Source organism: Aliifodinibius sp. S!AR15-10, from assembly GCF_031569985.1.
In the GTDB taxonomy this organism is placed as follows: Bacteria; Bacteroidota; Rhodothermia; order Balneolales; family Balneolaceae; genus JAMQKA01.
On sequence record NZ_JAMQKA010000053.1, the window covers coordinates 1 to 45,493 of the forward strand.

Consider the following 45,493-nt stretch of genomic DNA (forward strand, 5'->3'; position numbering starts at 1 on the left):
GCAAGATCTCCAAACAGGGCAATGCCCATATCCGACGGGCCCTCTATATGCCAGCGGTCAGTGCCAGCCAGCATAACCGGGCCCTGCGGGTCTTCTACCAGCGATTGGTCGCCAAGCATCCGGACCATAAAAAGATTGCGCTGACCGCCGTCATGCGGAAACTGCTGCTGCTCATTTACAGCCTGTGGAAAAGTGGGCAGTGCTACGATGAGGAGTTCCATTACCAGCAAATAACCAAAGCAGCCTAACTTAGTTAAGTTTCTCAGCTCCGCTTAGCTTGACTTTGGACACAGTACCTTTATTGCAAGTGAAATGGACGCCAGCTACCTAGCAGACAACATCCTCTTTTTGCGATACCTCGAGTTCAAGGGAGAGCTCAGGAAAGCCACGGGCGTACTGAAGAAAAGATTAAGTAAATTCGAGCATTCAATCAGAGAGTTTAAAATTACCGGCAATGGAATAGCAGTGGGAGAACCACTTACAGATCTGAATGGCATTTTATCCGGTCAGCCGAAACAAAATCAATAACTAAATTGGAGTTTAGGGTTCCATAACGCCTATATGAATTTTAATCTTAGCAGCTCTCCTCCCCGAATTTTCCTAAACCTTTCAAATCCGACGGAAGAGCAGATGGTTCGGCGGTTTTTTCCTGACAACTATGAATTCGACCTCGCCTCTGACCATGTTACCAGTAATCATGATTTGGGAATTGTTAATATAAAATACCTCAAAAAAAACAACAGTGACCTGTCTCTTCTAAAAAATGATCTAGAACCACTTTTCCTGCCCCTTGTCTTAGTAGGACGAGAGACGGTAATCGATCGGGTTAATGCAAATGACTGGAATATCCTTGACGACTTTTTTCCCACCCCGGTGTCCGCTAATATTTTTAAAATAAGAGTTAAAAGCCTGTTAAATCTCCGGCAAAAGTCGATCAAATTGAACAGGGAGAATAATTTATCCCATAAGGCAATCAATGCTATTGAGGCCGGCATTGTCATTACTGACGCCACCAAAGATGACAACCCGATCACATTCAGCAACAAGGGATTTAAAAAGATGACTGGCTATAAGCATGAAGAAGTGATAGGCAAAAACTGCCGTTTCCTTCAAAAAAACGACCGAGACCAGAAAGCCTTGCAGAAAATTCGGGGCGCCATTGCTGAGAGCAGGCATGAAAAGGTGATACTGCGTAACTACAGGAAGGATGGGTCCCTCTTCTGGAATGAGCTTTCAATCTCTCCCATCAAGGATTGTGACGGGAAAAATGAATATTTTGTGGGAGTTCAAAACGATGTTACGGACCTGATCAAAGCACGTGATAAACTTGAGGGATTAGTAGAGGAAAAAGAGACGTTATTGAAAGAGGTTCATCATCGTATTAAAAATAACCTTGCTGTAATCGTTGCCCTCCTTGAACTTAAAATATTAAATATTGCCGATCCCAAAATTGTTGAGACCCTGCATGAAACGAAAAACCGGATTTTTTCAATAGCGAAGGTACATGAATTACTCTATGAGCATAATAACCTTCATAGTATCCGTTTCGATATTTATATAGAGAAACTAACCACGCATCTTCGCGAGACCTATCGCAGCAATGAAAAAAACATTGAATTCAGACTTTCACTGGAGCAGGCAACACTCAACCTGAACCAGGCTGTACCTTGTGGAATGTTGCTCAGCGAGCTTATCACAAATTCCATAAAACATGCTTTCAACCATAAAAACGAGGGAAAAATAACAATATCACTAGCTGAATCGGACGGCACATTTTACCTAAGTGTAAAGGATACCGGCGATGGGGTCGTCAATGATTCAGATATAGATACCCTTCTTGTCTTGGAGGACTCTATCATCAACACGCTGTTAAAACAGCTTGGGGCAGAGTGGAATATTGAGGCAGAAAAGGGACTAACATTTTCTTTTCATTTTGAACCTGGCTCCTATACCGGTCCATCAAATGAACTCTAAACTGGTTATGAAATACGCACAAATCAAAGCCAGGTTAAACTTCACGTCACATCACACGCCTTGCCCCCAGGTAACGATTGGCCCAATAGCTGTCATATATGCTGCTCATGGTCACCCCTTCGGAGGTTGAGGCGTGCAAAAACTCCCCGTCTTCTATCAAAATACCGACATGGAATGTTCTGCGTCCCGTTTTAAAAAAGACGAGATCACCGGTTCGAACCGAACGACGCCGTATGCCCTCGCCTTTGGTGAGTAAGCGGCGGGTATGCTTTGGCAGGTTAACCCCAAAATACTCGTCAAATACAATGCTGACAAAGGAGGAGCAATCCACCCCTGAGGATGAGCGGCCTCCCAGCCTGTACGGGGTGCCCTTCCAGTCGCGGTAGGCTTGCCGGAGTGAAACCTTGGCAGATTCATATTTGCTTACACGATAGGCGGTGGGCGTATCTCCTGAACTACTGCTTCCAGAAGGAGGAACAGTTCGACGGGAAATACCACAGGCCGTTAAAAAAGTGGCCAGCAATATGTAGATGATAACATGTTTCATGGGTTTAAATCCACGCGAGGGTCTACATTCTCATGTAAATGATCTATATTAAACGGATAAATTACAACCTGAAAAAGTTCGATTCGATACAACTATGCGACTTTTGGTAAATGTAGACCATGTAGCCACACTCCGTAACGCCCGAGGTGAGGGTTATCCCGATCCGGTAGAAGCGGCCAGAGTATGCGAAGAAGCCGGGGCGGCGGGAATCGTCTTTCACCTCCGTAAAGACCGACGCCATATCCGCGAAGCCGATGTGTACCGCCTGAAAGAAAATGTAAAAGGGATCCTGGATTTCGAGATGGCCGCCACCAAGGAGATGATTGAAACCAGCATCGATGTGAATCCGCACCTCATCACGCTGGTACCGGAAAGTCGCGAAGAACTTACGACCGAAGGCGGGCTTAGCATGGATACGGTTTTTGAGGATTTCAAAAGCCGCGTTTTCCCCAAAATCCGGGAAACCGACATCGAGATCAGCCTGTTTGTGGATCCAAACCCGGGAGATATTGAGAAAGCGGCAGAGCTGGGCAGCGATGCCGTAGAACTGCATACCGGTACTTATGCCAACGCACGCACCGAGGAGGCCCAAAAACATGAACTGCACCGCCTGAAAGAAGCGGCGGAACAGGCACACAAGCTGGGTATGAAAGTGAATGCCGGGCACGGTCTCAACCTGAATAATACAGAAGCACTGGTGCAAACTGTGCCCCACCTGCACGATATAAGCATTGGGCACGCGCTGGTATCGAGTGCCGTTTTTATGGGACTGGAAAACACAGTAAAAGCGTTTTTGGAGATAATGGAAAAGTATAATTAACACGTTTGCGGCTAGATCAAATGCCTAGAAAGGTATAAATACTCTCCGCGTCATCCCGGATCTCCAAAAGCTGCCAGAAATCTCGTGGAGCCTTCTAGCGTTGATAACATTGTCTAATCAGATCAACGTAATGATTCCTTGAGAGATCCTGAAACAAGTTCAGGATGACACAGATCTATTTTTTTAGCCGCTAAAGGCATTAACCAGGATAATGACCACTTTGATAACTTGCTTTCTACCAGGAAAAGAAACTCAGAGAAGGAACTCCTAATGTTGGGAGGGAGTTGAACTCCGACCCAAATACACCAAGCTAATTTTGATTTTACATCATACCTAGATGACAAAAAAAGAAGAAAATAAAGAACACAAATCCGGCTATGTAGCTATCGTAGGCAAGCCCAATGCGGGTAAATCCACGCTAATGAACCAGATTTTGGGCAGCAAAATTTCTATTACCACGCCCAAACCGCAGACGACACGCCACCAGATTATCGGCATCCACTCGGAGGAAAACCTGCAGATCATCTTCCTGGATACGCCCGGTATCATCCACCCGCGCTACGAGCTGCAAAAAGCGATGATGAGCTTCGTCGACCGGGCGCGCAGCGATGCAGATATCGTGCTATTCCTGGTAGAGGCCGGGGAAAATCGCATGCCCGATTATGCGTTTGACGTGTTCAAAACCATGAACAAGCCGATTGTGCTGGTGGTCAACAAAATGGACACCAGCAGCAGGGAGCAGGAAAAGGAGATGGTAGAATCGCTGAACGAATCCTACCGCTTTGCAGATACGGTTTATATCTCGGCATTAACGGGCGAAGGCGTCCCTGAGCTGATGAACATCATCTATGACAATCTGAAACCGGGCCCGCCCTACTATCCCAAGGAGATGCTAAGCGAGCAGCCTGTACGCTTTTTTGTGGCCGAGCTCATCCGCGAGCAGCTTTTTATGCAGTTTGAACAGGAGATCCCTTACTCCAGCACCGTGGATGTCATCCAGTATGACGAGCGGGAAGACTTGGATTATATAAACGCCGAGGTGATTGTTAATCGCAATTCACAAAAAGGTATTTTAATAGGAAAAGGCGGAAAGGCGATTAAAGAGCTCGGTAAAAAATCGCGCCAGGCAATACAGGATTTTGTGGGTAAAAAAGTATTTCTGGACCTGCACGTAAAGGTGCGCGACAAGTGGCGCGAAAACCCGAATATGGTCAGGAATTTTGGTTATAGGTAGCGAGGGGATTAAGAATTAAAAATGTAGAATTAAGAATTATTCTTGACCGCTTCCAACAACTTATCCAAACGCGTTTAGCGGTTAAAAAGTAGCCTTTGTGTCACCCTGAACCACTGTGCTGAACTTGATTCAGTATCTCTTTCAGGATCTCGTAGAGCCTCTATCTTTGATATCGACTCTCAACAGATCAACGCTAAGTGCCACCCCGAGATCTCCGACAGGGTGTCGGAGGTCCGGGATGACACAGAGGGTATTTCTTGGTTCTTTACCATCTAATCTAACCGCTAAATACATTATCCTTTCAACATTTTTAATGCTTTATATTCTGTCCCTAATATGTTGATCACAGAGCAACACCATAAAGTCACAGTGTTAACTAAGGCTTAACTAGTGGCTTCAGAAAATTTGTATTTAACCGTTCAACGTTTATTTCCACATAAAAAAAGACACAAATTAATTTGTTGTGAAAAAACCTCTAAAAATATTATACTTTGCATTCACTTGAGAAATCATTGAGCATTATGGAAATGATTATTGACAAATGCCGGGTTTTTATCCAATGCAGCTGTTGTTGTATGATGGCTCGGATGCAGAAAAGTAGTACTGAAGGGCTTAAGTGACAATTCATGATAGAATTGACTGAAATTCTCAAAAAGCCCTTCGACATGACGCGAAGGGCTTTTTTAATATTAATTCGTTCTTTTTTGTTTATTGTAACTACTCTTATCGAGAAAGGCAGAGGGAACAGGCCCTACGAAGCCTTAGCAACCGCCTCTTACATGCAAAGAACACAACTTGTAAATGATATGTAAGCAGGGTCAGGTGCTAAATCCTGCTTTTTCTGGTCAGATTTTCTAACCAGCAAAAGGGAAGATGAGATTGAGGACAGCCCTTTAAAGGCAAAGAGCAAAGCCTCTTCTGAACTTCCGCGACCACTATCGATGAGAAGTTCAGAAGAGGCTTTTTTTGTTTTCCGTAACAGCAGATAAGCTGGAGTTGGATTAACAAAAATCAATGTAGAGCAATCGATGAAATCAACGTTTGACAACTGGTATGAAAAAAAGATGCGGGCCAACCCGGAGATTTCGGCCGAGACCGATCGTGCCGGAGAACTGCTCGATCAGATCGATACCATTGCCATCGTTGGAATTTCTCGAGATCGACACCGGGACAGCCATTTTGTGGGCCGGTACCTGAAAAAAGCGGGCTATACCATCATCCCGGTCAATCCCGGTGCTGATGAGATCCTAGGTGAAAAGGCCTACCCGGAACTCCGGAGCATCCCGGCAGAAATTGACGTTGTGGATATCTTTCGCCCACCGGAAGTGATACCGGAAGCCGTTGAAGAAGCCCTGGAAGTGAATCCAAAGGCTATTTGGCTTCAGCTCGGTACGGGTACACACAATGAGCTAAAGGAGAAAGTAGAAAAAAACGGCATCCATTTTTTTCAGAACCGATGTATGAAGGTAGACCATCAGTTTCTTATTCGTCCTAAAAAAGAGCAACGAGAGAAAACTGTATCCTAAACTTAACCAACCAGGTGACATTATGAGTAACGAAAACGGAGAAGAACGCAACTATCGATTTGAGACCCTACAACTACACGCGGGGCAGGAGCCGGATCCCACGACCGGGGCCCGCGCAGTGCCAATCTATCAAACCACCAGCTATGAGTTTGATGACACAGAGCACGCCGCCACGCTGTTTGCCCTAAAGGAGTTCGGCAATATCTATACCCGTATCATGAACCCCACGACGGATGTGTTCGAAAAACGTATCGCCGCGCTGGAGGGAGGCGTCGCAGCAGTGGGCACAAGCTCGGGACAGTCGGCCCAGTTTATGGCAATCGCCACAATTGCACAGGCTGGTGATAACATCGTCTCAACCAGTTTTCTCTATGGGGGTACCTATAACCAGTTCAAGGTAACCCTGCCCCGCCTCGGTATCGATGTTAAGTTTGTTGAAGAAGATACCGTTAAGGCATATGCGGGAAAAATCGACGACGACACAAAAGCCATTTACGTGGAATCAATCGGGAATCCGCGGGGAAATGTGCCTGATTTTGAAGGGCTTGCTGAACTGGCTGACAAGCACGGAATCCCGCTGATTGTGGACAACACATTTGGCATGGCTGGTGCTGTCTGCAAACCGATTAAGCATGGTGCTAATATCGTTGTTCAATCCGCCACAAAGTGGATCGGTGGACACGGCACAAGCATTGGCGGCGTCATTGTTGATGCAGGGAACTTCGACTGGGGCAACGGCAATTTCCCGGTCTTTACCGAACCGTCACCAGCATACCACGGCCTCAAGTTCTGGGAAGTATTTGGTCCTGAAGGTCCCTTTGGAAACATTGCGTTTGCTATCCGTACACGTGTTGAAGCACTTCGGGATTTCGGATCAGCTCCTTCTCCGTTCAACAGTTTCCTGATGCTCCAGGGCCTCGAAACGCTCTCGCTGCGCGCGGAACGTCATTGCGAAAATGCCCTTAAACTGGCCAAGTGGCTGGAAGAACACGACAAGGTTTCCTGGGTGAACTTCACCGGGTTGCCTGATCACCCGTACCACGAAAAAGGCAAAAAATATTTAGAGGGTGATAAATTCGGCTCAGTTCTCACGTTCGGTGTTGAAGGCGGATACGAGCCGGCCCGTGAACTCATTGACAATATCGAGTTGGCCAGCCACCTGGCAAATGTGGGAGATGCAAAAACACTAATCATCCACCCCGCTTCCACCACGCACCAGCAGCTTTCGGATGACGAACAGGCTGCAAGTGGAGTGAAGCCGGACTTGGTACGCGTCTCCGTTGGACTCGAACATATCGATGACATTATCGAAGATTTCGAACGAGCATTTGCCAAACTCGAAGTAACAGCTTAACGAACATCAATACGGGTGTGGAATTTCACTAATTCCACACCCGATTCTAAAGGCCTTGCCGGCAATGGGCTGCAGGGCCACAACTATGAACAAATGAACGAAGGCGTAAAACAACATACTTTAAACAAACCGTTTGTTACGGAATCGGGATTTAAATTCCCGGAACCGGTTATTGCCTACAAAACGTGGGGTCAGCTAAATGAAGCACGTGACAACGTGATCTTGATCTGCCACGCGTTAACAGGCAACGCCGCGGCTGACGAGTGGTTTCCCGGGCTTTTTCAACCCGGCGGCCTCCTCGATACAGATCGCTATTTCGTGATCTGTACCAATGTCCTCGGCAGTTGCTACGGCACCACCGGGCCCTGGTCTGTAAATCCCGATACCGGCAAACCTTATCGTGCTGATTTCCCAAAAATAACGATTCGTGATATCGTTCGTTATCAGCAGCAATTTTTGGATGAACTTAATATTGAAGGCATTGAGACGGTCATCGGCGGATCGATGGGCGGCATGCAGGCGCTTGAATTCGCGATCATGGACGATCGCGTTCGCAGTGCCGTGCCCATAGCCATGGGGAAAGCACATACCAGCTGGCAGATCGGCATCAGTCACGCACAACGGCAAGCTATTTTTGCCGACCCCAAGTGGAATGGCGGATTTTACGAAAAAGATGACGGCCCCTCCGAAGGGCTCTCTGCCGCACGCATGATGGCGATGATCAGCTATCGATGCCAGAAAGATTTTGAAAACAAGTTTGGCCGCGAACTGCAGGATGGCCATGACGAACTGTTCCAGGTGGAATCATACCTGAATTACCAAGGCCAAAAACTGGTTGACCGCTTTGACGCGCTGACCTATGTATACCTGACCTGGGCGATGGATGCCCATGATGTGGCCCAGGGACGCAGCGATTACGCCGAGCTGCTCGATTCGGTAGATATACCTGTACTCATAATCGGCATAAACTCAGACGTACTCTACCCTGTGAATGAGCAGAAAGAACTGGCCAGCCTGTTGGGCAACGGCCATTACGAGGAAATCATCTCAGAATATGGGCATGATGCGTTCCTTATCGAATTTGATCAACTAAATGCTTTGATTAAGCCCTTTTTGTCAACATCCAAAACCCATCAAGCTGTCTAACAAGCTCGAAATGTCAGAATCACCATTGATAAAAAAAGATACCGTCTCCTCAGACAGTTCCGAACTTAAGCTGCTCAAAAACGAGCATCTGCCGGTATTGGAGCAACTTGTCGATTCCAGCCGAAAGCTCAACCAAGCAGCCAACCAGTTAATTGATCGTATCCAGCCTGCATCCCAGACGATCCCGGTATTTATTGCGGGAACCGGTGCAGTTGGGGGAACACTCATTAAACTTATTTCTGAGCTGGAAATTACTGTTGATTGCAATATTAAAATCGTCGGAGCCTGCAACAGCAGCCACTATATTTGGAATGAACAAGGCCTTCCTCCAGCTGAGCTCACCAAACAAATAAAAAAGGGTGAGAAAACGGATTGGAATCTCATTCTGAACAAACTGACAAATTACGCTCCGGGCAGACTCATTTTTGTCGATGCCACCGGCAGTGAAGAGGTCGCAAGACGCTACCCTACAATCCTGGAATCGAGCATAAATATTGCTACTCCGAGCAAGCTTGCGAACACTTTTGAGCAGGATTTTTACGAACAACTTCAGCAAATTTCGCGATCTCAAGAGGTCGAATTTCTCTATGAACCGACGGTGGGAGCCGGCCTTCCCATCCTCTCTACCATCAACGGTCTGCTCACCACCGGAGACGCCATTAAAGAGATCTCAGGCGTGGCTTCCGGCACTATGACGTACCTTTTTAACGAATTGGAAGCTGGTACACCGTTCAGCAAAGCTGTAAAAAAAGCCAGAAAACTGGGCTATGCAGAGCCCGATCCGAGGGATGATCTTTCTGGTGAGGATGTGGCGCGAAAATTTCTTACATTAGCACGAACAATCGGTCTTAAGGTTGAGCGGAGCGAACTTGACATTCAAACTTTGGTACCTGAACATCTGATTTCAGTCGACAAGGAGACATTTCTTGACGAACTATCCGAGGTCGACAAATATTGGAAGTCACAAATTGAAGAAGCTAAACAGCGTAATGAAACACTCCGCTACGTCGGCAAGCTTACAAATCATGACATATCCGTCGGAATAGAATCGGTACCTGTCGATTCTCCCTTAGGGCGTTTAAGTGGCACGGATAATCTGTTCCAGATTTTCACCAAGCGCTACTCGAACTCCCCAATCGTAATCCAGGGCCCGGGTGCCGGAAAAGAAGTAACGGCAGCCGGAGTACTGGCCGATATCCTTAACATTGCAAAAAAGATAATCGTGTCGAAACATTAATTACCCGGGAGCCTCAACTCCTGGTAAACAATGCTTATTGTCCATTGTCGGAAATGGACTTAAGCAAAGCCGGGCGGATTTGAAGACAATCCTGCGTGGTATTTACGTTTAACTAGAAACAACTGTAAGTAAACCGAAACAATTTTATGCACATGTCTGGAATGAACATGCCTCCCAAACAGGGATTGTATGATCCTAAAAATGAACACGATGCCTGTGGTATCGGGTTTGTTGTGAACATCAAAGGAAAGCAATCCAACGAAATAATCAATCAGGCATTAACAGTACTGCACAACCTGGACCACCGTGGTGCAACCGGCAGCGAAGCCAACACAGGTGACGGTGCGGGTATTCTGATCCAGATCCCTCACAAATTCCTGGAAAAATCATGCGAAGGACTGGGCTTTGAACTGCCTGAACGCGGGCAATATGGTGTGGGAATGATCTTTTTCCCCGGCGATCGTGAAGACCGGATTCCCTGCGAGAAAGTTGTCGAAGAGATTGTAGAAGAAGAAGGCCAGGAAGTACTCGGCTGGAGAAAAGTGCCCACTGATAATTTCTATCTGGGTAAAACGGCTAGGGATACAGAACCATCAGTACGACAGATTTTCATAGGGCGAAGCGATGATCTGGAGACCGAACTCGATTTTGAACGCAAGCTGTATATCATTCGTCGTCGTGTGACCCGTGCTATCGAAGAGACAGATCTGGATATCAAGGACAAGGATTTCTTCTATATCGCCAGTCTCTCTTCCCGCACGATTATATATAAAGGAATGCTTACTTCCACACAGCTCCGTGAGTTCTATCCCGATCTTCAGGATTCCAACATGGAGTCGGCGATGGCACTGGTTCACTCGCGATTCAGTACCAACACGTTCCCGAGCTGGAAGCTGGCCCACCCCTATCGCTACCTGATCCACAACGGAGAGATCAACACGCTGCGTGGCAACCAAAACTGGATGCACGCGCGAGAGTCACAATTTGCCACCGAGCTTTTCGGCGACGACATAGACAAGGTCCACCCGATCATCCAGGAGGACGGAAGTGATTCGGGTAAATTTGATAACGCCCTTGAGTTCCTGACGCTGAGTGGCCGTTCACTTCCCCATGCCATGATGATGATGATTCCCGAGCCCTGGGAAGGCTACGAGGATATGGATGAGGACAAAAAGGCTTTTTACAAGTACCACAGCTGCCTGATGGAACCCTGGGACGGTCCCGCATCTATTGCCTTTACTGATGGCAAAATGGTGGGAGCGACGCTCGACCGTAATGGCCTGCGTCCTTCTCGATACTATGTCACCCGGGACGATATGGTTGTGCTGGCTTCAGAGGTAGGCGTCCTCGATATTCCACCTGAAGAAGTTGTTCAAAAAGAGCGCCTGCAACCGGGACGAATGCTGCTGATTGATACCGAAGAAGGCCGTATCATCAGTGATGAAGAAATTAAAAAGCAGATAGCCACTGAACATCCCTACAAGGAGTGGCTGGACAAGAATTTTGTCACATTCGATAACATTACCAACGGTCTTAAGCTAAAAGAGCCCGAGGTTTCTCACGAAGCCGTGGTTCACCGGCAAAAAGTGTTTGGCTACACCTATGAAGATCTCGAAGTCAATGTAGGTCCTATGGCCGAAAATATGCTGCAGCCCGTAGGTGCCATGGGGAATGATGCCCCGTTGGCTGTTCTGTCGAACCAGCCACAGCTGTTGTACAACTACTTCAAGCAGCTTTTTGCCCAGGTAACCAACCCTCCTATCGATCCGATTCGCGAGGAGATGGTAACCTCTACGGAAACCACTCTTGGTTCACAGGGTAATATTTTGGATCCAAGCCCGGAAAGCTGCCGACAAATTGAGCTGAAGACACCTGTTCTGAAGAATGAAGAACTTGATGCTCTGAAGAACCTTGATCTTGAAGGATTCAAAAGTAAAACGCTGCCGATCCTGTTTGAATCCGGCAGTGGTGGTGAAGGACTTGAAAAAGCACTTGATGAACTGTTTGCATCAGCTGACAAAGCTATTGAGAACGGGGCCAATATCCTGATTCTCTCCGATCGCGACTTCGGCCAAAACAAGGTGCCGATCCCGGCGCTGCTGGCTGTTTCAGGTCTGCATCACCACCTTATTCGCACCGGACAGCGTACCGAAGTTGGTATCGTGCTTGAATCCGGCGAACCGCGAGAAACCCATCACTTCTGCCTGCTGCTTGGCTATGGCGTTGAGGCGGTAAATCCGTATATGGCCTACGAAAGCCTGCACGACCTGATCCAGGAAGATATGCTGGATATCAGCTACAAACGTGCTGTTAAAGGCTATAACAAAGCCGTCGTCAAGGGTATCGTCAAAGTGATGTCCAAGATGGGAATTTCCACTATCAAGTCGTACCGAGGTGCACAGATTTTTGAAGCGCTCGGTATCAACAAGAATGTTATTGACAAGTATTTCACCTGGACTGACTCGCGCATTGGCGGAATTGGACTGGATACGATTGCTGAGGAAGCGCAGTTGCGACATCGCAAAGCATTCCCCGAAATTCAGACCAACGGCCAAGTGCTGGATGAGGGCGGACAGTACAAGTGGCGCCAAAACAGCGAATACCACATGTATAACCCCGAGACCGTTCACACGCTACAGCTTGCCAGCAAGAGCGGTAACTACGATCTGTATAAAGAGTTCGCCAGCCTGGTGGATGATCAGTTTGATCCCCCGCCGACGTTGCGGCACCTGTTGGGCTTCAATTATAATGAAGAGGATGCGGTTCCCCTTGAGGAAGTGGAGTCCGTTGAATCGATCTGCAAGCGGTTCAAGACCGGGGCGATGTCCTATGGTTCTATCAGCCAGGAAACGCACGAAGCCCTGGCGATTGCGATGAACCGCATTGGAGGAAAGAGCAACACCGGTGAAGGAGGCGAAGATCCTGCACGTTATACCATTGACGAAAATGGAGACGACCGCAACAGCCGTATCAAGCAGGTTGCCTCCGGACGATTTGGTGTTACCAGCCAATACCTGACGGAAGGTGATGAGATTCAAATTAAGATGGCGCAGGGCGCCAAGCCCGGTGAGGGTGGCGAACTGCCGGGACGTAAAGTCTATCCATGGATTGCCAAGGTACGACTTTCAACGCCCGGCGTGGGATTGATTTCACCTCCACCTCACCACGATATTTATTCAATTGAGGACCTGGCTCAGCTGATTCATGATCTGAAGAATTCGAACAAGGATGCCCGCATCAACGTCAAGCTGGTTTCTGAAGTGGGTGTTGGTACCATTGCGGCCGGTGTTTCGAAGGGACATGCCGATGTTATCCTGATTAGTGGTAATGACGGCGGTACCGGGGCTTCCCCACAGACCAGTATTAAGCATGCTGGACTGCCGTGGGAGCTCGGCCTCTCCGAGACGCACCAGACGCTGGTGCTCAACAAGCTGCGCAGTCGCGTAACGCTTGAAACGGACGGGCAGATCAAAACCGGCCGGGATATCGCCATTGCTGCGCTCCTGGGTGCGGAAGAGTATGGGTTTGGAACCAGCGCCCTGATTACGCTGGGCTGTATCATGATGCGCGTCTGCCATCTCGACACATGTCCGGTAGGCATTGCTACTCAGAATCCTGAGCTGCGTCACAACTACGAGGGCGATCCACAGAACGTGGTCAACTTCATGAAATTTGTTGCACAGGATCTGCGAGAACACATGGCCAAGCTCGGCTTCCGTTCTGTCGACGAGATGATCGGTCGTACCGACAAGCTCAAACAGCGCAAAACGGATCACTGGAAAGGAAAGTATCTCGATCTGTCCCCGATCCTCCACCGACCGAAAAATGCCGATGAAGTGGGCACGCGCAAGATGATTAACCAGAATCACGGCCTCGAAAACTCTCTTGATATCCAAACGCTGATGGATATCTGCGAGCCGGCCCTGAATAGCCAAGAACAGGTGAAGGCCCATCTTCCCATCAAAAATATCAATCGTGTGGTTGGTACGATTGTCGGTAGTGAGCTTACCCGACGATACGGATCAGAAGGATTGCCGGAAGATACCATTTACCTGCAGTTTAAAGGGTCAGCTGGACAGAGCTTCGGTGCTTTTGTGCCAAACGGTATGACACTCGAGCTGGAGGGTGACGCCAATGATTACTTTGGCAAGGGCCTCTCGGGCGGTAAGCTTATCCTGAAGCCATCGGCTGGATCACAGTTCACTCCCGAGGAGAACATCATTGTTGGTAACGTTTCCCTCTACGGGGCAACAAGTGGTGAAGCCTACATTCGCGGAATGGCCGGAGAACGGTTCTGTGTGCGAAATAGTGGTGTCCACGCTGTTGTTGAAGCAGTTGGCGATCACGCCTGTGAATATATGACCGGCGGCCGCGTGGTGGTACTCGGTCCCACAGGCCGAAACTTTGCAGCCGGAATGTCTGGCGGAATCGCTTATGTATTGGATCCTGACAACACGTTCAAAAATAACTGCAATACCGAAATGGTATTCCTCCAGGAGCTGGAAAATGAAGATGAAATTGAGAACGTTGAACGCATGATCCGTCGCCACGGCGAATACACAGACAGTAACAAAGCATGGAAGGTCTTGGCCAAGTGGGACGAGATGGTTCCACAGTTCGTCAAAGTTCTGCCCAAGGACTTCAAGCGAATGCAGGATTCCATTGAGAAAGCTGAAGAACAGGGTCTTACCGGTGAAGAAGCGGCTCTTGAAGCCTTCTACGCCAACAAAGAAGACAAGGCTCGTGCAAGTGGAAACTAAATAATTTAAAAGCCACAGAGACGCAGAAGCCGAACCTTCTATGATTGGTTTTGCGGGTAATCTCTGTGGCTGACACAAACTTTTTAGACACAATATCTAAACGGTAAACGATACAAAGATTATAGACTATTATGGGTAAACCGACCGGATTTATGGAATTTGATCGTCAAACAATTCCATATAAAAAACCAAAAGACCGGGTCAAAGACTGGGACGAGTTTTATATAGAGCTCAGTGAAGAAGAACTCCAGAAACAGGGTGCCCGCTGTATGGACTGCGGAATTCCCTTTTGTCACACCGGCATCGAGCACAATGGGAAAGCGCTCGGCTGCCCTATCAACAACCTGATTCCCGAATGGAATGATTTGGTCTATCGCGGAAAGTGGAAAGAAGCACTCCACCGCCTCCACAAAACGAATAATTTCCCTGAATTTACAGGACGCGTTTGCCCCGCACCTTGCGAAGGCTCATGTGTGCTCGGCATTACCGATCCCCCTGTAGCCATTAAGAGCATTGAACAGTCGATCATCGACAAAGGCTTTGAAGAGGGCTGGGTCAAGCCGAATCCCCCGGAGAAACGCACCGGCAAAGAGGTAGCCATTGTGGGATCAGGTCCCGCGGGTCTGGCTGCTGCCGATCAGCTCAACAAGGCCGGACACAAAGTGACGGTTTACGAGCGTAATGATCGCATTGGAGGGCTGCTGACGTACGGCATCCCGAATATGAAGCTGGACAAATCCATTGTTAAGCGCCGTGTAGATCTGATGGCTGAAGAAGGGGTTGAGTTTGTCACGAATACAGAGATCGGAACGGATATTCCCGCGCCGAAGCTCAAAAAAGATTTTGATGCCGTAATCCTGGCCGGCGGTGCTACCAAACCGCGTGACCTGCCGATTGAAGGCCGTGACCTCGATGGTATTCACTTCGCGATGGAATTCCTGCACGCCGATACCAAGAGCCTGCTGGATTCCGATCACGAAGATGGCAACTTCATTTCCGCCAAGGACAAGAATGTGATCGTCATTGGTGGTGGTGACACCGGTACCGACTGCGTTAGTACTTCGATGCGCCACGGGTGCAAGGACCTCACACAGTTCGAGATCCTACCCAAACCGCCGAGCAGCCGTGCCCAGGATAATCCCTGGCCCGAATGGCCCAACATCTACAAAATTGATTACGGGCAGGCTGAAGCCAAAGAGAAGTTCGGTGATGATCCACGTGAATACCAGGTGATGACCAAAAAGTTTGAAAGCGACGGCAACGGGAACGTCAAAGCGTTGCACACGGTACGGGTAGAATGGAAATCCGGCGAAAATGGCAGTATGAAGCCGGTCGAGATTGAAGGCACTGAAAAAGTCTGGGAAGCGGATCTCGTGCTGCTGGCCATGGGCTTTCTCGGTCCGGAAGATCCTGTACTGGAACAGCTCGACGTTGAGCGTGATGATCGCTCAAATGCCAAGGCCGAGCACGGCGATTACCACACCAGTGTGGAGGGCGTTTTTGCGGCTGGTGACATGCGGCGGGGGCAGAGCCTGATTGTATGGGCCATCAACGAAGGCCGTGGAGCCGCACGCGAATGCGACCGCTGGCTGATGGGCAGTACCGAACTGCCGTAGGCAATTTTGAATTGTGAATGATGAATTTTGAATTATAAGATTCAATTCATCATTCCTCATCTTTTCAATCCCCTTTGCCGGTTTGGCGAAGGGGATTTTTTTATTGGTTCCAGAAGTAGGTTATCAATCATTACTATCATAACCACAATTATCCCCCCTTACCTTCTCCCACATCATGAGATTACTATCTCGGATACCCTGAGACGTATATCTCATAGATTATAAGATAAGTATCTCAGAGACACTGAGACGTATACCTCATACACTTTGAGATAGTCATCTCGGGTACCCTAAGATATATATCTTATCCTTGTCAAGATACTATCTTATCTTACTTAACGTCAGTTCGATATAAGATTTCTTATCAATAACCCGACGCTTGGTCCCCTATGCTCTGCGTTGGGACCTGTTGGGACGCTCCGCGTTCAGTATAACCTATGGTGCCACAGAGACGCGGAGCGTCAGAGGGGCTTCCGCCGCCGAGCTGACGGAAGCGAGCAATTGGTGGAAGAGTCCTCGGGCTACCCGGAATGCTGATAAATGCCGGTCAGCGACTGGTTTTTGGCAGCTGGAAGGGTAGTGGTTCAATAGCAATTCATAACGACTGTTTATCTGCAACTCACGTTAAAATATGGTTTATAGACATCTTTAAAGGTTTACCACAGAATGAGTAACAGAAGAATTTACTTTTTCACCTCGTAACTTGTTTCAACGCGTCTGAGGCTGTCTAAAAAGTCACGTTCAACAATCAGATTCCTAAAAAACAAGGCATATGGTTCGAATCGATCGGTCAATCCTCCTGTCCTTCCGCCAGTGGGCGGACAGGCTTTGGAGCCGTGACCGACTCCGGCGGTAGAGGGATTTAGCTTGCTCAACGAAGCCTTGGCAAAGTTGAGGGAGATTGATATTACCTTAATTATTAAGGCACCCATTTCCCGGTGTGGACTTTTTGGACAGCCTCGGATGTGAGCCCGGCAAAAAAATTTCCCCTTCATCAAAGGGGGCCAGGGGGATGTAGCCCATATTGAAACAGCTTCACCACTGAACTGATGGGCAGCTTATTGCCCGCCCCCTATACAAAAGGCTACTGCCAAAGCCGGACGCTTGCAAGCGCGTGGGCAGAGCAGCACATCCCCCTTTTCTTCGGCGGTGGCCGAGTTCATTTCCCCTTCGAATCGGAATTTCGTGCTAGTACAATACGACCAGCCATAGGCGCCTCAAAAAACAGGGGGACTCGCTCGCTATAGATTTTTTGAAACACTAACGTCCTGCACTGAAAGTGCAGGGTTTTAAACCCCGTCTTGGGGACTAATTAATTATCTCCTCCCGTACCTCCGGTGCGGAACGTACCCTCGCTCAACCTCCTGTTACTGTAGGCACGATGCATCGTGCCCCCTGCATTTACACTTCTCCGATGATTTGTCAATTTCCGAATTTTTTGCTTTACCGGCTAAGAGCATTTTTTTATATATCGAACTATGAAATCGACAAAACCTCTATTACTCCTTCTGCTCATCCTCTCATTTTCACTGGATACGCTCGCCCAAGAGCCTGAATTTACGCGCGCCGACACGCTTCGCGGTTCCATTACGCCACAGCGCGCCTGGTGGGATGTCACGTTTTATGACCTTCACACTAAAGTTCAACCATCCGACTCTACAATTTCGGGGTGGAACCAGATCACCTACCGGGTCACGGAACCCCAAAATGGGCGCAGGATGCAGATCGATCTGATACAGCCTCTGCAACTGGACAGTATCGTGCAACAGGGACAGCAACTGGATTTCACACAGGAAGGTGATGCCTATTTTGTAGATATTCCCTACGCACAACACACCGGGCAAACTTATACCATCATTGCCTGGTATCACGGGCAGCCTGTCGTGGCTAAAAATCCACCCTGGGATGGTGGCTTAATCTGGAAGACGGACACGCAGGGCAATCCCTGGATTGCAACGGCCAACCAGGGCATCGGTGCCAGCGTGTGGTGGCCCAACAAAGATCACCAGTCCGACGAACCCGACAGCATGGGTATCCATATCACGGTGCCTTCGTCGATCAAGAATATTTCCAACGGAAGACTTCGTGATACTACGCGGCATGGCAACGGAACAACAACATGGTCGTGGTTTGTGAATAATCCCATCAACAACTATAACGTGGCGGTAAATGCCGGCAATTACGTGAATTTCAGCGACACGCTGCAGGGTGAGGGAGGAACGCTCGATCTCAATTACTGGGTGCTGGAACCGTATCTTGAACAGGCAAAAAAGCAATTTGTACAGACCAAACCGATGCTTCGCTGCTTTGAGAACTGGTTTGGCCCCTACCCTTTTTACCAGGATGGCTTCAAACTCATTCACACGCCACACCTTGGGATGGAGCATCAAAGCGCTGTTGCATATGGAAACGGGTTCCAAAATGGATATATGGGTACCGATCTATCGGGAACTGGCTGGGGATTGACGTGGGATTTTATCATTGTTCATGAGAGCGGGCACGAGTGGTTTGGGAATAACATTACAACCAAAGATGTCGCCGACATGTGGGTGCACGAGGGCTTTACCAATTACTCAGAAAACCTATTTGTAGAGTGCCTTTGGGGCAAGCAGGCCGGGGCGGAATATGTAATTGGCACGCGGAAACGTATACAGAACGATCGGCCCATTATCGGAACGTATGGTGTTAAACAGGAGGGATCCGGCGATATGTACTATAAAGGAGGAAACCTGCTGCATATGATCCGCAATATTATTGACGATGATCACCGGTGGCGGCAGATCCTGCGCGGTCTCAACCGAACCTTTTACCACCAGAATGTGACATCAGCACAGGTGGAACAGTTTATTAGCAAGCGTTCCGGCATCGATTTCAGCAACGTTTTTGATCAGTATTTGCGGCACGCCAATATCCCGGTATTGGAATATTACTTTGAAGATGGGAATGTATTTTATCGCTGGAATGCAGATGTAGTGGAGTTTGATATGCCGGTGGAGGTAAAGTTGGATACTGAGCTGATGACGATCATTCGTCCCACAACCAAGGAATGGCGATCCAGTCCATATATGAACCCCTCAAATGAACTGGTCAACAGCAAAGACTATTACATCAGGAAAGAACAGGTGAAAAAGTAGTATTCATTGTTCAGGGTATTTTCCTCATGGCCATGTATCCGGAGTGTAAGGAGAATAGCCATGAGGATTCGACTAATCGTCACTCGTTTCCGGTAGCTTTGTCTTCCCGCCTTTTTTGATAGAAGATGCTGATCACGACAACAATTATTAATACCAGCCAGTTAATGGGATCGGTCAGCATATTTTTCATGCCTGCCGTCCCCCCATTTATATACCCTATCACCATTAAAATTCCGAAAAAAACAACGAGTGACCACAGCGCGTCTTTCAAATATTTTTGCATTATATATCCAATAAAATTGAGTTCATTTTTGCAGAATGCTTCCACAGCGTCCTTAAAATAGGATTTCGTGCTGTATAATGCATGTAGATACAGGGCCGATAATTTATCAACTGCCCAGAAATTTAATCGCCCTATGGAACACCACCTCTTTTTTAGTCCTATAAACCCATCAAACCTAAATTTGAACAAGAATTGGACTCTTTCTATGATCATATCTACGAAAAAAACAGCACTATTTATTGGACTTTTATTTACTCTCTCTGTCGCTACCGGTTTCGCTCAAAATCGACCGGAAGTCGGTGATGTGGGGCTGTCAGCATCTGTTCAAACCAACCAGACCAACCTCTCGGTTCCGATCTGGGCTTCAGAGCAGGTGGTCATTGCCCCCGTTTTTGGACTGGTGCATGAAGAAGAAAATTTTACCACCGTCAATGTGGGAATTAAGCCTCGTTTCTATCGAGATCTCGGCAATAACTTTGCAAGTTATGTAGGCCTGCAGGGACTAATACAATATACCTCTCCCGAATTCGGGGATGAACTCACGGATATTGTGATCGGGGCCACCGGTGGAGGCGAGTATTTCCTGGACAGTCATTTCAGCCTGGGAGTAGAAGGCCAGCTGAACTTCCTGTTTCGGGATAATGATGAAAATCGCGTAGCAACCGGAGCTGCGGTAACCGGCACATTCTACTTCTAGCCCTCGGGTTACAGAACCACTTTATCGCATCCGCCTGGGAAACCGGGCGGATTTTTTTGATTTGTGTCACTGCAGGATCGAGAGTTGAGAAGTAGCATAAAATCGGGTACTATTTTTAAAACAATGATGAATTCAGTGTGCCTGTGAATCAAATGGCTGATACTTTCCGTTTAGTTTCAATATTTGCGCTTCTTATGTCCTGTCTATTTGCAAATAAGTTGCCCGTCCAGGAAAATCCCAAACCAAGAGAGCTTATCGTCAACAATCCGAAGTCCCTTGTTGAGGAGCATGAGGTGCCATTCCGTGAAGTAACCAGGCGTTTTGCGAAGGATAAATTTAACGGACTTCAAAAAAGATATAGCCAGATAGCAGGAATCGTGATGATTGGAATTACGAATGAGAAGAACGAAGTGTTATTAAAAGGTCCGGACGCTTGGTCACCACCCGGAGGTGCCGTAAAACCCGGAGAGGACTGGGCAGCCGCTGCACGCAGAACAATCGAGAATCAAACAGGGGCTGCCATTCAGGTAGAAGAACCTGCGCTTGTGGAACAGATGCATTTTCAAAAGAAAGGAGATCATGAAGCAACATTTTCAGCGTATATTCTGCATTTTGAGGCTTCTTTGACTGATCAAAGCAAAAATTTAAGTAACCACCCAGAATTTGCATGGTTTCGCAAGGTTCCAGAAGCTGCACATCCAAATCATATAAAACACATTAAGCTATACCTGGAGTAAATAGTGTTCATTTCAGCAAACTTTTTGCTCTATTCGGTGACATACTGAAATACTTCTTCCAGCGATACATTAAACACTTCTGCAATCCGAAAAGCCAATTCAAGAGATGGGGAATACTTGGCAGCTTCTATAGCATTTATCGTTTGGCGGGTAACACCCACCCGGTCGGCCAGCTCCTGCTGTGTCATCTCACCATGATTAAATCGCAGCTTCCTTATTTTATTTTCTATTGAACAGCCTTCCATGTTTACTCACCTTTCCGGTAATAAAAAAGCTGAGTCCCTGATTTTAAAAGATTAGCACTTAACAATATTACCACCAAGACATGAAAAGTCATAAATGGCATGGACAATAATAATGGTTCACCTCTATGTTCAGTGAGCATATCACTTATCAGCACATTCGCGATTAAGGTAGCAATAGCCACCATCAAGAAATAGTAGGCATTTCTAAATCCTTTTGCTTCTATCTGTTTATCACGCTCATCTTTGAAAACGCCACCCCATTTGGTCGATTTCATAATGCCTAATGTAAACTCAACTAAAAATGTGATCCCGATGACCTTCCAAAACAGATCAGTGAAATACTCAGCATAATTTTCAAGACCCGTTGGCCATCCAAAAACTGACACCAAATAAAATCCCACTATGGCAAGCGTAAATCCAACCGAACTCCATGCGTATATTTCTTGCTTCGACATAACATTTTCCCTTGGTTAATATTGAATTTGCAAATATTCTACGTATTGTAAAATAAAAGTTACATCATGTATAGTTTTTTTTACATCACTCCTTGTTAAGAGGATTAAAATAGCTTTATGAAAAAGAGGACACTCCTGTCGTGGAGTTGCGGGAAAGATAGCGCCTGGGCGCTGCACCAGCTTCGGCAGAATCCGGAAATTGAACTTGAAGGCCTGTTTTGTGTGACCAACAGTAAATTCAATCGCGTAACAATGCACGGAGTACGGATTGAACTGCTTCGGCTGCAAGCGGAGAGTATTGGACTGCCTTTGCATATAGTCGAGATCCCCTATCCCTGTAGTGACGACAAGTATGCCGAGGTTATGTCAACATTTGTGAAAGATGCTAAGAATGCCGGTATCGCGTGTTTTGCCTTTGGAGATCTATTCCTTGAGGATGTAAGAAGGTACCGGGAGGAAAAGCTAGAAGGTACCGGCGTCGAACCGATCTTCCCGCTATGGAACCAACCAACTGATGAGCTCTCATCCCAAATGGTCGAAAGCGGTATAAAAGCTGTGCTGACATGCCTCGATCCCGCGAAGCTTCCGAAAGAATTTATTGGCCATGAATATAACGAGCAGTTCTTATCCTCTATTCCAGTAAAGATAGATCCATGCGGCGAACACGGTGAATTTCACAGTTTCGTATTTGACGGCCCGATGTTCCAAACACCGATAGACGTTTCGTTGGGCAATGTGGTAGAGCGTGACGGTTTTGTGTTTATGGATGTCACATCTTCCTGATTATCTATTATTCTCTCCGGTGTGAAATAATTTGTGTCTCATTATTGCCGGATATTTTTAAAACACGTAATTTATATTGTTCTGCGATGCGGAGTCGTGGCAGGTGCGCATGCCTGCATATTTTTATTCTATTCATGAAGAGCCTAATCATCGCTTCCTGTTATCCATTCCTGCACATCGTGCGGAACGCGTTCATTCAATCTTTTCTCTCCAATAAGGATAATCCAATATCACATTAACTGCGCATTTACCCTAAGAACACGAAATGAAAACCAAATTTAACAGTAAGAGTTTTATTGTTTTTCTGTTAGCATTGTTACCGTTCACCAACAGCCTATTTGCCCAGCAAAATTATCGGCTTGAAAAAGCTCCCTTTCATAAAACAACTAAAAAATTTGACCTCGCAAACGGGGCAAAAATTGTACACCTGCCTGTTATGATAGACGAAAAGGTGAAAACAGAATTTTTCTACCAGGGTCGCGAGGCCGTGCTCCTGCCCGTAGTCGATCTGATGAACCACTATCTCGACAGCTTGGCATGGTCATATGCAGTAGATTTTGGCCCTATGCCCGCAAAAGGCAATCCCTATGTTTTTGTAGGAAGTAGTGAAGCCGAAACTGCACCGCCCGGGGCCGAGATGATGCGCGAGGAACATGATAAGTTTCCGCCCATGATGGCGTATGTACAAAAACCCTCCCGGGAATGGGCCATTCAATTACAGAACGTGATGGCTACAGAACAGGCCGATTATGCCGTGCTGATCTGGATCGGATTCAATGAATACCCCAAGGCCAACAAAGGATTGTTCAAAAAGAAAGTTGTGCTTGGTACCGGCTATGAACCTGAAATACGCTTCCTTTCCGCAGAGGATAAGCCGGTGGAAGTGCTGCAGCTCACCGCGATGTTGCTCAATAGCAAAGGAGAGGTAGTGCGAGCCGGTTCGGAAGCCTTCCTGCACGAAGATACACCGTTCTGGGCACAAGTAGCAGGCATCAGCAAATCAATTGACAATAGAACGATACAACAGGCTGTCATAAATCATCGGCGCGAGGATCTGCCAGGTAAACCTCTTGCATGGAAAGCGAGCCTGCAGACACTACTGGAACAAACCTTGCAGCGTCCCAAAACCCTTTGATATACCCCCTGTATTATGAATTTTCCTGCTTGTAAATTCATTTTAGTATTCGCACCATGCACAGATATATCGTATTCGGGTTACATATAATGCTGAGGTTTCAGCAGCAAAAACCTCAAAGAAGGGATTTATGAGTGAATCAGCTAAGATTTCTGACAGGAAAACGGCCATTCGTTACATTACATCAATTTCCGGCAAAACAGAGGAAGAGGCAGGACAATTACTTAACCAGCTGGAACAATATCCCGAGACAAAGGAAATGGGTGTCGACGAGGAAGAGTTATTCCCGCTTCTCAATACAGCCATTGATGCTACCCGAGACATGCTCCTTATAACCGATGCCCGAAAGCAGATAGGGGATGAAAAGATCATATATGTGAACAAGGGAGTAGAACAGGTTACCGGCTATTCCCGAGAAGAACTGATAGGGAAAAATCCCAAAATATTTCAAGGTCCGGAAACGGAGAAAGCGACAATTGACCGCTTGAGAAAAAAACTTGCCGCCGGTGAGCGTTTTGTGGGGGAGACTTTTAACTACAAAAAAGATGGGTCCAAATACCGCGTGCGGTGGAGTATCGATCCTATCAGGGATGAGGAGGGAGAGATCACTCACTTTATCTCTATCCAACAGGATGTTACCAGCGAATGGGAACAGAAAAACAGGTTGGAGAAAACGCTCGATGAACGGGAATCTCTGCTCAATGAAATCCATCACCGTGTTAAAAATAATCTTGCTGTCATCAGTGGACTACTGGATCTTCAGTCTGCCAAAAGTAGCTCTGAGGAGACGAAGAAAATTTTATCCGAAAGTGTGAACCGCATACAATCTATTGCCACACTACACGAAAAGCTGTATGAAACCGGGAATTTCAACGATATCTATCTCCCTGAATACATTGAGGGATTGCTTGAACACCTGGTTAAAACAATGTCAGATCAGACGACGGATATTACTACTAAAATAGATATCGCCGACGCCAGACTTTCGGTGAGCAACGCAGTACCACTGGCCCTCATTATCAATGAACTGGTAACCAACTCATTTCAACACGGTTTCCAACACCGGGAGGAAGGAACCCTGGAGATATCCCTGGATCATGATAAGGAAAAGTTCGAACTCACCGTTGCGGATAATGGGGTTGGTCTGCCGGAGGAACTGGATGTTGAAAACCTTGATTCGCTGGGACTCCGCTTAATTGAAACACTCTGCAACCAACTGAATGGCAAATACGAATTTGAGAAGCGCAATCCAGGGACTCGTTTTAAAATGATGTTTGATATTGATGAGTGAGCCAACAAACCGGTGATAGTGTTGCCGGGATACACATGTTTTGATCTCAGTTACTTTTTGTATTAAACGGGAAACCAGCAGATTTAAAACTACTTCAGGGATCTATTCTAATCATTTGACAGGATTTTAGACAAAAACTCCACTTTCCAACATATTCTCTCCCACTTCCTACCACACTCCTCCCCACTTTCTCCCATTTTGATCCTAATTTTTGAAACTCCATCCATAATGACGTTTCTAAAGCTATAAAGGCATATTTGCTCCTTTCAGTGAGGTTAATTTTATAGCCTTGTATAAAATAATATCTATTTTCAGGGAAATCCCTTGACATATTCAAGGCATTTAGGGTAAATTGTGGGTTGAAGTGGTAGAATGTGGGAGACCTCCACTTTATACATATTAACCGAGTTAATCGCTTAATTCCCTGGGGGCTTCGTGCCAACATTTAAAGGTCAATACGAACATAGCGTAGATAGCAAAGGTCGCGTAAGCTTCCCGGCTAAACTACGCAAAAGCCTGACCCCCGAGGCCCAGGAGCGATTTACCGTGTTACGTGGTGTAGACCCCTGCCTGCAACTGTATCCTGCGGATGAGTGGCAGGTATTGGAACAAAGGTTATCAAAAATAAATAGTTTTTCCGAAAAGGGGCGTACTGTAAAGCGACATTTGTTGCGTTATGCAGAGGACGTTTCCCTGGATAACCAAAATCGCATTGCTCTCCCTTCACAGCTTATGGAATATGCCGGCATTAAAGACAAGGCGATATTTATCGGCAGTGTTGAATACGTCGAAGTATGGTCGCCTGAAAAACTTGCCGCAGAAGATTCCCAGATATCAGACGAAATGTACCAAGAACTTTTTGAGCATGTGATGGGCAATGGCGACATCAATGACAACACATGAACAACATGATAACGAACCATATTATGAGCACCAGCCGGTGTTACTTGAGGAGGCGGTGTCTCATCTGGTTACAGACCCCAGCGGAATCTATATCGATGCTACGCTGGGCGGGGGCGGCCATAGTGAGGAAATTTTATCCCGTCTGGACGAAGAGGGCTCTCTGTTCGGTATCGACCAGGATGACGAAGCACTGGAGGCAGCCGGCAGACGGCTTGGCAGCGATCACCGTTTTAATGCTATAAAAGGAAATTTCGGTTACCTGGAGCGGCTGATTACTCCAGATTTGAGAGGTAAAATATCAGGGCTATTGCTCGACTTAGGTGTCTCCACGCATCAAATTACAGAAGCAGAACGAGGTTTCAGTTTCCAGGAAGAAGGTCCGCTGGATATGCGGATGGGCAATCTTCGAGGCGTTACGGCCTACGAAGTGGTTAACGAATACCCATATAAAGAACTCCGCGATGTGATTTTTCACTATGGTGAAGAGCGCAAAAGCCGGGAAATAGCACGGGCCATTATCGAGGCACGGCCGGTGGAAACGACCCTGCAGCTCAGGGAAATAGTGGAGAAGCTGGTGCCGGAAAAATACCAGGTAAAAAGCCTCGCACGTGTGTTTCAGGGCATTCGCATTGAAGTGAACCGGGAGCTGGATATGCTCCGTAATGTGCTGAAGCAATCCCTGGAGCTGTTGAAACCCAAAGGGCGCGTCGTGGCGATCTCCTACCACTCGCTGGAAGACCGACTGGTGAAGCGATTTTTTAAAGCAGGTAATTTTGAAGGAAAAATTGAGAAAGACTTTTACGGCAACGATTTGTCTCCCATAAAAGAAATATCAGATGGCATCATTACTCCCACACAGGAAGAAGTCGAACGCAATCCCGCCGCACGAAGTGCCAAGATGCGCGTTGCCGAAATAAAAGAAAAAAGAGAGGTCAACAATGCTGGTTAAAACTCCTTTAAAAGAAAAACAAAACAAACAAGCACGCCCTAACAAGCGACCTGAAGCCAAACAGGGGCGGAATCGACCCAAATCTCCTAATGGATTTAATTCCACTGGTAATGGACGGGTTGTGTATGGAACCCAGCGTAAGGAAGAAAAAAAGAAGTTTTCCCTACCTTCTGTAGCAGCCTGGAAACTAATTGTTGGAGCCATAGTTATCGGGGCGTTGGGTGTGCTGTATCTTAACCACATATTTGCCACGCAGCAGCTCCTGGCTGAGGTACAACAGCTGGAGAATCAATACCAGAAAGCAAAACGCCAGCACGAAGATTACCGGCTCACTTACGACCGCATGATTGGTCCCAAAGAAATTTATGAAAAAGCCAAAAACCAGGGCTTCATTAATGGTGGTCCAGCTGATCAGGTTATAATTGTAGAGGGGGATTAGATGACAGATGAACGTTCTGCCATAACAGGTCGGCTATTTGCCCTCTTCGGCTTGCTGTTACTCGTGCCTTGTGCTATCGGGTTTCAGCTCTTCCGAATCAATTTTATTGAGGGGGATGAACTACGCGATCTTTGGAATGAGCAGGCGATCGACTATATCTCCATCCCCGCCCAGCGAGGAAATATCTATGATAATGACGGTACCCTGCTGGCAACAAACTCCGTAGTCTACAAGGCAGCAATTGATCCCAAGCTGAAAGATCTTACGCGCGAACAAATAACCGAAGCCTGCCAGACGCTGGCCAAACATACAAACCGAAATTCGACTTATTTTCATCAAAAAATCAATAATGCCCCCTCTCGGTCACGCTATGTGGTACTGGCACAAAATCTAAGTACCGACGCCTATCTTGAACTCAAGGCATTGGATATCAGGGCGTTGATCCTGGAAGAGAGCTACCAGCGACGATACAATTTCGGAACGCTTGCCGCTCACGCGCTGGGGTTTGTAAACCATGAATCTAAAGGTGTAATAGGTCTGGAGCACCAATTCAATGACCACCTGAAAGGAGAAGATGGCCAGCAGCAGGTACGGCGCAACCGCAGCGGGGGAATCTTTGCCTACGTCGGCGCCCCGCGCAAGCAGCCGGAACAGGGACACTCCCTGCACACCACTATCGACTCTCACATCCAGGCCATTCTTGAAGAAGAACTTAAAGCCGGGATCGATCGTACCAAATCCAACTACGGTTCCGCCATCGTTATGGACCCACGCACGGGAGCCATTAAAGCGATGGCAAATTTTCCCACATTCGACCCGAACAAGCCTGCCTCATTGAAAAATGAAAACCGCAGGAATTATGCGATTTCGGATATGATTGAGCCCGGCTCTACTTTTAAACTGGTTACGGCCATTGCCTCGGTAGAACAGGATGTTGTCAGCTTTGATGAAATTTTTGAGACACCGGAAGACGGTACAAAGCTGATTCACGGCCAAATGATGCGTGACCATGATCCGCTGGGTACGCTTCGGCTCGACCAGGTGTTCGAGCAGTCTTCCAATATTGCAACGGCTGAGATCGCCATGCGGCTCTCCCCCAACGTGTTTTACCAGTATGCCCGCAACATGGGGTTTGGCACGCCCACGAACATCGATCTGCCCAATGAAGAGTCCGGTCGATTGCAGAAACCATATGAATGGAGCCAGGTGACACTCCCATGGATGGCAATTGGCTACGAAGTTCAGGTTACCCCCATCCAGCTTTTACAGGCGTATGCCGCCTTTGCGAATGACGGATACATGATGCGTCCGCATATCGTTAAGAAAATAACTGATGGTGAAGAAAATATTGTCGAAGAAAGACGTCCTGTTAAAGTAAGGGAAATTGCCGATGAGGAAACATTGAACAAGCTTCAACCCGTCTTCAAAGATGTGGTGTCAGACTCAGGTACCGCCCAGTGGGCACAAGTCGATGGACTTGAAATAGCCGGCAAAACAGGAACCGCTCAAAAATTTATTGATGGACGCTATCGCACGGCATACCGCGCCTCCTTTGTAGGATTTTTCCCTGCTGACAATCCAAAATATGTGGCGTTGGTTGTACTGGATGAACCACAAACCAGCATCTACGGTGGGTACACGGCTGGTGTCATTTTCAAACAAACCGCCATACGGATCGCAGGACTAGACAAAGAGATCCAGAGAAGCTTTGAAGATACTGAACCAATGCAAGAGCCACTGGTTCACATCCCGGATGTTAGACAAATGGAACTTGGGGAAGCCCGTGCGCTGCTTGCTTCGCAAAAAATAAGTTACACACTGAACGGGTCCGGACAATGGATTACCGGGCAGACTCCCGGTCCCGGTACCGCGTTAAAAGAAGAAGGCAGGGTCACCCTGAAAGTTTCAGAAACCCCAAGCGACAGTTCGGATACAAACATCCCAGAAGGATATTCTCGCATTCCCGATTTAGGTGGCATGGATATGCGTCGCGCCGCTATGCTGGTAAACAGTCGGGGGTTTGAAATAAAATTCATTGGCTCAGGAACCATCTACACACAGTTTCCCAGGGCCGGAGACCTGATGAAAAAAGGAAGAACAATCACCGTTCGGGGTAAATCCAAATCACTGGAAACACTAGTAGGCAGGTAACCAACAGAAATGACATTTAATGAACTTATAGAACTTTGCCAGCCGCTTGATGTCTACGGGGAGCATCCTGTAGATATCGGCGATCTTACGCAAGATTCGCGTGAGGTAAGCGAGGGGTCTGTCTTTATTGCGGTGCGTGGCACCCAGGTTGACGGCCACATGTTCATTGAAAACGCCATTTCCCGCGGTGCTTCCATCATCATTTGCGAGGATGCCTACTACACCGAAAAAGCAGATGTCTGTGTTCTTGAGGTCGAAGACACCCGCACTCTTGTAGGTCCTTTGGCCCAGGCATTCCAGGGATACCCCGGCAAAAAATTGACTCTGATTGGAGTAACAGGTACCAACGGAAAAACAACTGTAACCAGCCTGATTTACCAAGCGTTAAAAAAGCTGGGGGCACGCCCCTCCCTACTGGGAACGGTTGGAAAACGAATTGAAGATGAACTGCTGGACAGCCTGCTTACCACTTCCGATCCCATTGAACTTGCACGCGACATGCGGCGAATGGTTGCTGCAAAGTCATCTCACTTGGTGATGGAGGTTTCATCACACGCCCTTGATCAACAGCGGGTAGCGGGACTGAATTTTGAAATTGCCGGGTTCACCAATTTAAGCCACGATCACCTGGACTACCACGAGTCGCTGGACGAGTATGCTGCTGCCAAGAAGAAACTTTTTGATAGTCTTGCTCCGGACGCAACCGCAGTTGTCAATGGTGACGATCCGAATGCTGAACTTATGCTGAAAGATTGTAAAGCTAAGAAAATCAGGTTCAGTTTTTCTGAAAAACTCGATGCCTCCTGCCTTTTTCTGGCCAGCAGTTCAGAAGGAATTACTATTGAGATTAACGGGGTACGCTTCAGCAGCCCCCTGGTTGGGAAGTTTAACGCCTATAACGTAGCACTGGCATTCTTGATTTGCCGAGAACTGGATTACAAAGAACAACAGATTGCAAAGGCACTTAGCCAAGCAACGGGTGCCGAAGGCCGACTGGAACGCGTACAAGCACAAACTGACGCCAAACAACCGTTAGTCCTGGTGGATTATGCCCACACGCCCGATGCACTGGAAAACGTGCTCAGCACGCTGAAAAATTTAAAGAAGAAAGATCAAAAGCTGCATGTGGTGTTTGGCTGTGGAGGAGACCGCGACAAGACCAAGCGACCAAAAATGGCAGCGATTGCAGAACGTTTTGCCGATCAGGTAACAGTTACGTCCGACAATCCGCGTAGTGAAAATCCAGATGCCATTATCGACGACATTATGGACGGATTCGCTGACCAAAAGCTTGCCAGAAGAGTTACGGATCGCAAGCAGGCCATCCTTAAAACTATTGCAGAAGCAAGCGATGACACCATCATTCTCATCGCAGGCAAGGGCCATGAAACGTACCAGGAAATCGGCGATAAGCGTTACGACTTTGATGACCGTGAGATAGCACGCCAGGCACTGACCCAAAAAATCGGAACCCAAAATTCCGGGGAGGTGGCCTGATGTTGTACGAACTCATTCAATGGCTGGAAGTCAACTATCAACCGCCCGGGTTTAGTGCATTTCAGTTTATTACGACCCGGAGTGCCGTGGCTGCGGCAATGGCCCTGTTCATCAGCCTGCTGATAGGAAGAAGTATTATCCACTGGCTGGAGCGAATGCAGCTGCGAGAGGTTATCCGTGACGATATCGGGCTGGACAGCCACCTCAGCAAGGCACACACCCCCACCATGGGCGGCGTAATTATTCTGCTGGCCGTGTTAATACCGGCCCTGCTCTGGATGGAGATGGACAGCGTTTATACCTGGATGATTATTTTGGTAACACTGCTTCTGGGAATTGTAGGCTTTATAGATGATTACATTAAGGTCGTGCAAAAAGATAAATCAGGATTACACAGCAAATTCAAGCTGGCGGGTCAAGTGGTAGTGGGATTGGCCCTTGGTGCGGTGCTCTATTTCTATCCGGATTTTTCAGAATTTAATACGCTTTCGACAGTACCCTTTTTAAAGTATGTGAACATCGATTATGCCATCTTCGGTGAGGCCCTGGGCTGGGTCATCTACATTCCAGTTGTCATTTTTGTGGTTACCGCAGTCAGTAATGCTACCAACCTGACCGATGGACTCGATGGATTGGCAGCCGGCACCTCCGCCATTGCAGGCCTGATACTCGGAATTTTTGCTTACGTATCCGGAAGAACCGACTTCTCCAATTTCCTGGATATAATTTACCTGCCGGGAGCCGGGGAGTTGACCATCTTCTGCGCCTCACTGGTCGGTGCTTGCATGGGCTTCCTGTGGTACAACACCCATCCAGCCTCTGTGTTTATGGGGGATACCGGTTCACTGGCACTGGGTGGTGCGTTTGGCGCATTGGCATTGATGCTACACAAGGAACTGCTGTTGCCCATTATTTGCGGAATATTTTTTGTTGAAACACTTTCGGTTATTGTCCAGACCCTCTGGTTCAAATATACGCGAAGAAAATATGGTGAGGGTCGACGGGTATTTCTTATGACGCCAATACACCATCACTTTGAGAAAAAAGGATGGCCTGAATCCAAAATCGTCGTCCGGTTCTGGATTATCGCCGTACTCCTTGGAATTCTAAGTCTGCTAACACTGAAATTGCGATGAGAGAAGTTAAAGACCGACATATCGTGGTAATTGGTGCCGCCCGGAGTGGGATGGCCGTAGCTTCTCTGCTTCACAAAAAGGGAGCACAGGTTTTTGTTACAGAAAAGAATCAGCTTTCGGAAGAAACCCGGCAACATTTTGAGGCACTCGGCATCCAATACGAGGAAAACGGGCATACCAACCGGGCTCGAGATGCTGAATTTGCTGTTTTGAGTCCCGGCGTACCAACGGAAGCTCCGCTGGTGCAGGAATACCTGGCAGCAGGGAAAAAGGTGTACTCGGAACTGGAAGTAGCAAGCTGGTTTAACAAGACCCCGATTGTAGCAGTCACAGGCAGCAACGGCAAAACAACCGTCACAAGCTGGCTGGGCCACACGTGGAAGTTATCACAAAAGAAGGCAGTTGTGGCTGGCAATATCGGGCAAGCTTTTTCGAACCAGGTTGGAGGGACCGAGGACCAGCAAGATGTGATCCTGGAAGTGAGCAGTTTTCAGCTCGATCATATTGACCAGTTTCATCCACATGTTAGTTTAATCCTGAATATTACGCCGGATCACCTGGATCGTTACCAAAACAGTATTGAGAAATACGCGCAGTCAAAGTTTCGCATTACGGAAAACCAGACTGCCGACGATTGGTTTATTTATCACTATGACGATCCGATTGTTCGGGAGCATGTAGAAATTCTCAAATACAAAGAAAATGCGCCGCGACTTCTTGCCTTTTCAAGTGAGAATAAGGTTCCGGAAGGTGCTTTTGTGAGGGCGGGAAAAATCATTTTGAAACTCAATGACAAGGAGGAAGTGCTTATGCCGATCAGTAAAATTGGACTCAGAGGTAAGCATAACCTGAATAATGGCCTGGCAACCGTGCTCGCTGCTCGTGCCTCAGAGATAAAGAGCGATATTATCCGCGAGAGTCTCATGACTTTCGAAGGTGTTGAGCATCGCCTAGAACTTGTTCGCACTATTGACGGTGTCAAATACATTAATGACAGCAAAGCTACCAACATCAACGCTGTTTGGTACGCCCTGGATAGCTATGAAATGCCAATGGTGCTGATCCTGGGCGGACGAGACAAAGGGAACGACTACACGGAACTGATTAAACAGGTTCGCGAAAAGGTCCACACCATAGTGGCGATTGGCGAAGCACAGCAAAAAATTGAAGAGCAGCTTAGTACCGTTGTACCCAATTTTCAGAAAGCAGATACTATGCCAGAGGCCGTGAAAATTGGTCGTAATTATGCAAAACGAGGTGAAATCGTGATGCTGAGTCCCGCATGCTCCTCGTTCGACATGTTCGAAAATTATGAACACCGAGGTGAAGTATTTAAAAAAGCAGTAAATGATTTATAAAACATCCGCCGTCAAAACTCAAGTTTGACGGCAGATAGCTGATAGCTGATAGCTGATAATGATATACACGACACCAAATAACAACATTAAATCGATTATGGGCGGCGGCCCGGAAGAGATCGACTCCGGCAAGCAGGCCAGTGACCGGCCGTTGCTGGTCTCCGTCATTGTCCTGATGGTTTTCGGGGTGCTGGCGGTGTATTCGTCGATCGTCTATTTCGCCGAGAGTAACGGCACTTCCGCAGGCAGCCTGGTTATCGGCCACACCATGAAGCTGGGAATCGCCTTTCTTGTGATGCTGATTATATCCAAGATCAACTACCACAACATTGCCAAGCTGAGTCGGTTTGGAATGATCGTCAGCTGGCTGTTGCTGCTGGCAACGATGGTATTTGGAACCGAGTTATTTGGTGCCCGACGCTGGTTGTTTATCGGGGGTTATTCCTTCCAGCCAGCCAGTTTCGCTTCCGTGGCGTTGCTGATCCATGTTGCTGTTCTGCTGGATGAAAAGCAGGAGTACATAAAAGATTTCAAACGCGCCTTCCTCCCGATCATGTTTTGGGTGATCATAACCTGTGGGTTGATCGGGCTCGAAGATTTTAGTACCGCTGGACTTCTCATGATGATGTGCTTGCTGATGATGTTTGTGGGACGAATCAGCACCATACAGCTTGGCGGACTGGTATTGATCGGGGTGCTGGGAGCAAGCCTGCTGATTATGCAGTCACCGGAGCGTCAGAGTCGCTTGAACCACTATGTAGACCAGATTACGGATATCAAAAGCGACAAATTCAATGTGGAAGACGGGTACCAGGCCCAGCAGGCACAGATTGCCATCGCGCAGGGTAATATCTTTGGCGTGGGCATGGGAAAGAGTACGCAACGCGATTTCCTTCCCGCCCCTTATAACGATTTTATTTTTGCAATCATCGCTGAGGAGTACGGCATGCTGGGCTCCATGGCGCTGATTCTGCTGTTTACCACAATCCTGCTGCGAGGGATTGCAGTCATTGCAAAGAATGCCGTCGATACACTCGGCACATTCCTTGCCGTCGGCTGCACGTTGAACATCGCACTCTATGGATTTATTAATGCTGGTGTCGCCAATGGCCTGCTGCCCGTCACTGGGCTGCCGATGCCGTTTGTCAGTTACGGCGGCTCCAGCATGCTGTTCGCGGGCCTCATGGTGGGTATCCTGATGAATATTTCCAAGCACGACAGAAAGCGAAAGAAAATGTTTTATGCATAGCGAACAAAAGGACATATCATCGACGGTCGGACCGACCTCCGCTGCTATGGGTAAGCCACGTGTACTCATAGCGGCCGGAGGTACGGGCGGCCACGTCTATCCTGCCATCGCTATTGCCGATGCCTTGAGAGAGGAATGTGCTGAGACGGAAATCCTGTTTGTAGGTACTGAAAACCATATGGAATGGCACGCTGTCCCGGAAGCGGGGTATGACATCAAAAGCATCTGGATAAGCGGTTTTCACCGGCGATTAACCCTTAAAAACCTGCTGTTCCCGGTCAAGCTGGCCACAAGTATTGCACAAAGTTTTAGCATAATCAGCACATTCAAACCAGATATCGTGGTTTCCTGTGGCGGCTATGTAGCAGGACCGGTAGGCTGGGTGGCTACCAAGCGGGGTGTTCCGTTGGTGATCCAGGAACAGAACAGTTTCCCGGGCGTAACTAACCGCATGCTGGCAAAAAGTGCTGAAGTGATATTTACTGCTTTCAAGGATGCCGACCAGTATTTCCCTGAAGGGGAAACCAGGGTATCGGGCAATCCAACCCGATCGGAGCTGGTAGAAGCCGATAGACAAGCATCGTATGAATCTTTCAATTTTGATCCCCAGAAAAAAACGCTGCTGGTGCTGGGCGGCAGTGGTGGAGCCCGTGCCATCAATGAAGCGATGGCGGCAAATGTCGAGCGGCTCCATGCATTGAACCTCCAGGTGATCTGGCAATGTGGACGCAGTTATTTCGACAAGTATCGGGGCCGCATTGATTTTGAAAAGCTGCCGAATATCAGGCTTAAGGACTTCCTGAAAAATATGGATGAAGCATACGCGGTGGCTGACCTCGTCGTGAGTCGCGCCGGTGCCCTCTCCTGTTCGGAGCTGGCACTGACCGGCAAGCCGAGCATCCTAGTGCCATCCCCAAATGTTGCGGGGGATCACCAGACCAAAAATGCGCGGTCGATGGTTAACGAGGGGGCTGCGGAGCTGGTAACAGACAGTGAACTCAGCAATACCCTGGTTTCACTGGTCGAGAAATTAATCAATGACCAAGAAAGACTTAAACAGATGCAGAAAGCGGCTCTGAAACTGGCCCGGCCTGATGCGGCGAATGATATAGCAAAAGTAATTTTAAACCTGACGGAAGAAAAAGAAAGAATTTGAAGAATAAGGTATCACAAACTAACAGAAAGAACTTTGTGTGCCTTTGTGACATAGCTGATGGAAAAAGATAGTATGAGCAAAAAGAAAAACATACAAACACAACCCATTTTCGGGCGAACCCGCCAGATTCACATGGTGGGTATCGGTGGTATCGGTATGAGCGGCATGGCAGAGATCCTGCTGCAAAAAGGCTACCGTGTTACCGGGTCCGACGCCAATATGAGTGATACTGTCGAACGCCTGAAAGAGCTCGGGGCCACCGTCCATATCGGTCACAAAGAGGAGAATATTGAGGGTGCCGACGTTGTGGTGTACACCAGCGCAGTGAAAGCTGAAGAAAATATTGAGACCAAAGCTGCACTCGAAAAAGGCATCCCGGTGATTAAACGCGCCGAAATGCTGGCCGAACTGATGCGGATGAAATATGGAGTCGGGGTGGCGGGCACGCACGGTAAAACCACCACCACAACCATGATCGGCCATGTGGTGCAAGACGGAAGTTTTGATCCCACCATTATTGTCGGAGGAAAAGTGCACAGCTTTGACAAAACAAACGCGGTGGTCGGGACCGGTGACGTGATCGTCGTGGAGGCGGATGAGTTTGATCGTACTTTTTTGCGACTTCGCCCCTCGCTGGCTGTAATTACAAACATCGAGGCCGAGCACTTGGACATTTACGACAACCTGGAAGATGTGAAGGAAGCCTTTGTTGAATTTGCAAACAAAGTGCCGTTTTACGGGGCTGTCACGCTGTGCCTGGATGATCCCAATGTGCGGAGCATCATCCCCAAAATAGATCGACGGACGCTCACTTATGGGTTAACTCCCCAGGCGGAGGTTCGGGCCGTTGATATCGAGATGGATCATTTCCAGACGACATTTACGGTGTTGCACGAAAACGAAGAGCTTGGAGAAGTCATCCTGAAAGCACCAGGCGAACACAACGTCAAAAATGCGCTGGCGGCCGTTTCAGTGGGATTTGAGCTAGATATCAATTTTGAACATATAAAGTCCGGACTGGAGCGCTTCGAAGGGGTATTCCGTCGCTTCCAGCTCAAGGCTGAAAAAGACGATGTGATGGTGATTGATGATTATGCCCACCATCCCACGGAAGTACAGGCCACACTGAATGCAGCTCGAAAAGGGTGGAAAGACCGGCGAATTGTGGCGGTGTTTCAGCCACACCTGTACTCACGAACTCAAGACCTGTTTAAAGAATTTGGGTCCTCCTTCTTCGATGCAGAGGTATGTGTCATTACGGATGTCTACCCCAGCCGCGAGGAACCGATTGAGGGCGTTTCCGGTAAACTGATTGCGGATGCGGCCAGGGAATATGGACACCGTAAAGTGCACTATGTTGAAAATAAAACCGAACTGCCGGGCAGGCTCAAGGATATTGTAAAAGCTGGTGATATCGTCATTACGATGGGGGCCGGCGATATCTACAAATTTGGCGAGCAGTTTGTTGAGACCCTGGAAGCAGGCTTGGAAAACATGAATTGACATGAGAAGTAAAGTAAACCAGAAGCAATGTTTTATCATAAACAGAAAGAATGGAGCTTTCCCAAAAACGGGAGATCGCCGCGTCGCGGAAAAAACTACGCTCCTCGCGATGACAGATAAATAAATTGCGCTGGAGAAGGGGGTTAGACTTCCCACAATAAACAGTTTTAAAAATGACGGAACAGAAGGAATCACATAGCGAAAATCCAGCTGAGCCCTCGGGCTTCAATGCCATGCCGTGGCTGATGGGAGCCCTGTTTGTGTTGGGTGTGGCGATATTGGCCGGTATCTACTGGAACCGGACCGTGGTGATTCAGGATGTCCAGTTTTCTGGTCATAATTTTATCACTGAAGGTGAACTGGCCGGAAAAGCCAACGTCCCAACGGGCGTATCGCCTGACAGTGTGGACTTTATGTCGATTATAAATCAGCTGGAAACATTGCCCTATGTGAAGCAGGCAGCGGTAAATGTGGAACCCAGTGGAGACCTGAGGATTCAGGTTACGGAACGGCGGCCCATTGCGATGCTGGCGGACGGCGATGCAAAAATTTATGTAGATGAAGAGGGCATTCGACTCCCCTTAAAACTGGAAAAATCGGTTGACGTCCCGATTGTGTATGGTTTTAAGACAGCTCCCATGAGTGATACGCTTAAATCCGACGCCTGGGTACAAACCCAAAGCTTTTTGAAAGAAATAAATGGCAGCTCCTTTAATCATGCTACAATTAGTGAGATTGCATGGACAAAAAAAGAGGGTATTGTAGCTCTCAGCCATGAGAATGGAGTAAAGCTTGTATTTGGCAAAGATAAATTCCGGCGAAAATTACGTAACTGGAAAGCCTTTTACTCAGAGGTTGTTCGGACCAAAGGAATTGATAAAATGCGAACTGTTGATTTGCGATTTAAGGGTCAGATTGTGACCCGCGAAAGTTAACAACAACACTGGGGTTGGGAGTACAACTCCCTCCCAACTATGAATGAAATAAACAAATTACACTACAAACAGCACGCGAAGTAACCGTAATAACATGGACATGGAAGAACAAGATAGAATTGTTGTCGGTCTGGATATAGGAACCACCAAGGTATGTGCCATCGTCGCCTCAATCGATCCCCAGGATCGAATTCACATCCTCGGGGTGGGTAAATCACCCAGTGATGGCTTGAATCGGGGGGTGGTCGTCAATATTGACAAGACGGTCAATGCCATCCAAAGTGCCATTGAGCAGGCCCAGCTGGCCTCGGGTATTGAGGTGAACTCCGTTAACGTGGGTATTGCCGGAGACCATATCCGCAGTATGCGCAGCAAGGGTGTCATCACCATAAACAATAAAGACAACGAGATTACGGTCAACGATGTGGAGCGGCTGCTGGAAGACTGCCAGCGCATTATGCTGCCGACGGACCAACAGATTATCCATGTAATTCCACAGGAGTTTGTCGTGGATGGCCAGGACGGCATCAGCGACCCGGTGGGCATGAGCGGCATGCGGATGGAGGCCGAAGTACATATTATCACCGGTCTTGTTTCCGCGGCCAAGAATATCTACCGGTGTGTGGAGCGTGCCGGTTACGAAGTGGCAGACATCATCCTGGAACCACTTGCCTCCTCCTACTCGGTGCTGGATGAGGAGGAGAAGGAAGCGGGCGTTGTGCTGGTGGATATCGGGGGTGGCACGACCGACGTCGCCATTTTCCAGGACAACACAATTCGACATACGGCGGTCATCGCTATTGCGGGCAAAAAGGTGACCGATGACATCCGTGTGGGGCTCAGCGTACTGGACGACCAAGGTGAAAAACTGAAACGTGAGCACGGCGAGGCGTTTGTGGATATGATTGAAGAGGAAGAATCGATCACCGTGCCCGGCATTGCGGGCCGACCGCCCAAAGAGATTACCAAAAGCATCCTGGCGAAGATCATCCAGGCCCGGATGGAGGAGATACTGGAGATCGTGGCAATCGAGGTTAAACGCAGTGGGTATGCTGATTCGCTAAGTGCCGGTGTAGTACTTACCGGCGGCGGCTCACTGATCAAGAATGTGTGTCCCCTGGCAACTGAAGTGCTCGGTATGGACGCCAAAATTGGCAAGCCACTGGGACTCAGCGGCGGCCTCATTGAGGAAGTGAACAATCCCATTTACGCCACCGGCGTCGGGCTTGTAATGCACGCCATCAAAACCGGCAGCGGTGCTATGAACCAGGCGATCATTCCCTCATCCACCAAAGGGTCCAGCGTGGAAAAAGTAATGAACCGCATTGCAGAACGCATGAAGAGCTGGTTCAAGGAATTGTAGTACCGCGAGCTTCGCTGCAAAGAGATTAAAATATTCACTAAACGTATTTAACGGTTATAATCAAATGGCCAGTAACAACGAAATTCTCTCTGTGTCATCCCGGACCTCGATCCGGGATCTCGAAATGGCACTGAGCGTTGATCAGTTGAGAGCTCGTATCAACGATATAAGCTTTGCGAGATCCTGAAACAAGTTCAGGATGACACCTAGGCTGCTTTTAATCGCTAACGCGTTTCACTTTATGAAATAACATGAGATCCTGAGATGATATTAAATCGAGTGCAATATATGGCTCAGGATGACTGAAAATAGAATCTAAAATTGAATGAAGAGTACTTAAGGAGAAGGTTTCTGAGAAAATGAACTGGAAAAATAAAATATCATCTGTCTCATCATTCGATGAGCAACTTCCATTTCGAACACTTTCCCGGAGTGACTGGGTGATTAGTATACCCAGAATAGTAAAAGACAAAAACGATAAAAACAGCAATCTAAATAATCAGCAGAGAAATATAAGCAATCTAATAAAGGAGTAACTTATGTCTAATCTTAACACACGCTTTAGTTTTGACGAGAACGGTCAGGACTCTGCGAAGATCAAAGTGATCGGTGTTGGTGGCGGTGGAGGAAATGCCGTCAATAACATGATCAACAAGGGTCTAAGCAGTGTCGAATACATTGCACTAAACACCGATGCCCAGGCCCTTAAAAACAGCCTGGCGGATGTCACAATCCAGGTCGGGTCCAACCTTACCGGGGGACTTGGCGCTGGTGCGCGACCTGAAATCGGTCGTGAAGCCGTAGAGGAAAACCGTCACGAAATTGACGATGCCATCGACGGGGCCGACATGATTTTTGTAACAGCCGGAATGGGCGGCGGTACCGGAACCGGGGGTGCGCCCGTAGTATCCGGCATTGCCAAACGCAAAGGCATTTTGACGGTAGCCATTGTAACCACTCCTTTTGAGTGCGAGGGTCCCAAACGGATGCGCTATGCCACGGAGGGTATCAGCGAGCTCAAAAAGAACTGCGATACCGTTATCGTAATACCGAATGAGCAACTGCTCGAAATTGCGGACGCCAACACCACGCTGATGGAGGCGTTCGACAAGGCCAACGAGGTGCTTTACAATGCTACCCGTGGCATCTCCGACCTGATCCTGATGCCCGGCCTCATCAACCTTGACTTTGCCGACGTCCGCACCACCATGCTTGATGGAGGGGCGGCCATTATGGGATCGGCGGCGTCTACAGGCGATGACCGAGCCGAAATTGCAGCACGCGAGGCGATCAACTCTCCCCTGCTCGACGGGGTAAGCATTCGCGGGGCGCGTAACGTACTGGTGAACATCTCGGCAGGTTCCAACCTCGGAATGATGGAGACCAACACCGCCACCAGCATTATCCAGCAGGAAGCGGGCGAAGATGCCGAAATCATTCTCGGTACGGTGCTTGATGACGAGATGGAGGATGAACTCCGAATTACCGTCATCGCCACTGGTTTTGACCTGGATGAGGATGGCAAAACCCAGCCTTCAGCACCAGCACAAAAGGACGATGCAGAATCCAAAGATACACCTGAAAAGCTCGAGAAGTCGAAGCGACAGGCGATGAGCGGTCGAAGTGGTTACTCTCCCACGGGCGAACCATTTTACAAGGGCGAATCGAACCTCAAAAAATTGGACTCTCCCGCCATTTCCCGGCACGGGGTTAATTACAGCTCAGGAAACAAAGAACAGGAAGAGCAAGAGGAGGAAGACCGCCAGGAAAACAAAAAGGAAGGTGACACTCTTCTGAACAACCGGCGGGAACGAATTGATAAAAGCGATACCGATCAGCCGGCTTTCTTGCGAAAGATTATGGACTGACTGCGTATCAAGTGAAGCGACATAATGAAATCTTATTGGATTGCTGAATATCCTGAAAAGGAGAGGCTGGCTACGGTCAGCCTGTCCGTCTAATTCCTTTAACGGCGGACCTTTAGTTCATAAGCTATAGATTGCTAAATCTATGAGGAGTCCTTTGACCGGGACTCCTTTTTCTATTTGTGTAAGTGGTTCCTGTAAAGAATAAGAAGGGTCACCCAATGGGTAGCCATCAGAAATCAACATTCAATTTGTGATTGGTACTATAGTTGCCGGTTGTCTTGGTCAGAAAATATCGCCCTTTGTTAACCCACCTTTGTTTCCTCCCTAATTAATCAGGGAGGGAAACTCCTTGAATCGACATGAGGCTCTTTGATAGCTTTGAGCGTTTCTCAAGATAAGTTCGAAAAGCAGCAGGGTTCAAGCACGTGAACGGGGCGAACAAAATTAGAACCGGAATTTACAGGATTAGAGGATGAGCAGGATATTAATTTTTATAAGAAGAAATCCTGTAGATCCTTTAATCCAGCCCATCCTAGTTCAAATCGTGAGATATGAAATAGCATGAAGATTCCATTTCTCGCACATTCTGGCCTTATCGACGGAGCCTTCCATACCACTCAATTTGCAATGACATATCTAATTCAACGTCTGTGGTTGATATGGGCCACTTATATTTTTTGTAAGGATTTAGTTTGAAAGCGGTCTTACTATTGAGAGGTCAAGAGTGCAACGATCTCCGGTACAACAATAAATCCAACTAAAAACCATTTAGAGACAATGTTACACTATAGTCTATATGAAAATACGTTCAGTGAAGACGATCCCGATGACTGCCTTGCGCGCCCGGTCGACGTCGCAGTACATTCTATTGATGACCTGATCGAAGCGATCACCGGACCGGGTTCCATCCTCAAACCTACAGAGACGAAGGCGGTCATCGACAACTACTGGTCCACTATTGCCAGCTATATTCGTCAAGGTAAGGCCTACCGCGATGAGTATATAAGCACCCGCTTCAGTATCAGGGGCGTGTTCGAGAGTGAGGAGGACCGGTTCGACCCGGCCCGCCACCAAGTGCAGGTCAATGTGGTGATTAAGGATTCCATCACTGATGCCGTCAGCGATATCGATCTTCAGATCGTAGATGAACGGGATATCACCCCTGAAATTGAAACCGTCTATGATTGGGGCAGTGGCACCAACGATGAGATTCTCACCCCGGGCAACGTGCTGGAGATTACCGGCGATTACATGAAGATTCAACACAACCTAGAGGAAGAAGGTGTCTTTTTCGTCAGCCAGGACAGTAACACAGAGGTAAAAGCGGAACAAATCCGCGACAACGAGCCCAAGACGCTGACCCTGCGCATCCCTGAAAGCCTCGAAGCTGGTCCCTGGCGGATTGAGGTACGCAATACCCGGTATGAAAATGATCAACTGAGTACAGGGCTCTTCGAACCCGTACTCACAGTGGAGTGATCAGCCTCATTATTACTACGAGCCCTGGGTTAAAGCATCTGCTGGGCTCGTATTTTTTTGACGATAGTCAAATTGCCTGAATGACGATAGTCAAATAGCCTATCTGACTATTGTCAATGAATCACAATGACGGCGTCATATACCCTTAACGACGACGTCACATAGTCTCTGCGACGGCCTGACCTTGTTGATGAGGGAATATGGGGCGAACAAAATTAGAGCCGGGATTTACGGGATCAGAGGATGAACAGGATGTTCTGCTCCTGTAAAACCCGTTAATCCCTTAATCCAGCCCATCCTGATTCAAACGGTGAGATATGAAATAGGATGACTTTACATACAAGATAATCGGTTGTGTCATGGAAGCTCACCTGGAGACAGGTAGGTTGAGATAAAAGACACAGTTTTTTAATAACTCTAAATCAGAGTCAAGGCGTCAATCTTTTGATTCTGCAGGCGTAATAAGCTTAAATCCCGTTTTATCGGTCTCATCCACAAAAAATGTACCATTTAGCTGACGGGTAAGGGTTAGAACCAATTTCATGCCGAGGGTTTGTTGCTTTTCGGGATCAAAGTCGGACGGCAGCCCTTTACCGTTATCTCTTACTGCTACAGATATCTGCCCGTTTTTCCTTGTCATCTCTACAAATATGGTTCCGCTTTCCTGGTCAGCAAACGCATGGACGTATGAATTAACCAACAACTCATTCAAGATCATTGCCAGTGGCACCGCCCGGTCCATCATTACTTCAATATCATCGGAGTGAATACGCACATCGATGGTTTGATCCTCCCGTTTGTACGAATGATTCAGCCGGTTGGAAAGCTTCATACAGAACTGCTTGAGATTCACACAATCAACGGCATTTGACTGGTGCATGGTCTCGTACACAACCGCCAGCGAGCGGAGCCGGGCATGGGAATCATTGAGTATTTTTTCCACCGGCTCCCGTTCTCCCGTTTTAAGTTGAAGTTCCAGCAGGGCCAGCACCATTGTCAGGTTATCTTTCACCCGGTGGTTAACCTGCTTCAGGAGTTGGTCACGCTGGTCAACCGCTTCCTGGAGCGAGGCTTCACTTTCCTTCAATTGCTCCGTCTGCTCCTCCACCTTTCCGGCCAGGTTACTGTTCCACCTGCTTACAAGATAAATTCCACCCATTCCCACTGCCATCACGAGCCCGATGGAGATCCATGTTATGATTTGAAAAGAGCCGGCAACCCTTCTGAAGTTTTGTGCTACCTGGTTGGGAAGATCGGCCAACTCCTGCTGTATCCCCATGAATCCCAGTACGTTTGCACCGATAATAAATAGCGTCAGTACCACCACTACACTCATAATTGCTGTGTAGATCCACTTTAATGTTACCTCCGTCTGAGGAAGTTGGAAAAAGTTAGCCTTGGCTCGCTCAATAGAAGGCGTGCAAACATAGAGCGTGGGTCCGACCAGGAACATCGATTGCAGGAAGGTCCCGGTCCACCATCCCCGCCAGATAGTAAACGTTTGCGTAGCCGATAGATCGTGATAAAGACTCCAGACAAAAGAGCCGAGTGAACTGGCCAGGGCAGCCACAAACGCCACAGTGGTAAAAAAGGCGAGCCTTTTCAGGTTATCGGGACGAGGGCTGATCGAAATACTGTGGTAACAGAGAGCAAAAATGGCCAATCCCAGAATAAAGGCTCCCCCAAAGAGCAAGGCCCAGACAAGAGGCATATATGAAGAATACGCGATTAAAAAAGCCGAAAGAAATACCGGGATAAAACCCCACTCAAATCCGATCCAAAACATGATGAGCGTACCCAACAAGAGTGGCGGGTACATCATAAAGAAAGTATACAGGGCTTGCTGTTCGCTGCCACCCATAAATGCCTGGCGGGGTGAAAGCAGTACAACAGACGCAACACTGACTATGATCAGGAATATCCAGATTCCCAGTAGTAGCTGAACCCGCTTGTCTCCCAGCGAATATTCTTCCAGTAGAAAGTCGAGCGGTAGGGGATTCCACTTCTCTTTAACGGTGGTACCACCTAAAATGTCTGCGCCATCTGCTCCCATCTGCATTACCCCAGTTAATTATTAAGGTGTAACTAGGTTAATTTTTTCTAACTTTTCAAAATTAATTTTACAACTCAACAGTTAAATAGGTTATCGTTAAAAACCGAAGAAGGGTCGAGACTAAAGAATAAAGATTCAAAAACCCGAATATTTACTTATCAAGTCGCTAAATTTCGTGTACTCACGAGAATTTTAATTGATTGAATGCCAATGACTTATAAGAGTAATATTGCAAATTAGCTGTAAAAATATTTAGCTCAAGTGCACATTTCTTTCCCATTTGATCCGTGTGATTCAGTCGCCTTCCTCTCCTGATCTATTTTCGTCTCAAGGTGGGTGTTCATTTTTTCAGTGACGAAAAAACGAACCTTTAGATTCCCGTTAGTAAAACGTTCTATATTGAAGGGACAAGTAACAGACTGGAGCTGTCGGGGTGACCTAGAAAACGAACCAGCTTAAAGAGCTATTTTTGGTATACGT

General features: G+C 47.7%; 37 protein-coding genes, 1 pseudogene and 1 riboswitch. Of the genes and pseudogenes, 32 read left to right on the top strand and 6 right to left on the bottom strand.

Features of this window, described 5'->3' with window-relative positions:
- The 3 genes and pseudogenes from NC796_RS22260 to NC796_RS22270 form a co-directional block, all read left to right on the top strand.
- Positions 1-248, top strand: a 248-nt coding sequence (locus NC796_RS22260; protein ID WP_310687897.1) for a transposase, incomplete at its 5' end; no start/stop codon positions are given.
- A 70-nt stretch (positions 249-318) separates the two neighbouring features.
- Positions 319-528: pseudogene (locus NC796_RS22265) on the top strand (recombinase RecA); the annotation flags it as partial.
- Positions 529-561: 33 nt separating this feature from the next.
- On the top strand, positions 562-1,974 hold the full coding sequence (locus NC796_RS22270) for a histidine kinase dimerization/phosphoacceptor domain -containing protein (RefSeq protein WP_310687900.1): 1,413 nt from the start codon (positions 562-564) through the stop codon (positions 1,972-1,974).
- A gap of 46 nt (positions 1,975-2,020) precedes the next feature.
- Here the strand turns inward: NC796_RS22270 and NC796_RS22275 are convergent, their stop codons facing one another.
- Positions 2,021-2,521 (bottom strand): NlpC/P60 family protein, encoded by a 501-nt coding sequence (locus NC796_RS22275; protein WP_310687902.1) that lies wholly within the window; start codon positions 2,519-2,521, stop codon positions 2,021-2,023.
- 94 nt (positions 2,522-2,615) lie between these two features.
- Here NC796_RS22275 and NC796_RS22280 point away from each other — a divergent pair, with 94 nt between their 5' ends.
- The 9 genes from NC796_RS22280 to NC796_RS22320 all read left to right on the top strand — a co-directional run bounded on the left by NC796_RS22280 (position 2,616) and on the right by NC796_RS22320 (position 16,794).
- Positions 2,616-3,341, top strand: coding sequence for a pyridoxine 5'-phosphate synthase (locus NC796_RS22280; RefSeq protein ID WP_310687904.1), 726 nt, complete (start codon positions 2,616-2,618; stop codon positions 3,339-3,341).
- Positions 3,342-3,678: 337 nt separating this feature from the next.
- The gene (gene era / locus NC796_RS22285; protein ID WP_310687906.1) at positions 3,679-4,575 is read left to right on the top strand and encodes a GTPase Era; all 897 of its coding nucleotides are present in this window, start codon (positions 3,679-3,681) and stop codon (positions 4,573-4,575) included.
- A 720-nt stretch (positions 4,576-5,295) separates the two neighbouring features.
- Positions 5,296-5,455, top strand: a riboswitch (SAM riboswitch).
- A 148-nt stretch (positions 5,456-5,603) separates the two neighbouring features.
- On the top strand, positions 5,604-6,101 hold the full coding sequence (locus NC796_RS22290) for a CoA-binding protein (protein WP_310687908.1): 498 nt from the start codon (positions 5,604-5,606) through the stop codon (positions 6,099-6,101).
- Between the two features lie 22 nt (positions 6,102-6,123).
- The gene (locus tag NC796_RS22295) at positions 6,124-7,455 is read left to right on the top strand and encodes an O-acetylhomoserine aminocarboxypropyltransferase/cysteine synthase (protein ID WP_310687909.1); all 1,332 of its coding nucleotides are present in this window, start codon (positions 6,124-6,126) and stop codon (positions 7,453-7,455) included.
- A gap of 15 nt (positions 7,456-7,470) precedes the next feature.
- Positions 7,471-8,601 (top strand): homoserine O-acetyltransferase, encoded by a 1,131-nt coding sequence (gene metX, locus NC796_RS22300; RefSeq protein ID WP_310687910.1) that lies wholly within the window; start codon positions 7,471-7,473, stop codon positions 8,599-8,601.
- A 10-nt stretch (positions 8,602-8,611) separates the two neighbouring features.
- Complete coding sequence (locus tag NC796_RS22305) at positions 8,612-9,838, top strand: hypothetical protein (protein ID WP_310687913.1); 1,227 nt, start codon at positions 8,612-8,614, stop codon at positions 9,836-9,838.
- A 152-nt stretch (positions 9,839-9,990) separates the two neighbouring features.
- Entirely contained in the window at positions 9,991-14,598 is a 4,608-nt protein-coding gene (gene gltB, locus NC796_RS22310) for a glutamate synthase large subunit (RefSeq protein ID WP_409070408.1), read from the top strand.
- A gap of 131 nt (positions 14,599-14,729) precedes the next feature.
- Positions 14,730-16,214: a glutamate synthase subunit beta gene (locus NC796_RS22315; protein WP_310687917.1), complete on the top strand. Its 1,485-nt coding sequence runs from the start codon at positions 14,730-14,732 to the stop codon at positions 16,212-16,214.
- Positions 16,215-16,593: 379 nt separating this feature from the next.
- Positions 16,594-16,794: a hypothetical protein gene (locus tag NC796_RS22320; RefSeq protein WP_310687919.1), complete on the top strand. Its 201-nt coding sequence runs from the start codon at positions 16,594-16,596 to the stop codon at positions 16,792-16,794.
- 103 nt (positions 16,795-16,897) lie between these two features.
- Here the strand turns inward: NC796_RS22320 and NC796_RS22325 are convergent, their stop codons facing one another.
- Positions 16,898-17,146, bottom strand: coding sequence for a hypothetical protein (locus NC796_RS22325; protein WP_310687920.1), 249 nt, complete (start codon positions 17,144-17,146; stop codon positions 16,898-16,900).
- A gap of 546 nt (positions 17,147-17,692) precedes the next feature.
- Between NC796_RS22325 and NC796_RS22330 the strand changes: the two genes are divergently transcribed.
- Positions 17,693-19,348 (top strand): M1 family metallopeptidase, encoded by a 1,656-nt coding sequence (locus tag NC796_RS22330; protein WP_310687922.1) that lies wholly within the window; start codon positions 17,693-17,695, stop codon positions 19,346-19,348.
- A 79-nt stretch (positions 19,349-19,427) separates the two neighbouring features.
- Here the strand turns inward: NC796_RS22330 and NC796_RS22335 are convergent, their stop codons facing one another.
- Positions 19,428-19,631 (bottom strand): hypothetical protein, encoded by a 204-nt coding sequence (locus NC796_RS22335; protein ID WP_310687924.1) that lies wholly within the window; start codon positions 19,629-19,631, stop codon positions 19,428-19,430.
- Between the two features lie 205 nt (positions 19,632-19,836).
- Here NC796_RS22335 and NC796_RS22340 point away from each other — a divergent pair, with 205 nt between their 5' ends.
- Positions 19,837-20,328 carry a hypothetical protein gene (locus NC796_RS22340; RefSeq protein ID WP_310687925.1) on the top strand — a complete coding sequence of 164 codons (492 nt, stop codon included), beginning with the start codon at positions 19,837-19,839 and terminating at the stop codon, positions 20,326-20,328.
- A 152-nt stretch (positions 20,329-20,480) separates the two neighbouring features.
- A complete protein-coding gene (locus tag NC796_RS22345; RefSeq protein ID WP_310687928.1) occupies positions 20,481-21,065 on the top strand; it encodes an NUDIX hydrolase in 585 nt (194 codons plus the stop codon).
- A 29-nt stretch (positions 21,066-21,094) separates the two neighbouring features.
- Here NC796_RS22345 and NC796_RS22350 read toward each other — a convergent pair whose 3' ends face one another.
- On the bottom strand, positions 21,095-21,310 hold the full coding sequence (locus NC796_RS22350; protein WP_409070407.1) for a helix-turn-helix transcriptional regulator: 216 nt from the start codon (positions 21,308-21,310) through the stop codon (positions 21,095-21,097).
- A 2-nt stretch (positions 21,311-21,312) separates the two neighbouring features.
- A complete protein-coding gene (locus NC796_RS22355) occupies positions 21,313-21,765 on the bottom strand; it encodes a hypothetical protein (RefSeq protein ID WP_310687930.1) in 453 nt (150 codons plus the stop codon).
- Between the two features lie 117 nt (positions 21,766-21,882).
- Between NC796_RS22355 and NC796_RS22360 the strand changes: the two genes are divergently transcribed.
- The 17 genes from NC796_RS22360 to NC796_RS22440 all read left to right on the top strand — a co-directional run bounded on the left by NC796_RS22360 (position 21,883) and on the right by NC796_RS22440 (position 42,960).
- The gene (locus NC796_RS22360) at positions 21,883-22,548 is read left to right on the top strand and encodes an ATP-binding protein (RefSeq protein ID WP_310687931.1); all 666 of its coding nucleotides are present in this window, start codon (positions 21,883-21,885) and stop codon (positions 22,546-22,548) included.
- 265 nt (positions 22,549-22,813) lie between these two features.
- Positions 22,814-23,683 (top strand): hypothetical protein, encoded by an 870-nt coding sequence (locus NC796_RS22365; RefSeq protein WP_310687933.1) that lies wholly within the window; start codon positions 22,814-22,816, stop codon positions 23,681-23,683.
- A 130-nt stretch (positions 23,684-23,813) separates the two neighbouring features.
- Positions 23,814-24,974: a histidine kinase dimerization/phosphoacceptor domain -containing protein gene (locus tag NC796_RS22370; RefSeq protein WP_310687935.1), complete on the top strand. Its 1,161-nt coding sequence runs from the start codon at positions 23,814-23,816 to the stop codon at positions 24,972-24,974.
- Between the two features lie 435 nt (positions 24,975-25,409).
- The gene (gene mraZ / locus NC796_RS22375) at positions 25,410-25,877 is read left to right on the top strand and encodes a division/cell wall cluster transcriptional repressor MraZ (protein ID WP_310687937.1); all 468 of its coding nucleotides are present in this window, start codon (positions 25,410-25,412) and stop codon (positions 25,875-25,877) included.
- On the top strand, positions 25,864-26,826 hold the full coding sequence (gene rsmH / locus NC796_RS22380; protein ID WP_310687939.1) for a 16S rRNA (cytosine(1402)-N(4))-methyltransferase RsmH: 963 nt from the start codon (positions 25,864-25,866) through the stop codon (positions 26,824-26,826). Before mraZ ends, rsmH begins: the two co-directional genes overlap by 14 nt.
- On the top strand, positions 26,816-27,265 hold the full coding sequence (locus tag NC796_RS22385; RefSeq protein ID WP_310687942.1) for a hypothetical protein: 450 nt from the start codon (positions 26,816-26,818) through the stop codon (positions 27,263-27,265). Before rsmH ends, NC796_RS22385 begins: the two co-directional genes overlap by 11 nt.
- On the top strand, positions 27,266-29,416 hold the full coding sequence (locus NC796_RS22390; protein ID WP_310687944.1) for a penicillin-binding transpeptidase domain-containing protein: 2,151 nt from the start codon (positions 27,266-27,268) through the stop codon (positions 29,414-29,416).
- Between the two features lie 9 nt (positions 29,417-29,425).
- On the top strand, positions 29,426-30,913 hold the full coding sequence (locus tag NC796_RS22395) for a UDP-N-acetylmuramoyl-L-alanyl-D-glutamate--2,6-diaminopimelate ligase (RefSeq protein ID WP_310687946.1): 1,488 nt from the start codon (positions 29,426-29,428) through the stop codon (positions 30,911-30,913).
- Positions 30,913-32,049: a phospho-N-acetylmuramoyl-pentapeptide-transferase gene (mraY, locus tag NC796_RS22400; protein WP_310687947.1), complete on the top strand. Its 1,137-nt coding sequence runs from the start codon at positions 30,913-30,915 to the stop codon at positions 32,047-32,049. Before NC796_RS22395 ends, mraY begins: the two co-directional genes overlap by 1 nt.
- Positions 32,046-33,407, top strand: coding sequence for a UDP-N-acetylmuramoyl-L-alanine--D-glutamate ligase (gene murD / locus NC796_RS22405; RefSeq protein ID WP_310687949.1), 1,362 nt, complete (start codon positions 32,046-32,048; stop codon positions 33,405-33,407). Before mraY ends, murD begins: the two co-directional genes overlap by 4 nt.
- 58 nt (positions 33,408-33,465) lie before the next feature.
- On the top strand, positions 33,466-34,656 hold the full coding sequence (locus tag NC796_RS22410) for an FtsW/RodA/SpoVE family cell cycle protein (RefSeq protein ID WP_310687951.1): 1,191 nt from the start codon (positions 33,466-33,468) through the stop codon (positions 34,654-34,656).
- A complete protein-coding gene (gene murG, locus NC796_RS22415) occupies positions 34,649-35,812 on the top strand; it encodes an undecaprenyldiphospho-muramoylpentapeptide beta-N-acetylglucosaminyltransferase (RefSeq protein WP_310687956.1) in 1,164 nt (387 codons plus the stop codon). The genes NC796_RS22410 and murG overlap by 8 nt, the downstream gene beginning before the upstream one ends.
- 72 nt (positions 35,813-35,884) lie before the next feature.
- A complete protein-coding gene (murC, locus tag NC796_RS22420; RefSeq protein WP_310687958.1) occupies positions 35,885-37,315 on the top strand; it encodes a UDP-N-acetylmuramate--L-alanine ligase in 1,431 nt (476 codons plus the stop codon).
- A 173-nt stretch (positions 37,316-37,488) separates the two neighbouring features.
- Positions 37,489-38,250 carry a cell division protein FtsQ/DivIB gene (locus tag NC796_RS22425; RefSeq protein ID WP_310687960.1) on the top strand — a complete coding sequence of 254 codons (762 nt, stop codon included), beginning with the start codon at positions 37,489-37,491 and terminating at the stop codon, positions 38,248-38,250.
- 100 nt (positions 38,251-38,350) lie between these two features.
- Positions 38,351-39,613, top strand: coding sequence for a cell division protein FtsA (gene ftsA / locus NC796_RS22430; RefSeq protein ID WP_310687961.1), 1,263 nt, complete (start codon positions 38,351-38,353; stop codon positions 39,611-39,613).
- A 539-nt stretch (positions 39,614-40,152) separates the two neighbouring features.
- On the top strand, positions 40,153-41,481 hold the full coding sequence (gene ftsZ / locus NC796_RS22435; RefSeq protein WP_310687964.1) for a cell division protein FtsZ: 1,329 nt from the start codon (positions 40,153-40,155) through the stop codon (positions 41,479-41,481).
- A gap of 777 nt (positions 41,482-42,258) precedes the next feature.
- Positions 42,259-42,960, top strand: coding sequence for a DNA-binding domain-containing protein (locus NC796_RS22440; RefSeq protein ID WP_310687966.1), 702 nt, complete (start codon positions 42,259-42,261; stop codon positions 42,958-42,960).
- Positions 42,961-43,396: 436 nt separating this feature from the next.
- Here NC796_RS22440 and NC796_RS22445 read toward each other — a convergent pair whose 3' ends face one another.
- Positions 43,397-45,019 (bottom strand): sensor histidine kinase, encoded by a 1,623-nt coding sequence (locus NC796_RS22445; RefSeq protein ID WP_310687968.1) that lies wholly within the window; start codon positions 45,017-45,019, stop codon positions 43,397-43,399.
- Positions 45,020-45,493: the final 474 nt, after the last annotated feature.

What these genes read in the sequence shown, in the direction of transcription:
- NC796_RS22365 (WP_310687933.1), top strand. Translation starts at nt 22,814, where the DNA reads ATGAAAACCAAATTTAACAGTAAGAGTTTTATTGTTTTTCTGTTAGCA.
- murD (WP_310687949.1), top strand. Translation starts at nt 32,046, where the DNA reads ATGAGAGAAGTTAAAGACCGACATATCGTGGTAATTGGTGCCGCCCGG.
- NC796_RS22270 (WP_310687900.1), top strand. Translation starts at nt 562, where the DNA reads ATGAATTTTAATCTTAGCAGCTCTCCTCCCCGAATTTTCCTAAACCTT.
- NC796_RS22350 (WP_409070407.1), bottom strand. Translation starts at nt 21,310, where the DNA reads ATGGAAGGCTGTTCAATAGAAAATAAAATAAGGAAGCTGCGATTTAAT.
- NC796_RS22275 (WP_310687902.1), bottom strand. Translation starts at nt 2,521, where the DNA reads ATGAAACATGTTATCATCTACATATTGCTGGCCACTTTTTTAACGGCC.
- NC796_RS22410 (WP_310687951.1), top strand. Translation starts at nt 33,466, where the DNA reads ATGATATACACGACACCAAATAACAACATTAAATCGATTATGGGCGGC.
- ftsA (WP_310687961.1), top strand. Translation starts at nt 38,351, where the DNA reads ATGGAAGAACAAGATAGAATTGTTGTCGGTCTGGATATAGGAACCACC.
- murC (WP_310687958.1), top strand. Translation starts at nt 35,885, where the DNA reads ATGAGCAAAAAGAAAAACATACAAACACAACCCATTTTCGGGCGAACC.
- NC796_RS22290 (WP_310687908.1), top strand. Translation starts at nt 5,604, where the DNA reads ATGAAATCAACGTTTGACAACTGGTATGAAAAAAAGATGCGGGCCAAC.
- gltB (WP_409070408.1), top strand. Translation starts at nt 9,991, where the DNA reads ATGTCTGGAATGAACATGCCTCCCAAACAGGGATTGTATGATCCTAAA.
- mraY (WP_310687947.1), top strand. Translation starts at nt 30,913, where the DNA reads ATGTTGTACGAACTCATTCAATGGCTGGAAGTCAACTATCAACCGCCC.
- NC796_RS22395 (WP_310687946.1), top strand. Translation starts at nt 29,426, where the DNA reads ATGACATTTAATGAACTTATAGAACTTTGCCAGCCGCTTGATGTCTAC.
- murG (WP_310687956.1), top strand. Translation starts at nt 34,649, where the DNA reads ATGCATAGCGAACAAAAGGACATATCATCGACGGTCGGACCGACCTCC.
- NC796_RS22335 (WP_310687924.1), bottom strand. Translation starts at nt 19,631, where the DNA reads ATGCAAAAATATTTGAAAGACGCGCTGTGGTCACTCGTTGTTTTTTTC.
- NC796_RS22330 (WP_310687922.1), top strand. Translation starts at nt 17,693, where the DNA reads ATGAAATCGACAAAACCTCTATTACTCCTTCTGCTCATCCTCTCATTT.
- NC796_RS22305 (WP_310687913.1), top strand. Translation starts at nt 8,612, where the DNA reads ATGTCAGAATCACCATTGATAAAAAAAGATACCGTCTCCTCAGACAGT.
- NC796_RS22345 (WP_310687928.1), top strand. Translation starts at nt 20,481, where the DNA reads ATGGCTGATACTTTCCGTTTAGTTTCAATATTTGCGCTTCTTATGTCC.
- era (WP_310687906.1), top strand. Translation starts at nt 3,679, where the DNA reads ATGACAAAAAAAGAAGAAAATAAAGAACACAAATCCGGCTATGTAGCT.
- NC796_RS22390 (WP_310687944.1), top strand. Translation starts at nt 27,266, where the DNA reads ATGACAGATGAACGTTCTGCCATAACAGGTCGGCTATTTGCCCTCTTC.
- NC796_RS22425 (WP_310687960.1), top strand. Translation starts at nt 37,489, where the DNA reads ATGACGGAACAGAAGGAATCACATAGCGAAAATCCAGCTGAGCCCTCG.
- NC796_RS22355 (WP_310687930.1), bottom strand. Translation starts at nt 21,765, where the DNA reads ATGTCGAAGCAAGAAATATACGCATGGAGTTCGGTTGGATTTACGCTT.
- rsmH (WP_310687939.1), top strand. Translation starts at nt 25,864, where the DNA reads ATGACAACACATGAACAACATGATAACGAACCATATTATGAGCACCAG.
- NC796_RS22325 (WP_310687920.1), bottom strand. Translation starts at nt 17,146, where the DNA reads ATGGGTGCCTTAATAATTAAGGTAATATCAATCTCCCTCAACTTTGCC.
- NC796_RS22315 (WP_310687917.1), top strand. Translation starts at nt 14,730, where the DNA reads ATGGGTAAACCGACCGGATTTATGGAATTTGATCGTCAAACAATTCCA.
- NC796_RS22385 (WP_310687942.1), top strand. Translation starts at nt 26,816, where the DNA reads ATGCTGGTTAAAACTCCTTTAAAAGAAAAACAAAACAAACAAGCACGC.
- NC796_RS22445 (WP_310687968.1), bottom strand. Translation starts at nt 45,019, where the DNA reads ATGCAGATGGGAGCAGATGGCGCAGACATTTTAGGTGGTACCACCGTT.
- NC796_RS22440 (WP_310687966.1), top strand. Translation starts at nt 42,259, where the DNA reads ATGTTACACTATAGTCTATATGAAAATACGTTCAGTGAAGACGATCCC.
- NC796_RS22360 (WP_310687931.1), top strand. Translation starts at nt 21,883, where the DNA reads ATGAAAAAGAGGACACTCCTGTCGTGGAGTTGCGGGAAAGATAGCGCC.
- NC796_RS22295 (WP_310687909.1), top strand. Translation starts at nt 6,124, where the DNA reads ATGAGTAACGAAAACGGAGAAGAACGCAACTATCGATTTGAGACCCTA.
- ftsZ (WP_310687964.1), top strand. Translation starts at nt 40,153, where the DNA reads ATGTCTAATCTTAACACACGCTTTAGTTTTGACGAGAACGGTCAGGAC.
- NC796_RS22340 (WP_310687925.1), top strand. Translation starts at nt 19,837, where the DNA reads ATGATCATATCTACGAAAAAAACAGCACTATTTATTGGACTTTTATTT.
- NC796_RS22280 (WP_310687904.1), top strand. Translation starts at nt 2,616, where the DNA reads ATGCGACTTTTGGTAAATGTAGACCATGTAGCCACACTCCGTAACGCC.
- NC796_RS22370 (WP_310687935.1), top strand. Translation starts at nt 23,814, where the DNA reads ATGAGTGAATCAGCTAAGATTTCTGACAGGAAAACGGCCATTCGTTAC.